We start from the raw sequence: 55788 nt of genomic DNA on the forward strand, positions 1-55788 counted from the left end.
CTGCACCTCCAGGCCCCCGACCTGCTCTACCTCGTCTTCGTGCGTGGTCACAGATGATCCTTCCCGGCTGGGACCTCCCAGCCTTCCGGATCACCACCCCACCCACACGATCTTTCAGACACTCCCCAGCGTGCGCGTGAGGTTGTGCGCCGGCGTGCGCGTGAGGTTGTGCGCCGGCGTGCGCGTGAGGTTGTGCGCCGGCGTGCGCGTGAGGTTGTGCAGCTCGGCGCCAAACAGAGTCGCCCTGCCGACGTTGAGGCGCTAAACAGAGTCGCCCTGCCGACGTCGCGGCGCCCAATTCCACGAGCCAATGTTCGCGCGGGTCCGGCAATGCATATGCGAAACATGAATATGCCTGGCTTTGTTGGTCAGAACCGAGAGTATTTGTCGACGAGCGGTAAGAGCACCCGTCGGAGACGGGTGTCGTGTTGGTGAGTTCTGGCAGCACCCCGTACTGGGCCGTTGACCTGCGTGGCACCTGCCCCGTTCTCGGTGATGCTCTTGAAACGGGGCGACTCCGCTGCCGAACGCCACACGTTGGCCGCTCCCGACACTCACGAGCAAACGCTGCCGGTTCTGGCCTACGTAGCCAAATATGCCTGTGCGAGACATCCAATGTCCCGTTTCCGGAGCGTTCAATGCACGTGCGACGGGCAATGCTCATCTCCGCCTCGCAGCAGCGGGTCGCAGCAGGGGTATGCGGCGCCTTGGGAAAGCGAGGTGCACGAGCGCGCCAGGTGAGGCGCACGAGCGCGCCAATGGTCAGGCGTCGGGGGCCGTGTAGACGCGGGTGCCGTCCACATAAGTGAGTGCGACGTGGGTGTCGGCGATGGCTTCGGCGGGGCCCTCGAAGGGGTTGCGGTTCAGGACGACCAGGTCGGCGCGGTTGCTGGGGCGAAGGCTTCCGGTGTCGTCCAGGTGGTTCACGTAGGCGGCACCAGCGGTGTAGGCGGCGAGCGCCGCGGTCAGGTCCAGGGCCTGCTCGGGCAGGAAGGGCTTGGCCTCGTGCCCCGGAACGATGCGGTTGACGGCGACATGGAGGCCTTTGAGTGGATCGGGGCTGCTGACGGGCCAGTCGCTGCCTGCCGCCAGCGTCACTCCAGCGCGCAGCAGGTCGCCGAACGGGTACTGCCAGCTGACGCGTTCGGGATTCAGAAACGGGATGGTCAGGTCGTCCATCTGCGGTTCGTGGGCGGCCCACAGCGGCTGGATGTTGGCGGTCGCGCCGAGTGTCCGGAAGCGGGGGATGTCGTCGGGGTGGACGACCTGGAGATGGGCCAGGTGGGGGCGGGTGTCGCGGCGGCCGTTGGCCGTGCGGGCGGCCTGCACGGCGTCCAGTGCCTCGCGGACGGCCCGGTCGCCCAACGCGTGGAAGTGCATCTGGAAGCCGACAGCGTCGAGCGAGGTGGCGTACTCCTTGAGCGCGGCCGGATCGATGAAGCTGATCCCGCTGTTGTCGGTGGCGCAGCCGCAGGCATCCAGGTAGGGGGCGGTCATGGCGGCGGTGAAGTTCTCCGCCACCCCGTCCTGCATGATCTTGACGGTGTCGCAGCGCAGCCGGCCCGTGGTGAGCCGGTCACGGCGTTCAAGCAGGTCGTCGATCTGCTCGGAGCCCCGTCCGCGTGCCCACCACAGGGCGCCGACCACCGTGGCGGTGAGCAGACCGTCGCGGGCGGCCGTCAGGTAGGCGTCCGAGACGTCGGGGTAACCGTCCGAACCGGCGACCAGAGCGTCCTGCCAGGCGGTGATGCCAAGGCTGTGCAGCAGTTGCTGGGCGCGCAGCAGACCGTCGAGGCGTTCCTGTGGCGTCACGGCGGGCAGGAGCGCGCCGACCAGGGTCATGGCGCCTTCCTGGAGCATGCCGATGGGGGTGCCGTCGGCGTCGCGCTCGATGCGGCCGTCTTCCGGATCGGGGGTGGCCGCGGTGATCCCTGCTAGTTCCAGGGCGCGCGTGTTGACCCAGGCGCCGTGGTGGTCGCGGTTGGTGAGATAGACCGGACGGTCGGGGACGACGGTGTCGAGTAGGTCCCGGGTGGGGACTCCGCCTTCGAAGCTCTCCATGGACCAGCCGCTGCCGATGATCCACTTTCTGCCGGGGTGGGCGTCGGCATAGGCGCGGATGCGGCGGACGTACTCCTGCGGGGCGGTGGTGCCGGTCAGGTCGCATTGGCCCAGTTCGACCCCGCCCATGACGGCGTGGATGTGGGCGTCCTGAAAACCGGGCAGCAGCAGCCGCCCCCGCAGGTCGACGACCTCGGTGTGCGGGCCGGTGAGGTCCTTGACCTCGTCGTGGCCGACCGCGACGATCCGGCCGTCGCGGACCGCCAGGCTGCTGGCCCAGGTACGTGCGGCGTCCATGGTCATGATGGGACCGCCGGTGAACAGCAGGTCGGCGGGTCGGTGCGTCACGTGAACACTTCCAATCATCGGGCGCGGTGTGGGGGCCAGGGGCTCAGGGGTCGGCGACCGGGGCGGAGGCGACGAACGGCTCTGCCGTGGCCATGCCCGGACGGGTGAAGCACGGCGAGTGGCGGCGCCACTTGGCGATCGCGCCGACCACCAGGCCTGTCAGGAGGATGGCGGCGGGAGAGGCGAGGCTAACTTCTTTCCTTAGTCACCCATGGTGATCCTGTTGTAGCTTTCCGATATCAGCACGCCCCGTGCCCAGGCGACGCGGGGCACCCTCCTCGGTCCGATAGCTGTGCAGGCTGGGCCGATAGCGTCCGGAGGGACGTGTCACGAGGGTCGGCGGCTCTGCCTGCCGACACCAGGGCACGAAGACGATTGGCACATGCCCGGCATCCAGCCGGGATGATTCCTGCGGATTCCTCAGGATCGCATAGCCAATCAGAGACGCTGAACCATCCGTTGGCGCCATGCGCAAGTGATGGCGGCTAACCCGTAGTAAAGCGCCACCAGCAGGCCGATCGCGTTGACTGCGGCGAGGATGGCCTCGCTGAGCTTGGGGATGCTCAGGCTCAGCAGGGCGATCCCTGCGGCGATCACCGCGATGAGGATCGTTCCGGCGGCTGGCGTTCCATAACGGGCGTCCACCTTCGACCAGACCGGCCCCAGGGTGCGGTCATGGCTCGCGCCCCTGTGCGCCACACCTGCCGCCGCTCTCGACGCGCCCCGGCCAGCTCTCCCTATAGCCGAGGCCGTACTGAGCAGCGCCGGACTGAGCAGCCGAAAGTTGTGCTGATCAACCCCAACTACCCCGTCCAAGCGGGTACGCCGCCAGACGGTGGATACAAACATGCCCACCTCCGGTCTCAGGCCCGATAAGTAGCAGCTCAGGCGGCAACGAACCAGGACAAAGACCCACCGCGCTGAAACCTCGCTTGCTGATCGCCACCGACCCAGAACCGCTGACGGCCCTAGCCACGGCAACTCCAACGTGAAGCAGACGTGCCGTCTCCACCGCAATCACGGGTGCGCACGCTAAGAATAATCTTCAGCCAGCATCAGCTGGAACGGATGAATCGAATGGGGTGGCCTATCCCGAAAACCTGTTGATCGCCCAACGGCCCAGACGGCACCGTAAGTGCGTCTGAGCTAGGAGACGAACCGCTGATGAGAACGCACGAGATCCGTGCCACATACGACCGCGACACGATCACGGTGTATCAGGCGTACCGCCCCGAGATCGCTGGTCCGGCGGTTGAGCAGGATAGGTTCGTGCCGCCGTTCTCACGTGGCCGCATGACCTGGATCAAGCCGTCGTTCCTGTGGCTGATGGCCCGCAGCAACTGGGCCCGGAAGCCAGGCCAAGAAAGGATCCTCGCCGTACGGATCACCCGTACCGGCTGGGAAGAAGCGCTGGGGCACGCCGTTCCCACGCACCCTGACCGGCGTGTCTTCCGCAGCAGCGACGAATGGCGCGCCCGGTTCGCGGAGTCGGTCGTCCACGTGCAGTGGGACCCGGAGCGGAGCCTGCGCGGCGCGACGCTGGACGCGCGCAGCATCCAGATCGGCCTCAGCCGCCACGTGATCGATCAGTACGTGGATGACTGGATTGTCTCCATCGAAGATCGGACACCCCTGGTGCGAAAGATCCATCGCCTCCTGCAGGACGGGCAAGCCACCAAAGCGAAGGCATTCCTCCCCAGTGAACGCGTCTATCCCCTGTCACCCGATCTCGCTCACAGCATCGGAGCCGATCTTCCATAGAGCAATGCGCGTGCCTTCTACGGGGCCACGGAGCCGGCCCCGCCTGGGCAACTCATGATCACTTGCCATCGCTTACGCCGGTTGGCAGGCGCAGTACGAGCCGGTGGGTGAAGCCTCCACGTTCTCCCGCCTTTTGGGCGCGCTGGCGTTCAAGCTCGGCCGGGCTGATGCCGTGCACCGCCGCTAGCGCGTAAAGCACCTCCAGAAGATCGGCAAGCTCGGCGGACTCTCCGCTGGCTACATATTCTCCGGCCTCCTCGTAGAGCTTCGCGCGCAGCAGCGCCTCGTACTCACCTTCCTCCGCCGCCCGAACGGCCGCGGCGCCACCACCGGCGTCCTGGATGATCTCAGGAATGCGGTCGCGGACCAGCTTCTCCCGGCCACCCGTCTTGGTGCGATGAGGCGTCAGGCCGCGGCGCCGGTCGAGGGACTGCACCCACTTGACCGCGACCGCAGCGGTCTGGATCAACTCGATGCGCAGCCGCTCCGAATCAGTCTCGGCGAGCGCCTCATAGAACTCCTCTGTGAGAATGTGCCTCCAGGTCAACTCGCCCCGAGACCAAGCGGCAGCGACATCACGCTTGGCCTCATCCGCCCGTTCGCCATACTCAGGCCCGCTCCCGTCAGGGAACTCCTGCACGCCCCAAAGGCGGTCCTGAGCTTCGCGTTCGGCAGCGACATCGTCCAGCACGGTCTGCAGCGAACCTGCCACGTCCTCGGGCTCCATGACAGTCGAACGTAGCCGTACCGCGCTCTCACCACCCCAAGAAAACTCCAACGCCCCCGCTGGTGATGTGGGGTACCCGGGCTGGCTCGAGTGTCCAAGATCTGTGCTGGCGGTCGACGAGGTATTGAAGCGGCACGGCCCACGATGCCCGAGGCGCCCTTCGTGACATCGTGCGGGCTCGGGTCTGGACGGGGAAAGCCACCCGCTTCCTCAAGACCGCCCGGGCCGATATTTGGGGGAGCGAAAGGCTGGGTGCGTTCGGTGGCTCCACAGGGCCTGGGTGAACGTTCCGGCCCGTGGAGCCGACTTGGTTTTCTGCTGGCGGACTTGTTTCGCATCTTTTGGATGCTCGGGGGATTTGGTCTTCCGTTTGTCGATGGGCAGCGCTGCAGGTGGTGGGTGACTGGGTGCTGGCTCTGACGGCTTCGGTGGCTGATCTCAGGAGGGGAGGGGATCAGCGGTGCAGCCGAGGAGTTCGTGCATGACGGGTGGGAGTTCGTCCCAGAGCCACTCGTTCAAGGTGCCCTGGAACTCAGGCGGCGGGCCGATGCTGATGAGGCGTGGGCCGAGGGAGGCGAGCTGGACGGGCAACGGGCCGTCGGCCCACAGTGGCTCGGCGATTCCCCAGAAGCCAGCGAGGTCATCGCTCACTAGCGGCAGGTAGGAGGGAAGGACTTGCGGTCCCGGTAGTTGGCCGATCGGCATTAATCGTTGGGCCGTCGCGCGCAGGACGTTGAGCGCAGCCAGGTCCTGTGGGCATGCGACTCCTGCAATTTGCAGCTCTGGCAGGCCGAAGCGGCGCAGGCCCCGGGTCGTGAGCTCTACGCAGGAGCAACCGTCGATGGACTCGTCGCCGTCCGAGCAGTGTTCGTCCTCCGGCGGGAGCGAGACGCCGAGCCAGTCGTCCGCCAGGGCGAACCGGGGGTTTTCGGGTGTGTCCTGCGGGAGGATCTGGGCGGTGTTGAGATCGACGATCACACCGGCCATGGTGGCGGCAAGCGCGCGGGCGGCGGCGCGGGCCACCTGGGCGCCGAACGGCTGGCCGGAGACCTGTAGCAGCGACGTGACGCCGACGTGGTGAACCGCCTTGCGGGCTCGTGTCTCGCTCTCGTGATCGTCTCTGTCTGCGGCCGCTGCCCCTGTCAGATCCCAGGGCGAGTCGGCCGCCCTGTAGCTCGTGATCGCGAGCCGGGACGTGCTGAGTCGTTCGTTGGCCGCGGCGGCGAACGGCTCGGCGAGCTGGCGTCGCATGGCGAGCCGGGCGTCGCCAAGCTCGCGTTCGGTCGCGACCACGAAGCACGTGGTGGTCTTCGGGGGCACGGTGATGGAGATCGTGGCAGGCATGAGTGGCCTCCTCGGGCGTCGGCGGACTGGCGCGGCGTCGTCCAGCCTCGGCCCGGACCGTGCGCGACGGAAGTGGAACGAGATTCTGTGGATAACTACTGCGACGGGAGGAGTTGATCAGCCTGGTGATCTTTTTGTCGGCTTCACGGTGGTGCAGTGTTTGCGGCGAAGGAATGGTGGCGCGGTTCAGAACGCGCAGGGCAGGCTCTTCACGCCGTTGATGAAGCTGGCCCGCTGGCGGACGGGCTCTGCGGTGGAGTGGATGTCGGGCAGGCGCCTGAAGAGTTCGCGCAGGAGGACGGTCACTTCTCGGCGAGCGAGGTGGGCTCCCAGGCAGAAGTGCGGCCCTGGTGCTCCGAAGCCCAGATGCGGGTTGGGAGAGCGGGTGATGTCGAACGTGTGCGGATCCTTGAAGACGCTCTCATCGCGGTTGGCCGAGTTGTAGTAGAGGATGACTCGGTCGCCTGCGCGGTACGTGTGGCCGCTCAGCGTGTGGTCCTGGGTGAGGGTTCGGCGCATCCAGGTGACGGGTGTCGCGTAACGCACGACCTCCTCAACCGCTCCCGGCAGGCGCTTCTCCAGATCTGTCAGGAGCAGCGAACGCTGGCCCGGGTTGACGGTGAAGAGGGCAAGGGCGTGTGAGAGGGCGTTGCGCGTGGTCTCATTGCCCGCTACCACCAGGAGACTGAAGAAGCGCCGTAGCTCGGGTTCGGTGAGCGCCTCGCCATCCACGTTCGCATGGAGCAGGGCGGTGACCAGATCGTCTGCGGGGTTCTCGCGGCGCAGGCGCCCGAGATCGGTCATCAGGTTGTCCAGAATGGTGAACTTCTCGCCCAGGACCTGCTCGCGAGTCTTGCCGTCATCGGAGACGTGGTCGGGGTCGCCGACGGCGAGAATCGCGTTCGTCGCGTCGATGACGTCGTCGTACGCGGACTCCGGGATGCCCATCAAGGCGCAGATGATCTGCAGCGGCATCGGTGTCGCGACCCGGGTGACGAAGTCGCATGGGCCGCGTTCGACCAGGTCGTCGATGATGCGGGCGGCGAGGGCCGACACGTCGTCCGCGAACTTCTGGATCATGCGCGGGGTGAACGAGCGGGACACGATTCGCCGCAGCCGCGCGTGCCGGGGATCGTCCAGGCTGATCATGGATCCCGCGTACTCGCTGACCGACGCCGACGGGTCCACCAGGCTGACCGCGGTCGGCTCCGAGCTGAACACGTCCGGATGACGACTGGCCTCGGTGACCTGTTCGTACCGTGTCAGCGCGTAGAACCCGGGCCCGTCCGGACGCGGGCAGAAGACGGGACCTTTGGCCGTACGGAGGGAGGCGAACAGCGCATCGCGGTCTGACTGTGGCATGGCCCAGAAGTCGAGGTCGGTCAGCTTCGGTTCGACAAGGGGAGGCATCGTCGTCCACAGCCTTTCGCAGAGGGCAGCCGCCGCCCACAGGCTAACCCGGCATAGTCCAAGGGCCGGGTCCCCAAGGCGATGCCCTGGGAGCCCGGCCCTGACTGACGAGGTCGCCCTCGCGTCGCGCGGCTTAAGCGATCAACGAGAGTTGATGTCGACGTAGGAGCGCTCGTTCTCGCCCACGTACACCTGGCGCGGACGGCCGATCTTGGTGGCCGGGTCGCTCATCATCTCGCGCCACTGCGCGATCCACCCGGGAAGCCGGCCGAGCGCGAACAGCACGGTGAACGCGTTGGTCGGGAAGCCCATGGCCTTGTAGATGACGCCGGTGTAGAAGTCGACGTTGGGGTAGAGCTTGCGCTCGACGAAGTAGTCGTCGCTGAGCGCGACCTCTTCGAGGCGTACCGCCAGGTCCAGGAGCGGGTCGGGCTTGCCGAGCAGGTCGAGGGCCTTACGTGTGGCCTTCTTGACCACTGCGGCGCGCGGGTCGTAGTTCTTGTAGACGCGGTGCCCGAAGCCCATCAGCTTGACGCCGGGCTCCTTGTTCTTGACACGGCGCACGAACGACTCGACGTCGTCGCCGTTGGTGTGGATCTGCTCGAGCATCTCCAGGACCGCCTGGTTGGCGCCGCCGTGCAGCGGACCGAACAGCGCGTCCACACCCGCCGAGATGGACGAGAACAGGTTGGCGTGGCTGGAGCCGACGAGCCGCACAGTGGACGTGGAGCAGTTCTGCTCGTGGTCGGCGTGCAGCACGAAGAGCATGTCGAGGATCCGCACGATCTCCGGGTCGACCTCGTACGGCTCGGTCGGCAGGCCGAACGTCATGCGGAGGAAGTTATCGACGTAGCCGAGGGAGTTGTCCGGGTAGAGCAGCGGCTGCCCGATCGAGGTCTTGTACGCGTACGCCGCGATCGTCGGCAGTTTGGCGATGAGCCGGATGCTGGACCGCTCGACCTGCTCGGCGTCGAACGGGTCCAGGCTGTCCTGGTAGAACGTGGACAGCGCGCTCACGGCGGACGACAGCACCGCCATCGGGTGTGCCCGGCGCGGGAACGCCGAGAAGAACGCCCGGAACTTCTCGTCCAGCAGAGTGTGGCGCCGGACGTTGTCGGTGAAGTCGTCCAACTCGGCCTGGGCCGGCAGCTCACCATGGATCAGCAGGTAGGCGACCTCCAGGAAGGAGGCCTTCTCGGCCAGCTGGTCGATCGGGTAGCCGCGGTAGCGCAGAATCCCCGCGTCGCCGTCGATGTACGTGATCGCCGACGTGGTGGAGGCAGTGTTGGTGAAGCCTGGATCAAGCGTGACGTGACCGGTCTCTTTCAGCAGGGCGCCGACTCCCAGACCGGATGGGCCCTCCGTGGCCTCCGTCACCTCAAGGGGCAGCCGCCCACCCGCATGGTTGAGCTCGAAATCCGACATGTGCTCGCTCGCTCCCAACTCCGTCCACACCTGCGCAGACATTCCGCCCTTCATCGTATCCAGGTGATCATATGAGTTTGATCCGGGCTACGGCGGGGGGTGGAGACCGCCGAATAACGTGAAGAACGCGCCTTGAACGATGATCACTCTGCAGCGCCTAAGGGGCCCTGCGTCCGGCCCCTGTTGACCTTGTCTCCGCGGGGTGCTCATCTGGAGGCATGGCCGACGCCTTCGCAGCCGAACTTGTCGCCCGCTCCCGGGAGGAGATCGCGGCCACTACCAGCGAAAACCGCTTCCTGGACCTGCTGGAGGCGGGTGCGGTGCCCAGGGAACGACTCGCATGGCTGGCCGGCGAGGAGTATCGGATCATCGGCAGTGACCGGCGGAGCTTTTCCCTATTGGCTGCGCGCTATCCGGAACTGCCTGCCGGTGGGCTCTTTCTGGCCCTTGCACAAGGCGAAGGAGAGGCTCTGGCTTTGCTCCTGGACTTTGCGGCAGCGCTCGGAATCAGTGAGAAAGATCTCAGCGCCTACGAGCCCAAACCGTTGGCGCAGGCTTATCCGGCCTACCTCGCCCAGCGCGCGATCTTCGGTACGGCTTCTGAAGTGGCCTTGGCCATGCTCGCCAACCTGGAGGAGTGGGGAGCCTATTGCGCGCGTACCGCCGAGGCGTTGCGGAGCCGCTATGGCCTGGACGAGGAGGCGGTGGGCTTCTTCCGCTTCTTCGCCGAACCGCCGCCGGGCTTCGCTGAGCAAGCCACCGAAGTGGTCGCCAGCGGCCTGGCCTCTGGGGACTCCCCAGAGGAAGCCGTCCGAGCCGCCCGCATGCTGCATGCCTACGAGAGCCACTTCTGGGCTGCCCTGGCCGAAGATCTCGCCTGATAGACCTCTACGTCCACGGCAGAGCTGATCGTTGAGCCCAGTAGCGCTCCGGTGGCGTGGCCAGCTCGTTCAGCTCGTCTTCGCCAAGCGAGAGCGCAGCGAGGTTGGAGCGCAGCTGTGCCGGACTGACGGCGCCTAGCAGGACTCTGTCCGCCCACGCTTGCCGTAGGGCAGCGGCCAACGCCACTGCGTCGGCGCCGACTTCATGGAGGTCAGCCACCCTTTTGATCTCCTCTGGCGGCTGTACGGCGAGTTTGCCGTTCGCCAGCGCCTCCTTGACCAGAACAAGAGCACCGGCATCGTCATGCGCCTGACGCAGGGCCCCTGCCGCAGACGGCTCCAGGAGATTCCAGGTCGATTGGACGGCGGTGAACACCTGTTGCCCGTCCACCTCAAGCTCGAACGCCTTCAGCACCGTGTCGCCCTGGCGAGGCCCGGACGTGGAGAACCCCACCCGCACGCCTTCCGCAGCTAGCCCAGCGAGGGCGGCCTGCAACGCCCGGTCTCCGAACAATGGGCTGTCGGTGGTCAGCGAATGAACCTGGTGGAGGGCGAGGTGCTTGCCGAGGAACCGCCGGGTCTCGCCGTACTGAACCTCGAAGCGCTCAAGGCTGTGCTCCTTGATCTCATGAACAGGAGCGTCCATGCGCCACTCGCCGACGTAGGCGTAGCCCCATTTGCTGGACACGGTGATGTCGGTGTGGCCACGTTCCGCAAGCCATTCGCCCAGGAACTCCTCGGCCCGCCCGTACGACCGGGCCGTGTCCACCCACCGGATCTGAGCCGCATAAGCCGCGTCCAGTACGTCCCAGGTCGTTTGGCGCATGTCATCCACGGTTCGTTCGGCAGGTAGTTCAGCTGTACGTCCGAGATTGATGTACGCGGGGCGGCCAACCGCCGCAAGCCCGATCGCCAGCCGTTCAGCTCCGTTCATGCCCCCAGCCTGGCATGACCCGGAGACCGGCGGTCGAGCCGGAGTTATCCACAGAACGCGATTCTACTATTGCCGCCACGGATCGTGAGCGATCCTGTCGTTTGAGTCAAGACCGCCACGTCGAAGGAGCAGGACATGCCCTCCCAGATCATCCGCGCTGGTCACAACGAGTACGGGCTTCGGCAGTTCGCCACCGCGCTCGGCCTTGCCTCCTGGCAGATCCGGCTTGCGCGGGAGCACGGCATCGTTCCCGAACCCGAGATCGACGGCCGCAACTGGTCTGCCGCCCAGGTCACGAAGTCAGCCGACCAAACGGAACGAATCCGGTCCACCTTCGGGGAAGATCCGCCGATCGGCGCGATCAATGCGGCGGCACGGCTCGCCGAACGGGTGGCCCTCGACGTCGACCGCGCCGACATCGAGATCCTGGTCGCGCGCGGCGAGCTCACCGTGATCGGCCGCTACCGCGCCCATCCCATCTATCTCCTGCGCGATCTCGACGCCCTCGACCCGCGGACCGTGACCGAGGTGGTCGGCGCCCGCAAGGGCCCCCTCGCTGACAGCGTGGACGCGAAGGGCGCCGCGACGATCCTCGGATGGCCGAAGGACCTGTTCAACAGAGTCGCCAGCGAGCGAGCACTCGCCACCGACCAGCTGGGCCGCTTCTCCCTCTCCGACATACGCGCAATCGCCGCCGACGAAAAGCTCACGGAACGGGCCCACGAAGAGCAGCGCCGCAAAGCACAAGCGAAGGCGCTCCGCACTGAAACCCAGATCGAGGACACCCTTCGCAGCTGGCTCCTCCGCTGTATGGCCTACGTCGACCGAACCATCGAGGACCCGCCTGACTCGTACGCAGCCGGCCGCACCCTCCGCGCCCTTATAACAGCCAGAGCCACCCACCAAGCCGCCTAACCAAGCGACCACCCCGTCCCAGGTCGGCGGTCGCCTGGCCCTTGTCGGCGGACGCAACATGGTGCATCGGACGCAACACGGTGCATCGGGCACAACATGGTGCGACGAGCGTTGATTTTCCGTTGAAGTTGTCAGCGGCGAGAGGAACGGCGGGGGTACGCGGGCTTCTTTGGGCGCTGGGCCTCGATCGCTGCGCGAAGGCGGTCGCGTGCCTCGCTCCGGGACATTGCGGGGAACTGCTGAGGCAGGCGGTCAGCGAGGTCAGGAGGGAGGGTGACCAGGCCATCCTCGTTCACGGTGGCTTGCTCTGCCGGCCAGTCACCGAGGAGTACGGCTGAGACATCGCCAGGGTGCCGGGCGACCAGCTTGCGGATTCGTTCAGACTCCTTCTCACAATCGGCCACCAGAAGGAGGCGGCGCGCCGGGGCGTTTCGCCCGCCTTGACGGATGGCGAGTTCGGTCTCGAGGTAGGCCAGAGCGGCGTCGAGGTTGCCTGGGATGAAGAGGCCGGCGGCGCTCTCGTCGAGCAATTCATCTTCGGAGAGCCCGAAGAGTGACATCGCCGCGCAACGAGGAAGTACCAGAAGGGCGTCGTCCGCATGCTCCTCAAGTGCGGCCAGGGCGAGTACGCGTGCGGTATCGGATGCTCCAGGCCCGGTGAAGCCGAGGGTAGAGATTGTGAACGGATTGATTGCCGAGCGATAGCTGAAGTAGGCGGGTCGTTCGCCCTCGCCGACCGGCTGGAGCAAAGGAGCGAAGAACGCCGCCCCGGCGAATGCGTAGATGCGGCGACGGAATGGGTAACCCGCCCCGGCTATGGCAGGAAGGAGCAGGCCAAGCAGTAACCACGGCTGCATTGAGCGTGCCGGTGATGTATCGCTGTCAGCCCGGGTCTTTGCCGGTGGACTCGCCGGAGGTACGGGCACGGCGCTGACCGGTGGTTTGGACGACAGAGCAGTCGGGAGATGGGACAGGACAGGGCGCGGTTTCGGTCGTCGAGGCGCCCGAGTGCGCGTGGGCCTCAGCGAGGCCGCTGGCTTGTCGTCCGTCCGCTTGGTGCGGCTGCGGTTAGATTTCCCAGCCTGCGGTGTGCCGTATAGCGACTGCCATATTTGTCGGCAGATCTGTGCGGTGTAGCGGGCACCCCAGTTCTCCACCTTGCGACATATCTCCGGATCGGGAGGCTCAAGGAGCACCCACGTGCTTCGCGACGCCTGCCAGGCGATCAAAGAGGGCGATTCGTGCGGTGACACCGCGCCGGCTGCGACCGCCGCTGAACGCGCCGTGGCTGACGCCTGTGCCAACGATGGCGTGCCGACAAAGACGGTGCCCGCCACCGCCGCACAGCCGATCAACCCGCACGCGCAGCGGACGACATCGGCAAGCCTTGGAACTGTCAAACGGTTCATCGGACACCGACAGCGTGGAGATCCCGTCCTTCAGGGTGGGGAGGAAACGCGGCACGGTGCGTCACGTGGTCGTCCTTTCTGGTGTGGTGGTGTAGGCGTAGCCGTCGGCTTGTTTGGAGGAGCCGGAGGTGGCGGTGGTGGATGCCTTGGGCGGTGCCGTGGTGGGTGGTGATGTTGAATTTTCCGGTGGCGCGGACGGCGACGGGGCCGGTGTGGGTGCCCTTGTTCTTGCCCGCAGGGACGGTTGCGCGGACCAGGTCGCCGGTTTGGTAGCCGAAGAAGGTTTTGGTGCGGGGCATTCTCAGGCGGGGGAAGCCGTGTTTGTCGGTGCGGGTTCGTGCGTGTGTGCCGCGCCCTGTGCATCCGGTGACCAGAACCCGGTCGACGAGGTGCCCGATGGTGTCGAGTTTGCCTGCGCACAGAGCGTCAAGGGTGTGGGACTTGGGCAGGCCCGCCAGGGTGCGGTTCCATTTCGTTCTGCCGCCCGAGGTGGTGTGGGTGGGCAGCCGCTGATCCAGTGCGCGCCACAGCGCCCACCGGGTGGCGTTGACGGCGGCGGCGTTGCGGAGCGGCGTCTTGGCTTGTGCTAGTAGCCGGGCCAGGACCTTGGGCTTGGCCGCCAGGAACTCGGCCACCGGCCGGTTGGACTTGGTCTGGTTGCAGGGGACGCAGGCCAGTGTCAGGTTCGACACCCGATCCGACCCGCCCCTGCTGCGCGGGTGGATGTGGTCGATGTTGAGCGGCACGTTCTCCACGTTGCAGTAGGCGCAGGACCGCCCCCACTTGGCCAGGAGATATTCGCGGGCCTCGAACCCGGCCAGGGTGCCGTGTTGGTATTCGGCGCCTTCCAGGGGCTTCCCGGCGCTGAGCAGGTGGGTGTCGAACGCGACCCGTTCGACGTGCACGACCCGGACGGGGGCCCAGTGGGCGAGCCGGTCCACCCACGAGACGGTGGTGTGCACCCGGTGCCGAAGCGACGGAGCGAGCCAGCCGTCCGGCCGGGCCCGGTTCAGGAAGCGGGGTGCGCGGTAGCGCAGGTTCGCCGACCGGCGCCGCCGCCGGTAGGCGGCGCGCTGTTGCATCTTCTTGCGAATGGTGGCGCCGCGGTGGTCGAGCTGAATCGCATACCGGCCGCGCCGCCCGCCCTGCATCGCGGTGAACACCGCGATGCCGGTGTGCTTGGACCCCGGGTCGATGCCGAGCTCGACCCCGTCCACCTGCGAGGCGCCGGTGGTGCGGTCTTTCAACCGGATGACGAACGGGGTGTGACGGTGCACGACCGCCCGGCCCTTGCGCAGCAACTCCCGCGCGCGGGCCGGGTGGCACGGTTGCAGCGGGGTGCCGCAGGAGTCCAGCACGAACACCGACGCATGACCGACAGATGGTGATGGGTGCCGCTCACGCGGCATCTCCCCAACCCGCGAGGGGTCGGGGGTGACGCCACCGCCGCCAAGTGAGGCGGCGGTGGTCTCTCCTCGCACATGTTCCACGCCGGTGCCCCTGCCAACAGCGGGGGGCCGGTGTCCCGTTTCGTCCCCGATCCGGGGGATGTCTGCTGACACCGGTTCCAGAGCCGCCCGCTGGAGAAGCACGGACGGGTGGGTCTGCTCACCTACATGAAACGTAGCCAACCAGTTCACCTCCAAAGCGCGTGTCGGCCAGTGCTGGTAACGACCGCCCTCAGCCACACCGACTGAAAGCCCCCCTCTTCCAGGAGGGGGATCCCGTTACCTTCATCCCGGGAGAGTCGCAGTGGTCACCCAACTGGACGCCGATCGTAGTCAAATCGACTACGCAGCGTTGATGAATGGTCACAGTCGACTCGTTCGACCGGTCCAATGGTCCTTTAGAGCCGGTGGTTGCGTTCAAGAAGGGCTATGCCAGCAAGGCGTTGCCGACTCCGGGCTGTGAGTCGGTGCGGCACCAACTCGACGAGTCCATCGTCTGTCGGCGTTCAGAGCGAGCGAATCCAGGCCGGCTCAAACACCTGCCACCAGGTACAACTGACTCACCGGACGCCGGGACACCAGCAGGATCCGGCCGTCGCAGCAAGGTGGTGAGCCGGTGATGCGCACGGAACCGAGAGCTTCGCACGATCTCGATGACCATCCACATCACCGCGACCGGTTTGTGGTTGTTGTGATCACTGGGTCCCATCGACCTCGGCGCGGCGCTGCTGGAGGAACGCGTGCATCTCGTCGATGTAGCTGCGCTGCGCCAGGTCGTCGATCACAATCGACCACCTGGGTTGCGTGGAGTCGAGGGCACGGGGATCCAGCTTCTCAAGGACGAGCCGCAACTGCTTAATGCGCTGCCCGTCTTCGTCCTTGCCCTCGTCGACCGTCGCTTGCTGGCGAAGCCTGAGCCGGTAGAGGAACTCGACGAAGATGCTGTTGGCAGTTCCCGTCTGTGGTTAGTCGCCAAGCGAGAGCAAGCTGACGTGACTCTTTCAGAGGTCAAGGAAGTAGCGCGCGGCCCCGCGTTCCGCCGGTCCGCCGAGTACGAGGACGTCGAGGACGGGCTGGCGCGGGTGGCCCTGCGCTGCGAGGTCAGAGCTCTTCAGGAGCGCGCTGCTCTTGGGGCTCAGGCGGCGCGGTCGGCTTTGCTGGACGTCATCTCCTGTATGAAGGCGCCGATCTGGGCGATTGCGGGGCGTGCTTCCGGGATCAACGCGGAGAAGGCTTGGAAGACGTGGATCTGGCCCTCCCAGATCTGGAGGCGGCAGGGCACGCCTGCACGTTCCATCGCCTCGGCCATCAGCTCTGCGTCGCAGCGCAGAACCTCGATCGAGCCGCACTGGATCAGGGCGGGAGGAAGCATCGAAAGATCACTGGTCAGCGGCGACAGCGCCGGATCCGGCGGAGTCACGCCTTCGACCAGCAGCTCGGCCAGCTTGGCCATCTCCTTCGCAACGATGTACGGGTCCAGGCTTGCGTTGGCATGGGCGATCTTGGCGTTGCAGTCCAGGTCGAGCCATGGAGAGAGGCCGATCACGGCTGCGGGCTTGGGCAGGCCCTGTTCGACGGCCCGCAGCGCGGCGGCGAAGGCGAGGAAACCGCCAGCAGAGTCGCCCGCGATCACCACGTCCTCTGGTGCGTGCCCATGCGCGAGGAGCTGGCGGTACGCGGTGACGCAGTCGGCGACCGAGCCGGTCACCGGCACCTCTGGCAGCTGGCGATAGGCGATCGAGAGGGCCGGCATGCTGGCCGCCGCGGATATCTGCGCGATCATGCGGCGATGGGTGGCCAATCCGCAGCAGACGAAGCCGCCACCGTGGAAGTACAGGACCGCGCGCCCATCGGCGGACACCCCAGGCGCCGTCACCCACTCACCGCGGAAGCCATCGAACTGCACTCGGCGCAGTCGTACGCCCCGGGGCACCGGAGCGAGAGCAGCCAGCCGTTCCAGGGTCGCCAGGCGCCGCACGGCCCGCTCGTTGATCTCCCCGTTGCCGGTCATGCGTGGCCGCAGTCTCCGGTGCATGAACTCCGCAGTGCGCCGGGCCCGCCTGCTCGTGACTCGCGCCGCGTCCAACGTGTCGATCACCGCGACTTCCCTTCCCCACCTACGGCTCGAGTTGAGCCATCTGCGCGCCCATTCGACCGTACGAGCAAGATCCTCGCCCCTGCAATACCCGCAGTCGCCCTGGGCTGCTTCTGGGGAGTCGAACGCACGTTCAGGCAAACCCTGCCATCCTCCCCACAGACCTCGGTCGTGAGTGTGGTGACGTTCGCCGGTGGTGTGGGAGCGCCGGATCTCAGGGTTTGGTGCCTTGCGCCCAGCCGGGGTGAGCTACGTGCCACGATGAGCTCCCCGTAGCACGGACACCCTGATGTTGCCCCCGTTAGATGGGCACGGTGTTGTTGCCCCCGTTAGACGGGCACGGATGTTGAGAGAGATAGGGTTCGGCGATCTTCCGAAGGAGATCGTTGATCGTGCCCAAGCCCTATCCGCCGGAGTTCCGGCGCCGTGATGTGGAGCCGGCCCGGGCCGACGACACGTCGGTGTCTGCGCTGGCCAAGAGGTTGGGGATCAGCCAGTCCTGTCTGAGTAATTGGATTCGTCAGGCGGAGGTGGATGAGGGCCGCCGCGAGGGGCTGACGTCGGCGGAGAAGAAGGAACTGGTCGAGCTGCTAAGCCCAAGCAGTTGGAGTTGTAGAACGAGATCCTCAAGCGGGCGGCCGCGTACTTTGCTTGAGAGAATGTGCTGCCGATCTTGCCGGTTGTGAGGCGGTGCGGCGCGTGGGCGGCGCGGATTGCCGGGCTGACGATCGTGGTGTCGCCGTCGGTGACCACGCCGCTGGTGCTGGACTCTCAGCAGCTTGGCGGGATGGCCGACGAGCAGGCGTCCGCGCTGTCGGACCTGGACATGCAGGTCAAGTGGCGCCGGTGATCGGGCGCTGGCGGCCGAACCCGGCTTGGCGGCACGCCTCGACCCGTCCCGACGCCCTCCTGGATCAGTCTCCAGTACTCGTTCTCGAGCTCCAGCTTGCGTCCCCGTCTCCCCAACTCCACACCCTTCACATACCAGGAGTGTTGCGACAAATACTGGAACCCCGCCCGTCGCCTGGGGCCAGTCTTCAGGATCTGGCTCGATCTCCGTGAACGATCATGAATGTCGGTGCTGCGGGCGCAACGCCGGGCATGTGGGACGCAGGTCATCCTCGTTGCGTCGAAGGTCAGGCCGTGATCATCACGAAATCTGTGCCAGATCGAGTATTCAGGCGTCGTCGACACGCGCGGGGCTGGCGAATGGCGATTGAAGGGTTTCGGTCTGGGCGCTGCGGGATGAGGTTGATTCGAACGGCCGGTGACGATCCTTTGGGTCGGGCTCCGGGTGAAGGGCGTTGGCGGTCTGGCGTGGGAACCTGAGGTATTGAGGGCCGGGATTGTCGGGGAGGCGGTGCTTGAGGGTGAGGAGGCTGCATTGGGTGAGGGTGCGTTTGTGATTCGGCCTATTGGCTGGGTCGAGTCGGCGCTTGTGGATTTGGCTGCGGCGCCCAAGCAGGGTGACGAGGGCGCTCCGGAGGCTTGGCTGGTCTTCGAACCCGAGGTGAGTGAGGGGTTGCGTGACCTCCGGGTTGGGATGGAGGTGTTGGTTGTCACCTGGCTTGATCGCGCACGGCGCGATGTGCTGGCGGTCCATCCTCGTGATGACATGACCCGGCCGGTCACCGGGGTGTTCAGCACGCGCTCGGCGGACCGGCCGAATCCGGTCGGGTTGCACCGGGTCACGATCCTTTCGATTGATGGCTTGCGGGTGCGCGTTCAAGCACTTGAGGCGCTGGACGGCACGCCGATCGTCGACCTCAAACCGGTCCTGGGCTCGATCGGTGAGCGTTGAGCAGACCTTGATCGTTCCTTGGTGAATGCCGTAAAGATGGCCGATGCCCTTCACGATGAGTCATCCGGCGGCCGTCATCCCACTCGCGCGCGGCCCGCTGGTGCCATCGGCCTTGGTGGTGGGATCGATGGTCCCGGACGTGCCCTACTTCTTCGGGATGGGAGCGCTTCGGGGCGCGACGCATGTCCCGTTGGGGCTGGTGACCATTGATCTCGGACTTGGCTTGATCTTCTTCGCCGCGTTCCATCTGATCTGGAAGCTGCCGCTGCTCGCAATGACTCCGGGCTGGGCGCACGCACGACTCGCGATGCCTGCTCTCGCTTTCCGCCGTTCGATGATTAAGTGGGTCCCGTTGTCCATCGTGGTCGGTGCGGCGACACACCTCTTTTGGGACGCCTTCACGCACAAACATCACAGCTTCGCCGGTGCGCTTCCCTGGCTGATCTCGACGTCGTGGGGAGGGCTCACGCTCAACCGCTGGCTCCAGTACGCGAGCGGGGTGCTCGGTGTGGTGATCATTGTGTGGTGGCTGGCCCGCTGGAGCCGTACGGCACCGGTTACGGCGGCCGCACCGGAACGTTTGACAAGTCGGGTGGCGTGGACGGTAGCGGGAGCGTTGGTGCTCGCCACGTGCGGCGGGGGACTGCTGGGTGCGGTCACCCTGATCAACCAACCGGACGTCCCGCGTACCTTTCACATGACCCTCGCCAGCGGTGTTGAAGGCGCGATCGCTGGCTTTGGTCTCGCTCTGAGCCTGTATGGCCTTGCGTGGACCGTGGCGACACGCCGCCGGACCGGAGGCCCGGCGGTGGCTGAACCTGAGCCTGGTGAACGGGGCGGGCCTGCCCCGAGCGATATCGGGGCAGGCCGATGGTTGATCTAGCTCCGGTTGGATTGCTCGTCGCTTCTGGTCTGGCTCGTGTCCATGAGAATTGTCGGCACTGCTGAACGCGTTGTGTGAGTTCGTCTGCGGCTGCTTGCTGCTCTTGTGTGCTTGTGGCGCATTCGTTCGCTGCTTGCTCCTACTGGGTGCCTCTGCACGCTGCTGATCCTGCTGCGGTCCTCCTCAGAGCGTCTCTGCTGAAGGCTCATGCCTTTGCTGGGTCGAGGGATGCTCGGGCTGCAACGCCTGCCTTGTGTCTTTCGTTCTGGTGTCTCGCGCGTTGGTTTGCGGGGCGGTTGGCATGAGGCAGTTGCTCTGCCATAGGTCGGGGTCCTGAGCGGATTGGTATCGAGGGCGACGGGTTTGTGGGTGGGGGCAGTCTGGGGTCACGCGGCGGCGTGCTGGTGGGGGGCCTCGGCGGGCCGGGCGGCGGTGGCGGTGATGCAGGCCGGGAGTGTGCCGCCCCAGAGCCAGTCGTTCACCGTTCCCAGAAAGTCGTCGGGCTGGCCTACGGATATGAGCCGGGGTGTCACCGGGCGCAGGCGGACCTTGAACGTCGCGTCTGGGGGATCGCCTCGTGGGACGCCCCAGAATTCGTCGTAGTCGCCGGTCGTGAGCGTCAGGTCCGCGTCGATCGTCCGGCTGCGGTCGGCGGGGCCGGTGGCCAGCCAGGACCAGTGGTCGGTGAGCAGGCGGCGGGCGGTCGTGCGCAGGATGTTGAGGGCGGCCGAGTCGTGCGGGCAGGCGATGTCGGAGATCTGGAGCTCAGGCAGGCCGAAGCGCCGCAGGCCTCGCGTCATCAGCCGTACGCAGGCGCAGCCGTTCACTCCTTCCAGGTCGTCTTCGGGATCCGGGGCGGTGCAGCGGCCGTTGGCCCGGTAGGGCGGTAGTACGTCACCCAGCCAGTCGTCGGCGAGCACGAACCTTGGGCGTTCGTCACCGCCGGCGGCGACGATTTGGCCTGTCACGAGGTCGGCGGCGATGCCGTCAGTGGCCCTGGCGATGGCGTACGCGGCGGCGCGGGCGACCTGGACGCCGCGGGGCTGGTCGGTGACCGGGCCGACGGTGGTGACGACCGCGATGTGGTCTGCCGCGCGTAGCTCGGCCTCGGCCTCGCGGTGGGAGCGATGGGCCGCCACGATCTGGGACGTATCCCAGCGCAGCTGATCGGGATCGGCCCGTTCGATCTTCAGCTGCGGTGTGCCCAGCCGACCGTTCACGTGCGCCTCGTACGCGCTGGCCGACTTGCCGCAGGCCAGTGAGTGAACGTCCTGCGGCATGTCGTCGGCGGCCACGATGAACCGGGACGTAGTGGTGGCCGGGACAGGGAACGTTGTCCCAACTCCCGCGAGTTCCTTCTTCCTTGGCCGCCGCAGGTCAGCCTGATGCCCAGGCCAGCTCGGGTTCGTTGACTCTTGAGCAGATTTCGTCGTTCCGTCGAGATTCTCGACAGATCGCTGGTATCTATCTGTGGTTGTCGTGATTGGTGAGCCTGCGGAGGCTCTGGGTGGAGCGAGGCGTGTGTGACGCTGGCGGTGGTGCGGTCGCTGGGGACCGCGCAGCGGCTTCGGTCGGTTCAGGAGCTGGAGGATTTCGAGCAGGAGCTGGTCGACCAGTTCGCGCTGGCCTCGGCGGGGGCCGGGATCACCGATCGTCACATCAGCGAGGAACGATCGGTGATCTTCCAGTTCCTCCGGTTCACCGGCCGTCCGGTGTGGGAGGCGACTCCGGACCTGGCGGACCGGTTCTTGGTGCACCAGCGCAAGGAGCTTGGGCTGGCGGCCTCGACGGTGGCGGGCAAGGCGCAGACGCTCGCGCAGTTCTACGACTTTCTGATCTTCCGCTATCAAGGTGATGTCCACGCGCTCACTGGCCATGTGCTGGTGCAGCCGATCGATGAGTACAACCGGCCCGCCGATCCAAGTCGGCAGGCCATCCGGGTGCCGCCGCGCGAGGACGAGATCGATCTGTTGTTTACCTTGTGGCGTGCGGCGCTGCCGCAGGCGCGTAAGTTCCTGCCCGCGGTCCGGGACTACATGGCGGCCTCGTTGTGGCGTCGGGTCGGGTTCCGGATCGGTGAGACGGTCCACCTGGACATCCGGGACTGGCGCCCGGACCTGGGTGAGTACGGCAAGCTGCACGTCCGCTTCGGCAAGGGCAGCCGCGGTAAGGGACCCAAGACGCGGCTGGTCCCGGCGATCGAGTCGGTGGACGCTCTGATGCAGTGGTGGCTGGTCGACATCCGGCACCAGTTCGGCGACGACTGGAGCGACCCGGACGCGCCGCTGCTGCCCAGCGAACGCCGTGACCGGGTGACCGGCCGCTGTTTGCGGGTCGGTGACGACGCGCTCCGCTCGGGTCTGAAGGCCGCGGTCGCTGAGCACCTGCCGGCCTGGCGAGGGCGCCTCACACCACATGTTCTTCGGCATTTCTGCGCCTCCTCTCTTTATTCACGAGGAATGGACTTGAAAGCGATCCAGGAATTGCTTGGACATTCTTGGCTTTCGACCACGACGGGCTATATCCATGTCCACGACGACCACATCGAGACCGCATGGGCGCAGGCCAACCACCGGGTGGCGGCCCGGCTGGACGCCCGGTTGGCTGCGGGGACGACGACGGACGGAAGGTGAAGCGATGCGCTGGAATCTGCGAATGAAAGCGGCCGAGCGCGGGATTTGGAAATCGACCGAGATGCGTCGGCGTCTGGCTGATGCGGGCCTGGAGATCAGCGCCGGGAAGATGTCGGCGCTGTGGACCGGGACCCCGACCACGATCCGGCTGGACGACCTGGACGTGATCTGTTTCGTGCTGGAGTGCTCGCCCACCGACTTGCTGATCTGCGAGCCCGACCAGGTGAAGGCCCGCAAACCGCGCACCGAGCAGGAACAGGCGAGCGGGGGAGGCACCGCGGTGACACCGCGACTGGGCCGCAACCGGACGCTGCCGCCGGCGTGACCGCTCCGCGTTTGTGCATTCAGTGCCGGACGACGCCGGTCGCCACGGCTCGGCACGCGCACTGTTACGGCTGTATGCCCGGCGGTCCGCACGTCCCACCGCCGTGCCGCCGGTGTGGTTCGGAGGGCAACTATTATTCGGGCGGGCTGTGTCGCCGCTGTCACCGGTCGGCCCCGCAGGTGGTGGATTCCTGCGTGGCGTGCCTGGGCTGGGGCGCCACCCGGCACACCCGGTTCTTGTGTGAGGGCTGCCGAGGGTGGGAGCGGCGCGTCGCGGTGGGCGAGGGCCAGTGTGTGATCTGCCGGGACCTGTGCGCCTTCAACTCCGAGGGCGTCTGCCGGTTGTGCCGGCGCCAGACCATGCTGGCGCGCACCTGGCGCCGCGGCGTCAGCACTGCCGAGGCGAACCGGCACGGCCAGCAGCTGTTCCTCGTCGACACCTTCCATCGCCCACGCCGCCCCCGGACGGCAGCGGCGTCGCTCCAGACCAGCTTGCTGCCGGGTTATCCAGTCCAGCATCGTCAGCTCGTCCTGGTGGAGGTCGGTGATGAACTCGTCCGCGACGTGACGCGGCTGCGCACCGGCCACCGGCTCCAGCTTCCCGAGCCACGTGACCCGGTCCTGGCCGCCGCGCTGATGCTGGCTGCTGACGACCACGCCACCCGGCATGGATGGAGCCGCACCCGCAAGGTCAACGCCCGTTCGGCGATCCGCGTGCTGCTCGCGCTCCAGGACACCCCGGGAGCAGCGATCACCGCCAGCGCGGTCCTGAACCTGGCGCCTGGATTCAGTGCCCAGGCGGTGCTGGACATCCTGACCGAGATCGGCATGCTCGACGACGACCGCCAGCCCTCGGTGACCGCGTGGTTCAACGACAAGATCAGCGGGCTGCCCGAGCCGATGGCCAGCGAACTGCGCATCTGGTTCCAGGTGATGCTTCACGGCAGCGCCAATCCACCGCGCAGGTTGCCCCGCTCCCACATCACCATCCGCGGTCGGCTGCGTTTCGCGCTGCCGACGCTGACCGCCTGGGCCGCCGCCGGGCACACCTCGCTGCGGGAGATCTCGCGCGAACAGGTGCTGGCCGCACTCCCCGCCGAGGGCACCGAACGCGCGACGGTCGGCCAAGGCCTGCGGTCGATCTTCACGATCCTCAAGGGCCGCAAGGTCATCTTCGCCAACCCCGTGTCCCGTGTTCGCACCGGCCGGCCGCAGACCACCGACCCGCTGCCCCTGGACGAGGCCGGTGAGCTCGACGAGCTGCGCCGGGCCCTGGACTCCGGCGATCCCGTCCGGGCTGCGATGACGGCCCTGGCCGCCTTCCACGGACTGCGCAACCAGCATCTGCGAGAGCTGCAGCTCACCGACCTCGACGGTGTCCGCATGCGGATCGCCGACCGGATGGTCCTGCTGGCGCCCCCGGTCCGCCAGCGCCTGACCGCCTGGCTGGACTACCGGACGACCCGCTGGCCGGCCACGCTCAACCCGCACCTGTTCATCAACAAGCACACCGCCGTGCGCACCGGTCCGGTCAGCAACGTCTACGTCGGCGAGACCGTCGGAATGCGGGTCCAGCGCATCCGCGAGGACCGCATCCTGCACGAAGCCGACGCCACCGGCGGTGACACCCGGCGGCTCTGCGACCTGTTCGGACTCTCGATCAAGGGGGCCGAACGCTACACAGCCCCCATCAACGACCCTGGCCTTGCCCTCACCAACGATCCTGGATGAGACCTGTGTCCCCATCTCCGTCTCCCTGCCCCCGGTCAAAACGGCGGTTCGTCGGAGAAGCCGCCACCACTGAACCTCGAGACCAAGGCGGGTGCAGGAGAGGTCCATGGAACAGGCTCGGCGATGCGCCGACTGGCTCTCGCGGCGGCCAGCGGACACGTCAGTTCCAGAACCCGAGCGCTCGACTGGCTCGTCCACGGGCACGCACCCTTGGGTTCAAGCGGACATGCGCTTCAGTAATCGCGAACTCGCGGGGGACGATGGTGGAGCGCATGATCGCGCCTCCTTTCCGATTGCCGATCCAGCCAGGATGGGCCGGGTGGCGGCGGCGACGGAAGGCGAACGCAATTCTGTGGATAACCCGGCTCCGAACAGGGAGGATTTCGGGCATGGAACTGCGAGGGGCATCGGTCGTTCTGCGGCCCGTGGAGGAGAAGGACGCCCAGGTGCTGGGGGAGATCGTCCGGGAGCAGGCGGTCGCACGATGGTGGGCGCCACCGGAGAGCTTTGACGAGATGCTGGCGATCGTGGTGGACGGCGACGTCGCCGGTGCGATCCAGTACGACGAGGAGGACGATCCGGACTACCGGCATGCGTCTATCGACATCTTCCTGAGCGCGCGCTTCCACGGGCGAGGGCTTGGTACGGACGCGGTAAGGACGCTCGCGCGGTGGCTCATCGAAGAACGCGGGCATCATCGGCTGACCATCGACCCTGCGGCGGCCAATGACGCGGCGATCCGGTCCTACGCGAAGGTTGGCTTCAAGCCGGTCGGACGCATGCGGCAATACGAACGTGACCCCATTAGCGGCGAGTGGCATGACGGCCTTCTGATGGACCTTCTCGCCGACGAGCTGACCTAGGCACGCGATAGCGGAACCCTTGCACCGGGCTTGATCGTTGGGTTCGGATATGACGTCTGCTGCGGCCCTTACTCGCGCCGAGGCTCGTGAACGGGCCCGGCTAATCGACGTTCATTCGTACTCGGTGAAACTCGACCTCACCCGAGGCGACGAGGTCTTCGGCTGCAGCACGGTCATCTGGTTCGCGGCAGCCGAGCAGGGCGCCACGTCGTTCGCGGAGATCCGGCATGGTGCCGTACGGCGGATCGAGCTCAATGGCCGACCACTCGATCCGGTGACCGCTGTAGGGGGCGGACGGCTCGTTCTGCCTGAGCTGGGTGAGGAGAACGAACTGCTCGTCGAGGCGGACATGCTCTACACCCGCACGGGCGAGGGGATGCATCGCTTCGTCGATCCTGAGGATGGCGAGGTCTACGTCTACGCCAACTGCGGACCAGACCATGCGCCGTCCGTTTTTCCATGCTTCGATCAACCGGACCTGAAGGCCGCCTTCAGTTTGGCGGTCACGGCTCCGGCCACGTGGTCCGTGCGGAGCAACGGGGCGGAACACGCACGTCGCGCTGCGGAACACGCACGTCGCGCCAGCGGCGCCGTGCAGTACTGGAAATTCGCGCCTACGGAACCGATCAGCACATCCCTGGTCACTGTCGCGGCCGGCCCCTTCCATACCGTCGAGGCAGAACATGACGGCATCGCGCTCGGGCTGCACTGCCGTCGTTCCCTCGCGAGGCATCTGGACACGGACGCCGAGGAGGTCATCGATCTGACGCGGCGGTCGTTCGACCGCTTCCATGAGGTGTTCGAGCAGCGGTACGCGTTCGGCAAGTACGACCAGGTCTTCGTTCCCGAGCTGAACTGGGGCGCGATCGAGAAGCCCGGCTGCGTGCTCTTCAACGAACGCTTCGTCTTCCAGTCCGCCGTCACCGACACGCAGCGGGAGCTCCGGGCCACGGTCATCGCCCACGAGATGGCGCACATGTGGTTCGGCAACCTGGTGACGATGCGCTGGTGGGACGACGTCTGGCTGAGTGAGTCGTTCGCCGAGTACATGGGGTACGAGATCGCGGCGGTCGCCAGCCGATTCGCGAGTCCATGGACGGCCTTCGCCGTCTCGCGCAAGGCCTGGGGCTACGACGCCGACCAGCGGCCGACGACTCATCCGGTGGCGGCCGAGAGCCTTGAGGACGTGGCGTCGGCGCTCATGAACTTCGACGGGATCTCGTACGCCAAAGGTGCCTCGGCGCTGCGGCAACTGGTCGCCTGGGTCGGGGAGGAGACCTTCTTCCAAGGCGTCAACGACTACTTCGCCGCACATCGTTTTGGTAACGCCGAACTCACCGACCTGCTCGACGCCATTGGCGCAGCGGCTCCCGGCCGCGACGTACGGGACTGGGCGCATCGTTGGCTGCGTACCACGGGCCTCGACACCCTCCAGGCCGAAGTCGAGGGGGAGTCGGTCGTCGTGTCACACGCTGGGGCGCTGCGACCGCACAGGTTTCTCGTGAGCCTGTACGACGATGTGCCCGAACGTGGCCTCGTCCTGCGGAAACGCATCGCGGCCGATATCACCCCGGGCTCCGGCCGCACAGTGGTCCCGAACGTGCTCCAACTAGCGGAGCTTGACGCACCCACAACTGCCCCGCCTGACGCACCGACAACGGCGCTGCCTGACGCACCTACAACCGTGCTGCGTGATGCAGCCTCAGCCACTCCGGCGCTGCCTGACGCAGCCACTCCGGCACTGCCCGACGCACCTACAGCGGCGCTGCCCGACGCAGCTACGGCGGCGCCTGACACAACCACAACGGCGCTGCGCGACGCACCCACAGCGGCGCTGCCCGACGCATCGGGGGTGGCGCGGGCTGGTGCTGTGCGGTCGATGCGGTCTCGTGGATTGGTGCTGCTTAACGACGGTGACCTGACCTACGCCAAGGTACGGCTGGACAACGATTCCTGGGAGGCCGTGAAGTCGGGCCTTTCGACGATCGACGACTCGCTGACTCGTGCACTTCTCTGGAACACCGCTCGTGACATGGTGCGTGATGGCGATCTGCCTGCCGAGGAATACTTGGCGCTTGTGGTCGCCCAACTCCCCAGCGAGAACGTGGTGGCGATCGCCGAAGCAGTGCTCACGTTCAGCCGGATCCACGTCGCCGACCGTTTTCTGCGGCCCGAATGTCGCCCGCAGGCACTGGCCACTCTCGCCGATGTCTGCCGAACGATCCTGGGGCATCCCAAGTCCGCCGACGACCTGCGGCTAGCGGCCATACGGACGCTCATTCCGAGCGCCCAGACACCGGACGAGCTCACCGACCTCCAGCACTGGCTCCACACCGGGTACCTGCCTGGTGGGCTTGAACTCGACACTGAGCTGCGCTGGCAGATCCTGCATCAGCTCTCCGCTCTCGGAGAGGCAGGGGAGCAGGAGATCGCCGCTGAGCTCGAGCGTGATCCGGGTTCGGCCGGTGAAGAAGGCGCTGCCCGGTGCCGTGCCGCGTTGCCGGATCCGCGTGCCAAGCAACGCGCGTGGGGGCTTCTCTTCATCGAGGACGTGCTGTCTCCCCGCATGCTCGCCGCCGTCGCGCGAGGCTTCTGGCAGCCTGCTCGCCCTGAGCCGACCGCTGGATATCTCGAACGCTACTTCGACGAGATCCCGGCAGTCGCGGAGCGCGGCCAGATGATCGCGATGACGCTCGGCCGTGAGCTCTTCCCCGCTCATGCCGCCACGCCCGACACAGTTCGGGCCGCTGCCCGTTGCCTTGAACGCGACACTCTGGCGGTCGCTCTACGCCGGACCCTCGCCGACCAGCTGGACGATCTCCAGCGGGCTCTCCGCCTCCGGCAACAGTCGGAGGGGATTCGCCTGAGCTAGACGGAGGGGCCGGCGTACGAGGTGGAGTGGGCATGGCCGGGGCGGCGGGGGGCTCCGGGTGGGCTGACACATGCCCGGCCCACGCGCTGGACGACTCGGCGTCTGACTCTGATCAAGCTTGTGGTCAGGGCTTTTGCGCGTTATTGACAGTATGTCGAGCTCGTTCGTCCAGCACCGACACGCCGGAGACCACCGAAAAGACCACCAGTGGCCGATCTCGCGACGAACGTGTTGCATTGTGGGGAGATTTGCGGGGAATGTGTACGTTGGAGAGATCATTAGGGCTGTGAGCTGGGGGAATGGTCCCCAGTACAGTCGCGAACCCTGGAGGTACACGTGACCCGGACACTGTCGAGGGGCACCCGCGTGACCGGTGCCGAGCGCACCAAGCTCGCGGCGGAGCTGGCGCCGCGGTACGCGGCGGGCGAGAGCATCCGCGACCTGGCCGCCGAGACCGGCCGTTCGTACGGCTTCATCTACAACGTTCTGAAGGAGGCCGGTGTGCCGCTGCGGGGCCGTGGGGGCAACACGCGCCGCAAGAAGGACTGACCCCGGACGTCCCCTTTGCTCCCTGGGGGACCCCGGTGTCCTGCCGACCCCAAGGCGTCCCAGCCCACGGCGCTATTCTCCGGTGACCTCGGAGCGTCCGTTCAGGCTGGCCAGATCGGCGGCCGCCCGCCCCGCGATCCAGCCCTCGTAGTTGGAGACCGTCCGGGCGCGGCCCCTGGTGAGATTCGGGAACATCGTGTCGACTGCCTCTTCGAGGGCCCGGTCGCGTGCGGCCAGCACGGGAAGAAGATCCTTCCCGTCTGCCTCCGCGGCCGCTCTGGTCGTCGCCTCACCGGCCGCCCCGCGAAGCCGCTCCCCGATGCGGGCGGCGTAGGCGTTGAGAAACGCGTGACGGAACGAACGTGTACGGGACTTGCCGCACGCGTCCTTTTGCGCACCTGTGTGCACCATCGCGGTGGTCGCCTGTACCAGCAGTGACGTGAACAACATTTCCACCGCCGCCAGGTCAGACGGGAAGCCCAGCACCGTGGAGAATCCGAGTTCCCGATGCCACACGGCGCGGCAGCGGTTGGCTTCCGCCACGACCGTCAGCAGCACCGCCTTCGGGGAATCGTACGGATTGTCGACCGGAATCCGACGTCCGGCCGGCTCGCCGCCCGTGCCCGACTCGGCGGCCAGCAGAGCGTGGTCGATGCTGTACCGGGCCATCAGCTCCTGAGCCCTGGCGCTCAGCGCCTCGGCCTCTTCGGGGAACTCCGTCGACTCCGCCTTGGCCAGAAGCGCGCGTACCTTGCCCAGCATCCGCTGGTCGGTCTCCGTGGCTCGCACCGTGCGCGTCCGGCCGTTCGGCGGAGTCCCGGGCGGTGGGCCGATCCGCGCCAGTCTGGGGAGCGAACCCAGCAGGTGGGACAGCTCCAGCCCACACGTGATCAAGGTCGTGCGGTCGGCGTTCTCGCGTCCGCACCAGGCTCGGCTGAACGAGCCGTCGCCGTTCCACCAGACCTCCGCGCCGAGCGCCGCCAGTTGCTCCCGCCATGGCTCGTCCACGGTGGCGGCCGAGTAAGCCCGCATCTCGGCGGCGATGATGTCGATCGCCAGCCGCTGGTGCCGTCGGCCCAGCCGCCGCCCGGTGAACCGTACGAGATCCGCGGGCTGCCATCCCCGCTGCCAAGCCACGGTGACGCCTTCCTCCAAGCGCCCCAGGAGGACCCTGTCGACCAGCCTGTGCCACTCGCCGCCCGGCTTTTGTCCTGCGGTGAAGTCGGCCTTTGCGGTGAGGTCGGGCTCTGCGGTGAAGTCATGCTCTGCGGTGAGTTCGGTGGCGGTCTGAGCCATAATGACCTGGTCACCGCGCTGGAGTGCCTGAACCGCGTGGGCGATCAGGTTCTCCGCAAGCCGCCGAGTACGCGGTGGGCTGCTGGAGTCCGAGGACGAACGGGCTTGGCCAGACTGACGCCGCGCCTTTCTCACCAAGCCCTCCTCTCTCACCGTCCACACACCACGTCGAATCCTGCCATGTACCCACGAGACTTCGTGGCAACGTGCAGCAGACCGACACGACCGCCGCCTTCGGACAGGCGTACTTCCGCTCAGGCGGAAAAGTCCAGCTTCCGCTCAGTCGAAAAGGTCCAGCCAGTGGTCGGCTGTGCGGTCATCGACCATCGCGGCCGCTTCGACGCGGCCGCGATGGCGCGCGATGGCGGCCCGCGGCGGTCAGGCCCTCTCGTCCTCCCAGATGTTGAGCAACCGCCAAACCTGCTTGCTCACGGGGTTGATCAGGCCGATCTCGGAACACAGCCCGCGAACGTTCGACACGGCCCGTGAGATGAGGCCCTGCGAAGGCTCGGTGGCCCAGTAGGTCTGCTTCATCACCTGCTCGGGGATCTGGAACTGCCGCGCCATCGCGACCGGCGGCGTGAGGATGAGCAGCACCCCGAGCTTCATCGAGGGCGGCACGACGAGGCTCAGCACGAACCGCTGCGGCGCGGGCATGCGCGGCACGCGGTGCTTGAGGAACTGCCGCGCGAACGAGATGTGCCGGGCCTCCTCGGCCACATGGATAGAGATGATCTTGTTGAGCAGCGGATGCCGGGCCGATCCGTCGCGGAGCATGCGGCGCTGCACGTAGTCGATGGGCTCCTCGCCGGCGAGCACCCAGAAGAAGAAGAGCGAAGGCGCCACGAGACTCAGCGGAGGCACGATCTCCGCCATCACGCGAATGGCGAGCGGCATGCCCTCCACCGGTGCCTCACTGCGGTTCACGAACTCCTGGAACATCATCCCGTGATGTCCCTCTTCAATCGTCTCGTGGTAGATGTAGCGGAACTCGGCCGAGTCGTTGGGCAGCCGGAACGCGTACGTGAGGAGCCCGCGCTTGAGCACGTTCTCGAACTGCATGCCGACCTTGCACACCTGCGCCTGCCGCCACAGGCCGATCCTCGCCTGCACGTGCTCTGGCTGGGCCCGATACCAAGGGTGCGCCCCTAGCGGGTCTATCTCGGGCAAGACCCAGCGTGGATCGTCCGGGTCGATCTGGAAATCGGGATCGTCCCAGGGAATGTCGGTGTAGGGCTCCCAGTGCTTCTCGACCGACGCCTTGGAGAGTCGTCGCAGCGTCTTTTCGTAGAGAACGTCCTCGGCGTCGCGAGTGCGTGCCTCGTCGATGTCGATGACCTGTGCCCGGGGCATGGCAGTTCCCTTCGCCGTTCGCGCCAAATGCGGGGATGCGTGTGCCGACGTCGTCCGTCGCCTGCGGGTGTCTCCGCGGCCTCTCCTGACCGCGTTGTGCGCACGATTGTCAACTTAGGTGTGAAGTCAGGGACGGTCAACAAGTTACGGTTGCGTCGGTTGGACCGTTGAATCTCCACCAGCCTGGGCGGACATGTGGCGCCGCCAATAGCGCCCAGCGAAGTGGCCGAGGCCGGTCAACCGGCAGGTCAGGCCCCCTGTTGCCGGTGCGTTGCCCCGGTAACGCGGCTGTTGTTGCCGTGAGGCCTCAGGCGCGGAGTTGTCGCCGCGGGAGGTCAGAGACGCCGTATTGCCGAGCGCGAGGTAAAAGGCGGCGTATTGCCGCGCGGGAGGTCAGAGACGGTGTATTGCCGTGCGGGAGACCAGGCGTGGCCGTTGTCGCCGCGGGAGGTCAGGCGCGGCCGTTGTTGCCGCGGAGTTCGTCGACGACGACGCTCTGGTAGGCCCGGGTGGTGTCCGGAACGTAGGTCAGGCGGGCGAGCGCCTTGCCCTCGTTGTTGCGGATCTCGAAGTGGTAGCCCTCCCCGGAGATGCCGACGTGGGCCGCTGCCTGGTCATGGCGGAGGCGGCACATCGTGTCGACCTTTTCGAGAGCGATCTTGAGGCTGCCGGCATCGCTGATGAGCCGGGCGGGCTCGCTCGTCTCCCAGATCTCGAACATGCGGTTCGCGTCCTGTCGGCGGGGTGGGGGCTAGAGGGGGTCCAGGGGCTTCCGTTGTACGGGGGATAGCTTGCGCTCATTTCCTGGAAGATTCAACCAGAACCGATATCGGATCTATCACCATTCGGAGCGGATCACACGCAATGCGTCATGACGGCCCGATGAGTCGGCGCTCATTCGTCGGCGAGGACGACCTGGCGCTCGGCCGCGTCCGGCTCGGCGAAGCCCAGCAGACGTTCGCCCTCGGCCGTGAGCGCGTTCAGGGCACGCTTGGGCAGTTTCCCGAACGGGCGGAGCCGTAGCGTGGCGACCTTGCGCTTGCGTTCCAGTTCCCAGAGACCGGCGGCGAAGCCATCCCAGAGGAACGTGGCGCGGACGCGGAGGTTCTTGGTCGTCAGCAACGGGCGGTGCGCAGCGGCGATCACGCGGGAACGGTCGGCGTGCGCGAGCACCAGGTTGTCGAACTCGGGCAGGAATCTGGCCTCGGCTGGCGTGTCCTCCTCAGGCCGCGGCGCGTTGGGCAGGTCGAACAACTCCCGGCCCTTCTCGTCCTCGAACGTCCGCAATTGAGGCCGCAGCCGTTCCAGCACCTCGCCCAGCTTCGGCAGGCCAGACCATTCCTGCGCGTCGGCGACCGAGGCCGGGCCGAACGCGGCGAGATAGCGCAGCACGAGTGCATCCGCAGAAGAGTCGTCCGACGGCGGCTCGCCCAACCAGACGTCCGCCAACGTGAACTCCGACGTACGCGGAAACGCCCACCGGTCCTCCGTCGGCACCATCACCAGCGGCAGGCACATTCGCACGGAGAATCCCAGCGCCCGGTCGTTGACCTCCGGGAACTCCTCCTGCAGCAAGGCACGGAGCTCGTTGAAGGTCCGTGGCCGTTCCTCCAGCAGTACGCGGGCGGCCGGAAGGACCTTGTCCAGCTCCAGCCCCTCCGCGCGCGACCCCAGCATGCGAAGCCCAGCGTCCAGCATCGGTTGCATCGAGGCCCGCAGAGCGCCGTAGTCCCGTGCCGACATCAGATGCAGCGTCCCGCGCATCATCGTCGCCCGCACAACCGAACGCTCCTGAAGCGAGGCGTGCAGCAGCGCGGCCTCGAACCCTGCCACCCGCGTCCAGAGCCCAAGGAACGGAGGTTTGGGTCCCTGCGCCTGCATGCCGCACAACCGCTCCACCGCCTCGGCGACGGAGACCTGCTCGCGGGCCAGCAGCATCTGCCGCGCCAGGGTGGCCCGGTTGAGCGCGCGAAGGGAGATAACGTCTGCCATCAGGTGCGATCGTATCCCCGGCCCCCGCCTCGGCCACGGGCTCCCTAGCGTGGCAGGGGCTCCTTGGTGCCGGGCATCGTCCGACGCTGATCATCTGTCGTGATCAGGACGTCACAGGCACGCGTAGACGGCGTCGACCAGCGCCTTGTTGCGGGGGTTCCGCCAGCGCGGGCCCATCTGGTTCGTCACATACCCGAACGCCACGCCCGCGTCCGGATCGCAGAAGCTGAGGGAGCCGCCCGCGCCGAAGTGCCCGAACGAACGGGGATTCGGGCCGAGCGGGCGTTCCGGCTGGGTCAGCTGGAAGCCCGTCCCGAACCGCGAGGGCCGATGCAGGATCAGGTCTTCACCCGAAACCTGCTCGGCGGTGGCGGCGGTCAAGGCGTCCGCGTCCACGATCCGTACGCCGTCGAACGTCCCGCCCGCCACGAGCGCGGCGTAGACCCGTGCGACACCTCGCGCGGTGCCGTGGCCGTTCGTCGAGGGAATCTGGGCCTCGCGCCATGCGGCAGAGTTGATGACCCCCATGCCGGACAGCCCGCCCGGGTTGAAGTACGCGTTGTACTCCATGAGCTGCGCCTTGGTGAGCTCGGCCATGCGGTCGAGTTCTGGCGGCGCTTCCTGCCAGATGAAGTGAGCAACCCGATGGTGCTCCGCCGCTGGCAGTCCGATGTGGACGTCCGCGTTCAGGGGGCCGGCGATCTCCTTCCGCAGCAGCTCGCCCACCGTCCGGCCGGTGGCCCGCCGTACCACCTCACCGACCAGGAAGCCGAACGTGTTGACGTGGTAGCCGTGCGCGGTTCCCGGCTCCCACCAGGGCTCCTGCTCGGCCAGCGCGGCGGTCATGGCCGACCAGTCCAGCATCGCCCTGGGCGGCAATCTCCGCCGCACGGCGGGAAGTCCGGCCTGGTGCGACAGCAGGTGGCGTACGGTCACACCCTCTTTTCCGCCTCCGCCGAACTCCGGCCAATAACGAGTGACCGGCGCGTCCACGTCCAGCCGCCCTTCGCCGTCCAGACGAGCGGCCAGGAGCGCGGTCAGGCCTTTGCCGACCGAGAAGACGTTGACGAGCGTGTCCGGCTGCCACGCCCGGTCATCAGCGGCCTGCCCACCCCACAGATCGGCGACCGGCCGCCCGTCCACGACGACGCATACAGCGCCGCCCAGCTCGCCGCGCTGCGCGAAGTTCGCCGCGAAGGCCTCCCGAACGGCCTTGAAGCGGGCATCGCACCTGCCGCCGATCATCGACCCGCCATTCCATCCGAACGTCATTCTGGTGCCAGACCGTACCGCGACTCACCCTTCCGCCACAGCAGGGCCGGATTTCCTCGGAGCCTCCCGCGCGACACGTTCGAAGAGCCCCCCGATCGCGGCGACCGTGCCCTCGTCGGCCTGCAGGGTGAAATTGCTGTTGAGCGAACGCAGATCGAGCTCTTCCTCGGCCGAGAAGACGATCTGGGCGGGCGCCGCGTTCGTCATCGTGGCTTCCGCGACAGGACTGAGCCCAAAGATCGGTGAACTGATCTTCAGAACACCGAATGTCCCCGCGGGCCTCGACTACCGGGGTACAGGGCTCTGACCTGCACGGGTCTATGAACAACGAGTGGAGCGCCGGTGGGTTACGCACGATCTTTCTCGATCTGCACGTGCATCAGCCCTTGCACCTGCACGCTATTTCCTAGCAGGATTGCCCCGGACCCCCGCACGTGAACTCCCCGGAGATCGCGATGACCGCACACTTGAGCGACAGCGACCGACAGGCGCTGCGGCTTGCCCACGACCTCCGCGAAGAGATGCGGCTGGCGCTACCGCCTCACGGCGCCGCCATCCCCGCGGTCTCTCCCTTCGTCGACCCGGCCGGACGGCCGAGTGTCCTCATGCGGATGGACGCGGACACCGCGCGCGCCCTGATGGCCCTGCTCGGCGAACGCCGGGCCGAGCAGGCGGCCGCGCCACCCGAACCCCGCCGTGCCGACGGCTCTCACGTGCCACCACCCGCTACGGCGGTCGCGGGCGCGCCCATGGCAAGCGCGCCCATGGCGGGAGCGGCTCATTCGCCCCTCCTGCCCACCACCTTCCCGGCTCGCTGACCGCCTGCCGACCGCGCGCTGAGCGACCGCTGGCTGACCGCCCGGCGGCGCATCCGGCCACGGGGTCGGTGTGTGGCTGGATCGAGCCAGAGGGCCCGGCACTCACTGCGGGGGCGGCTCCTTGAACCTCGATGCCCAGGGCGTCGGCGAGGAGCGGGGGCAGATCGAGGAGCCGGACCAGATCGAGGAGCTGCGCGGGGCTGACGATGGCTCCGCGGATCGTGTGGGGATCGATGGTGATGCCCAGGTCCGCTCCGCGTAGATCCATCTGATCGAAGGTGGCCCCAGCGAGGACGGGCCTGTGGGGGATGAGGACAGGCTACTAGCGGATCACGCCGCCTCCCAGACGGCCGCCACCGCCTCGGCGGCCGCGGCGGCTTGGCGGCGCCCCGCCCGGGCGGCGGGCGGGCGGCGGGCCGGATCCAGCGAGTTGCGGCCGAACGCGCGCCGCGAGGCGGTGTCCGGGGAGATCACGACCACCGTGGCGCCGGTCCGGCGGAGATCGGCGGCCTGTCCGGCCACGCTCTTGATCGCGCCGAAGCCCTGGGTGACGGGGGCGATGACGACGACCGCGTCATGGCCGGCGGCCAGATCCGCGTTGGTGGCCGACCGGGCCCCGCCGTCGATGTAGCGGCGGCCACCGATCGACACGGGAGGATAGACGCCGGGCACGGCGCAGCTGGCACCCACAGCCTCCAGCAGAGTCGCCTCGCCGGTCCGGTCGAAGACGGTGAAGGCGCCCGTGGCCGCGTCCACTGCGGTCACCAGCAGGGGTCGATCGGGCCAGTCGTGCACGGGCAGCCGTGCCCTCATGACGGCGGCGCGTTCGGCTTCGGGGGCGGTACGGGCGTTGAGAGCCATCCGGCCGAGCCGCGCGCCGACTTGGGCGGGCTCCCGTGAGCTCAGGACCGCCCAGGCCGAGCGGGCCAGGTCCGCGCGGCCCATCCGGGCCGGTGGGCCGGTCTCCAGCGCGGTCAGCTGGGCGGAGAAGCGTTCTTCGAGATCCGGGCCGGCCGCGACCTGCGCGCCCACCACCGAGCCGGCCGAGGTGCCCACCACGAGCTCCGCGCGGGTCAGGTCGATCCCGGCGGCGGCGAGCCCGGCGAGGACACCCCATTCCCAGCTGATACCGGTGAGGCCACCACCGCCGAGCACCAGTGCGCCCACGGATTCCCTACTCGTACGCGTTCTTCGGCTTCTTGACCGACTGGACGGAACGGCCGTCCAGCTCGTGGATCCCGCTACGCGCCCCACCGGTCGGGGGTCGCCAGGTGCCGACCACCTGCACCCAGCTGTCGGCGGGGGGCTGCCGCACCCCGTGGACGACCACGGGGAACGGGATCGCGTCGCCAGCGCAGCACGCCATCTTCAGCCTCGTGACCTGCCAGGTGGAGCCCTTGCGGCCCGGCGTGACGAACCCGGTCAGCTTCACCGGCACCCCCGCCAGAGAGCTGTTCTGGCCCGTCTGAGCCTCGTACGAGCGGCCCATGAACTCGCCCATGGTCATCGTGATCGGAGCGCCGTTCGTGGGCAGCGCGTCGTACCCCTCGTCGGGCGGCGGCGGAGGCGTCGCCTGGCGGGCGGCGGCGCGCGAGGCGGTGAACGAGCCGAGCGCCGGCGGCGCCACCACGAAGATCGCGAGGACGGGCAGGCAGAGCAGCCAGGCCACCCGGGGGCCCCGGCCACCGTGATCGTGACCGTCGCCGGGGTCGTGACAGTGGTCACCACCCCCGCCGCCCCCGCCCCCGCCGTCGGCGGCGGAGTCGTCCCGCCACTCACGACGCAGGCCCGTCAGCCCAAGGGCGATCACAGCCACGGCGGCGGGCACCAGCAGATAGCGGAAGCCCGGCTTGACGTAGTTGAGGTACTCGTCGGTCGCCAGGGTGATCCACATCACCGCGACCCCGATCATGATCAGCAGCAGGTTCTGGGCGGCCCGCGTCACAACAGCACCTCTCCGGCGATGGCGCTGACCCCGACCGCGAGGACGAAGGTCAGCGGGATGAAACGTATCGCGAAACGGCGCCCGAAGAAGCCCGTCTGGAGCGCGATCAACTTGAGGTCCACCATCGGGCCGACGACCAGGAACGCCAGCCGCGCCGTGGGGGAGAACTGGGACAGGCTCGCCGCCACGAACGCGTCGGCCTCCGAACAGATGGACATCAGCACGGCCAGGAACGCCAGAAGCAGCACCGACAGCCACGGGATGTCGGCGACGCCGTTGACCCACTCGGCCGGGACGACCACGTTGATCGTCGCCGCGGCGATGCCCCCGACCACGAGGAAGCCGCCCGCGTGCATGATGTCGTGCCGCATCGCCTGCCGGAACGCCTCCCACCGGCCGCTCCCGTCCGTGACCGGCCGGGACGGGATCTTGATCCATTCGCCCTTGCCGAACAGCAACCAGGCCCACCCGGCCAGCACCGCCACGATGAGGGAGGCGGCGAACCGCCCCACCACCATCTCGGGAGAGTTGGGGAACGCGACGGCGGTGGCCACGATCACGATCGGGTTGATCGCCGGGGCCGCGAGCAGGAAGGTCAGGGCGGCCGCCGGAGCGACCCCGCGGGCCATCAGGCCGCCCGCCACCGGCACGGAGGCGCACTCACACCCCGGCAGCACCGCGCCCATCGCTCCCGCGACGGGCACCGCGGCGCCCGGCCGCCGCGGCAGCACCCTGTTCCAGAAGGAAGGGGGCACGAACGCGGTGATCGCGGCGGACAAGGCCACCCCGAAGACCAGGAACGGCAGGGCCTGCACGCAGATCGCCACGAAGACCGTGGTCCAGGCGTCCAGGGACCGGCCGCCCAGATCCGGGGCGACCCAGATGCGGCCGAGCACCAGCAGCCCCGCGACGGCGGCGAAGACCCAGACCGCACGCGTGCCGGCAGCGGTGGTCCGGGGCCGGCCCCAGTCGGACGGGGGAAGTAGATCGTCGTCGGCCGTGCGGAGGCCGGCTTGGTCGGTCATGGCCCCACATCGTGCCAGACGCAGAGGGCCCTCGTGACCTCAACGTGATCGGTACTTTCCCGCCCTTCCGGTAAAAGCCACCTCTAAAAGATCTACCTGGCGAAAGGTAAAACCGGCACAGATTTGGCACAACCCTGGTTTAGGCGTATATGCTCCATGCCAGGTCACGGTCAAAGAACCATTGACCTGGCCAATCACATAGCCGTCGTGTCCCGCCCGCCAGGCGGGGCTCCCCCTCGCCGATCAGCGGCCGTCCATGCAACGGTCGCGTGTGCCGGGCCACCGAGCCCCCGGTCGGCATTCTCCCGCCCTATTGGAGTCCGCGTCACTTAGTCGTGCCGTAAATCGGCGTGCCTTTGATGTACGTGGACCGGGATCCCCTGCCCGGGATCCCTTCTGCGCGGGTTTTCTCACGCGACGGCCAATCCCGAACCACGTGTCCTCGGGGCCGTTTCCCCTGTCCGTCCGGGCTTTGTTCCGGCGTGAAACGGCTGTCCTGTACGCCGAACAAAGGATTCCCATGCAGAAGCGAGCGACGAATGTCGTCCTGAGTGTGATCACCGGCAGCACCCTTGCCGGGATCTTGGTGGCCGGCGTGGCGCTGGCCGGCGACGACAACGCTCCTAAGCATCAGAAGACCCCCACTGAGCTCTCCATGGTCGCCGACAACCAGGCGGGCAAGAAGGCCGCCGCAGCCAAGAAGGCGCGGAAGGCCAAGGCGGAAGAGGCCAAGAAGAAGGCCCTGGCCGCCAAGAAGCAGGAGTCGAAGGCCCTTTACACCGGCTCGACGACCGCGTCCTACTTCTGGGACGACGGTTCCGGTGTGAACGGCGACACTGGCGCCCCCGCCGGTGGAAAGCCGATGCAGAAGGGCCTGTTCGCCAGCCCGAGCTGGCCGTTGCACACCAAGGTAAAGGTCTCCTACAACGGCCGTAGCGTCACTGGCTTCGTCGGTGACCGCGGTCCGGGTGAGCCTTCTCACAGGGGTGTGATGCTGGACCTCGACACCTATACCTTCCGTTACCTCCTGGACGGAAAGCAGCCTGCGAGCAAGTACAACGCCGGCGGCGGCGAAGGCCACATCAAGGGCCTCAAGTACGAGGTTCTCGAGTGGGGCAATGGCGCCGGCACCAAGGGTGCCCCGCGGCCGTTTTAAGCGATCTTGCATCACGGCGGCGAACCCCCACGCCTGCCTACAGGGACGCCCCGGCGGTCGACACGACTACCGGGGCGTCCCTGTGTGCACGCATGGGTGGAGGTGCACATAAAGATCAAGCGAGGCTCACCGGTCAGGCGGAAGCACCTCCGGCATCCCGAAGGCGGCGAACTGCCCGGAGCCTATGAAATGGACCACATGGGCGATGCCCGCGTCCGTCACGGTGAGCACCTCGATGCCGTGGGCGCGCCGTTCCCCCTCCTCACCGGCCGCGTAGATGGCGAAAGCGGGCTGCGCGTTCGCCATCGTCGGTACCAGCCGGAAGTCCCCGTACAGGGCGAACCGCGTCGCGAGGAACCGCCCGACCACCTCCCTCCCCGTGAACCACGCGGTGAGCGGCGGCATCTCCCAGCGGGCGTCCTCCGTCAGCAGCTGTGTGAGCGCGGTCACATCGGAGTTCTCGAAAGCCGTCACATAGCGGTCGAGCAGCTCCCGCCGCGAGGGATCGCCCGGCTCCATCAGATCGTGGTCGTCCTCGGCCGGCGCCGTCCGGGCGAGCATCGACCGGGCGCGTTGCAGGGCGCTGTTGACCGCGGCCTCCGTGGTGTCGAGCAGTGCGGCCACCTCGCTCGCACGCCACTCCAGCACGTCCCGCAGGATGAGGATCACCCGCTGGCGGGGCGGGAGCAGCTGGAGGGCCGCGACCAGCGCCAGCCGGGTGCTCTGGCGCGCCTCCACGACCGCTGCCGGGTCGGCCGGCCGCTCCATGAACAGCGCGTCGGGCAGCGGCTCGATCCACGTGACCTCCGGCAGGCTCGCCCCGATCCCGCCCTCGGGATCGGGGTTCGCCGCGCCGAGCCCTGAGGGGAGGGCGCGCCGGTCACCGCGTTCGAGCGCCTTGAGGCAGGCCCGGGTGGCGATCCGGTAGAGCCAGGTGCGCACCGAGGACCGGCCTTCGAACCGGTCGAAGCCCCGCCAGGCGTTGATGTAGGTCTCCTGGACCAGGTCCTCGGCCTCGCTCGCGGAGCCGAGTATCCGATAACAGTGCGCCAGCAGCTCGCGCCGGAACGGGGTCGTCAGGGTCACGAACGCCTCACTGAGCGATTCGTTCCGAGCCCTGGGCGCCTCGTTCCGTGCCCCTCCTGGTGCCGTCGCCATCCGGTTCCTCCTGCGATCTGGATCGTGGGCGACGAATCGCCGCTACCAGGCGAATCGCCGTTACGAGACGAATCGCCGTTACCAATACAGATCCGGGAGGGCCCTCGAACTCATCGCTGCCGGGCCGGGGACGCGGAGACCGCCCGCGAAATGGCCCGGTGGGGCAGGGCGACGGCGCGATTCCTGGCTCATCTTCCCAGGTAGGGGCGTTACTGTCTGCCCTGTCCCGCCGGGACGCTTTCCATGCTGCCACCTGTCCGCCGACTTCAACAGGCCTATTTTCGTCAGGACAGCTTGACGTCAAGCTGACCTGACGGGAAGCTGGGGCCATGGCTACTCCAGATGAGCTCGACAAGACCCTGACCCTGCGGGCCGCCGTGTCGCGCTACGACGATCTGCGGGCCCGCGACGCCTTCGCCGAGGGCGACGCAGACGTCACCGCTCTCACCAAGGCCGAGGCGCTCGAACTGCTCGCGCTCGGCGAGGTCATCGCCCGCAAGGCCCGCTACGGCCGCCAGCTCGCGGTGCGTTCGGCCCGGAGGGCGGGAGCCTCCTGGTCGCAGATCGGCGTGGCGGTCGGCACCAGCAAGCAGACCGCCTGGGAGACGCACAACCGCTGGATCGACGAGCAGGCCCGGACGGACCTCGGCGACGGCCACATGGGCATGGGCGAGGCCGAGGTCGCCGAGGAACGCTCGCTGGCCGGCTCGCCCGACGACGCCTGACTCTCCGCCGGCTTTCCACTCTCCGATGACTCTCCGATGACTCTCCGCTGACGCCTAGCGCCCGGCGAGCAGCTCGACCACGGGCGCGAACTCCTTCATCGCCGCGTCGCCGACCAGGTAGTAGGAAAAGCCGAAGCGCTCCCGCCGCGCCACCATCTGCTCAGCGATGTGCTCGACGGGCCCCACGAACTGCGACGGCATGTCGAGCACCAGCTCGGCCGCCGAGGCGCCCCAGCCGCGCAGCACCGCTTGGCGCGCTGCGATCTTGCGAGGATCGGGGCCGAAGACGGGTGACACGAGCATGCTGAGCTCGACGTCCCGTCCGGACGCGGCTTCCCGCACCCAGTCGGCCTTCCGCGCGATCGTGTCGGGCATGCGCTCGGACAACTCATCCGAGATGGCCCCCTCCGGCAGGGCCCGCGGCAGGATGCCGACGGTGTCCGCGTACCGCCCAGCGAGCCCGAGCATCCGCTTGCTTCCTGCGCCGACGAGGATGGGCGTGGGGCGCGGGGGCACAGGGAACACCGTGAGTCCGCGCACCCGGTAGTGCTCTCCCGCGAACGAGGTCTTCTCGCCGCCGAGGAGGCTCCTGAGGATCTGGAGGGACTCCTCCAGCCGCTCCACTCGTACCCCAGCGGCGTCGAACGGCATCCCCGCCTGCTCGTACTCCTCCCGGAGCCATCCCGCGCCGATCCCGAGCTCGAACCGCCCGCCGGACACGTGGTCCAGCGTCGCGGCCTCCTTGGCCAGCATCACCGGATGGCGGTAGTCGTTGGCGAGCACCAGGGTGCCGAGGCGGAGCGTCCTCGTGGCGCCTGCGGCCGCGGCGAGCGCGACGAGCGGTGCGAGCTGGTCGCCGAAGGGCTCGGTCACGAAGTGGTCCCGCAAGGTCAGTGTGGTGTATCCGAGTTCCTCGGCGCTCCGGGCCGTCGTGGCCAGCTCGCCGGCCGTACGGATCGATTCGCCCACCACGCCGAATCGGAAGGGCCGCTGATCGGTAGTGCTCATGGCCCTCAGTCTGCGTGCTGCGCCATGCCGGAGCTGGCAGGAATGCGACCTCAGGTCCGCGTCCCTACGGCGCGTCCCGTTCAAGGGCGTCTCGCCGCGACCGCCGGGGAATCGGGCATCCGGCCCACCGACCACGACATCACCTTGTAGGGTTCGGCGGATGATCGAAGATCAACTCATGGTGACCCCCCGCCACGTCATCTGCGTCCTCGGCTCCGGCCTCGACCTCGACGCCGTCGAGAGCATCGCCGCTGAAGCCGGTTTCGAGTTCGACCACGAATACTCCGAGGCCGAGCCCGACCCGCGCATGCCCGAGGCGTTCCGCGCCTCCGCCGCCGAGGCCTCCTTCACCGACGCCGACTGGGAGGCCGTCGAGTCACACGACACGGTCGCCTATATCCTGTCCCGCCCGATCCTGCCCGGCATGGGCCCCCTCGTCTCGGAGCTCCTGCTCGCGCTGACCGCGAAACTCCTCCGTGCCGGTGCCACCGCCGTCAAGAACGAGAGCAACGGCCTCACCCACGGCCGGGACCGGTGGCTCGAAATTGCGGACGATCTGGCCGTGGCCGACGACAAGGCCGTCCCCCTCTACTTCGCCTGGGTCAAGCGGCCGATCGTCGACGGCTCACTCCACTTCAGCTGCGGCATGCATCTGCTCAGCCAGCCCGACGTCGAGGTCGTGGGCGCCGAACCCGATGAGGCCGCAGAGCTGATCGACGCCCTCGCTCTGTACATGCTCACCGAGGAGCGCGGCCGGCAGTTGTCGGACGGTGAGGGGTTCCGCGTGCACGAGGACGCTCCCCGGTGGATCCTCAGCCAGCACCCCTGCGACCGTTACGAGGACGACGACTTCTTCTTCAACCCGCACGGATACTGGCGCCTCACCAAGGACCAGTAACGATCAGCTGGCGATGAACGCCTGGGCCCTGCGGAACAGGCCCAGGGTGATGCCGTGGAGGAGGTCGCCGGTCTCCTTGGCGGCCTTGCCGGCGAAGGCGCGGGCGTGGGTGCCCTCCAGGACGATGCCGAGCTTGAAGCAGGCCAGCACGGCGTACCAGGTGATGGCGGCCAGATCGCGGCCCGCGATGGCGTCGGCGCGTTCGGCATAGGCGGTGACCAGGTCGGCGGTGGCGGGCAGAGCACCCCCGTCGCCCAGGGGCCCGGCGAGCGAGGCGCTCGTGTCGCCGGGCTCCGGCCAGGTCGCCAGCAGCCAGCCGAGGTCGAGGAGCGGATCGCCGATCGTGCACATCTCCCAGTCGACGATCGCCGCGACCTGCGGGCCGTCGAAGGAGTACATGAGGTTGGCCAGGTGGTAGTCGCCGTGCATGATGCCGGGACGCCACGTCGTGGGCCGGTTGCCGTCGAGCCAGGTCGCGACCTTGTCCAGGCCGGGGATGTCGGGGCCGGGATAGCCGCCGAGGGTGGAGTACGACTCCAGCTCCGACCTCCAGCGGCCGACCTGGCGTTCCAGGAAGCCTTCGGGCTTGCCGAAGGCGGTGAGGCCGACAGCGGCGTGGTCGACCGCGCCGAGGGCGGAGAGGGCGCGGGCGGCGTTCAGGCCCATCTCGCGCTGGATCCGGGGATCGGACGCGTGCGGCTCGGGGAGTGACACGGTGGCGTTGAAGCCCTCGACGGGCGTCATGAGGTAGAAGACCGCGCCGTTCATCACGGACTCGTCCGGGCACGCGGCGAGCACGCGCGGTGCCGGGACGTCGGTGCCGTCCAGGGCGGAGAGCACACGGGCCTCACGCCGGAGGACCTCGTTGGTCCGGGACCGCAGGTGCTGGGGGCCACGGCGCAGGACGTAGCCCTCGCCGCCCCGGCGGAAGCGGATCAGGACGTTCTGGGTGCCACCGCTGAGCACGGTGACGTCGTCGAAGGGGCCGGTGGGCAGGCCATGGTCGTCCATCCAGCGGGCTAGGACGTCGAAGTCCACGAGCGCAGGGTCGATCTGCTCCACGGTCGGGCCCCCTCAGAGAACGTGGTTCTACCGGAGAGTAACAGTTGCCTTTCGGTAGGCGAATGAGCGGGCCGCGACGGCGCGTTTCATGCACTTGCATTATGAAGTCAGGGACATGAATTATCGAGTCATCGAACACCCGAGGAGACTGCGATGGCATGGGATTTCGAGACCGACCCCGACTACCAAGAGCTGCTCGACTGGGCCGAAGCGTTCGTCCGCGACGAGGTCGAACCCCTAGATCTCGTGCTCGGCGATCCGTACGACAAGACCGACCCGCGCTACAAGGAGATCGTCAAGCCGCTCCAGCAGCGGGTGAAGGATCGCGGGCTGTGGGCCTGCCATCTCGGCCCCGAGCTCGGCGGCAAGGGATTCGGGCAGGTCAAGCTGGCCCTGCTGAACGAGATCCTCGGCCGGTCCCGCTGGGCGCCCTCGGTGTTCGGCTGCCAGGCGCCCGACTCCGGCAACGCGGAGATCCTCGCTCACTTCGGCACCCCCGAGCAGAAGGAGCACTATCTGCGCCCCCTGCTCGACGGCGACATCTCCTCGTCATACTCGATGACCGAGCCGCACGGCGGCGCCGACCCGACGCTCTTCACCACGCGGGCGGTGCGCGACGGCGACGAGTGGGTCGTCAACGGCGAGAAGTGGTTCTCCTCCAACGCGCGCCACGCGAGCTTCATCATCGTGATGGCGGTGACGGACACCGAGGTGAGCGCGTACGAGGGCATGTCGATGTTCATCGTGCCCGCCGGGACGCCCGGCCTGACCATCGTCCGCAACGTCGGTGTGGCCGGGGAACGCGAGGGCTCGCACGGCTACCTGAGATACGAGGACGTCCGGGTGCCGGCCGGCAACCTGCTCGGCGCGGAGGGCGGCGCGTTCGTGATCGCCCAGACCCGCCTCGGCGGCGGGCGGATCCACCACGCGATGCGGACGATCGCGCAGGTGCGCAAGGCCTTCGACATGATGTGCGAACGGGCCGTGTCGCGGGAGACGCGGTGGGGTCCGCTGGCCAAGCTCCAGATGACCCGGGAGAAGATCGCCGACAGCTGGATCGAGATGGAGCAGTTCCGGCTGCTGGTGCTCCGCACCGCCTGGCTCATCGACAAGCACCAGGACTACAAGAAGGTCCGCAAGGACATCGCCGCGGTCAAGGCCGCGATGCCCAAGGTCCTGCACGACGTCGTCCAGCGGGCCATGCACCTGCACGGCGCCCTGGGCGTCTCCAACGAGATGCCGTTCGCCAAGATGTTGCTCGGCGCCGAGGCGCTGGCCATCGCCGACGGCCCGACCGAGGTCCACAAGATCACCGTGGCGCGCCAGGTTCTGCGCGACTACGAGCCCGTCAAGGGCCTCTGGCCGACGGCCCACCTGCCCACCCGGCGCGAGGCGGCTCGCGAACGCTACGCGGAGGTCCTCGAAAGCCTCGAAAACTACACAGAGGCCCTCGAACACGCGGTGGGGAACGAGTGAACGACACCCGGGAACGCCTGCTCGACGCCGCGCTCCGCCTCTACGCCGAGCGCGGCCTCGACGCGGTGAGCCTCCGGGAGATCAACCAGGCGGCCGGGGCCCGCAACGCCACCGCCGTCCAGTACCACTTCGCCGGCCGTGCCGGGATCATCAACGCGATCTTCGCCCGGCACGTGCCCGAGGTGGACGCCCGCCGCCACGCCCTGCTCGACGCCTACGAGGCGGCCGGCGGCGGGGTCCGCGACCTGGCGGGGGCGCTCGTCCGGCCGCTGGCCGCGCGGCTGGCCGACCAGGCGGGACGTGACTTCCTGCAGCTCTGGGCCGAGGTCGTCAACCGGCCCGGCCCTGTCGTTCCGGCGGCGGTGCTCGACGATCCTTCCGACAGCCTGTGCCGCTGGCGCGCGCTGGTGGAGCCGCTCCTGGAGGCCGACGCCGCGCGGCTGCACCGGCGGTTCACCGCGATCCGGTCCGCGTCGATCGAGCTGGCCCGCCGCGCCCGGTCCGGGCCGCACACCGACGACCGGCTCTTCACCAGCTACCTGATCGACGTCGTCGCGGGAATCCTGGCCGCACCGGTGTCGGAGGAGACGCGGCGGCTGGCGGCCGAACGCGACGCAGCCAGGTCACCGTGAGGGCCCGCACCCGCGGCGGAAAATGCGCTGAGCGGCGGTGATCATCGGTGTTACCGTGCGAGGTGCCGGCCGCGGGACTCCGGTGCGACTTCCGGAAACCGCCTGTATAGCGATCATTCGCAGCTCGTGCCCCCTTTCCCCGGCCGGCGCCCCACCCACCCGATTCCCGACACGGGACTGCGGAAGGCCATGACCGAGACATTCGCGGACCTGATCGCCTGCGAGGACGTGCTGATGTTCGTGAACGCGGCGATCACGTCCACCGGCCAGCGGGAGTTCCGTCACCACGAGGGGCAGCAGCGGCTCTCCCTGAGCTTCCTGCACGCGTACATGCTCCACAACTACCGGGACCTGTACGCCGCGAGCCTGGCGCTGGACATCAACGACCACAACGCCGCCGTCATCGTGCGCAACCTGCTGGAGCACGCGGCGGCGGCCAATGTCGACCAGCGCCGAGCCGAGGGCCGGATCATCGCCCGCCGCCTGGCACTGCTGCCACCGCAGCGTGTCTACAGGCTCTTCCGCGAGCTGCGCCGCGCGGGCGTCAACAACCGGCGCACCCGCGCCATCATGCGGGACTGGCTCGCCGCCCGCCCCGACCCGGCGTTCGACGCCGTCAAGTACCGCGGTGCCGTGAAGGCCGCCGTACGGCACGCCCACCTCGATCTGCCCGACGAGACCGGCGCCTTCTTGTTCGCCCCGCAGACGACGCGGGCGTTCCAGACCCCGATCTTCGAGGCCTGGCGGCGCGCGCACTACGAGCACGGCGCGCTGTACGACCTGCCCTACACGGTCGCCGAGGGATTCGCGGCCAAGCACGGGATCGCCCGTGCGCTCTTCCTCGAACGCATCGAACCGCGGCTGACCCGGCGTGAGCGCCTCGGCCTGCAGGAGAACGCGCGGCGCCGGGGCGTCGAGGCCGTCGCGGCGGACCTGACGACGATGCCGCTCACACGGCTCGCCACGTACGTACTGGCACTCCCGCTGGACGAGCGCGCGGAGCGCCGCGCCGAGCTGACCACCGCGCTTCGCACGTCGGCGCGGCGCGTGGCCGGCGGCCTCGCGGACACCTGGGGCAAGGTGGCGGCGGTGCTGGACGACAGCTTCTCCACTACCGGCTCCGCACAGAAGAAGCGGCGGCCTCTCGCCGTCGCGCTCGCCGGCCACTTCCTGCTGGAGGCGCTGGCCGGAGAGTACGTCCCGCTGTGGACCTCGGGCCGGTCCGACCCGCTCCTGCTCTACCCGTACGGCCCGACGCCGCTCGGCGAGCGCATCCTGGACGGCCTCGACACCGCGCCCGACCGGCTGGTCATCGTGTCGGACGGCTGGGACAACGCCCCGCCGGGTCTGGCGGCCGAGGTCCTCCGGGTCTGGCGCACGCGTCTGGATCCCGGCCGCCGCGTCGCCGTCACGCACCTCAACCCGGTCTACGACGCCGACGACTTCGACGTGCGCAGGATCGCGCCGACGGTGCCCACGGCCGGCATCCGCGACGCCGAGGACCTGCCCGCGCTGGTCGAGCTGGCGCGCTTCGCCGAGGGCAGGGTCGGCCTCACCGAGCTGCGAGCACACCTCGACGAGCAGGTGGCACGTTTTGTGGAGACACCCTCATGAGCTGGATGGAACGCAGCGGCCTGCACACCCGCCCCGCGCAGACATGGGGCTCGATCCGGCTCGTCCCGCTGGTCCGGGACGAACCGATCCCGCATCTGCGCCTCGACCGCCGGGTGTACGCCGACGAGCCGTCCGTGGTCGACGTCGGTGACGGCACCCACTACATCGCCTACATTCCGCACGCCTTCGTCGCCAGATGGGACGACGGCGAGGGCCCCGCCGCCTCGTACGGCACCCGGATGCTGGAAAAGGGTCGGCTGGACAAGGACGATCGAGGGATCGTTCCGTCCATGCCCATCCGGTTCCGGCGCCGGATGGCACGCCGCGTCACCAAGGACCGGCTCCGCTTCCTGCCACTGCACATGGCGGTCGAGGGCTACCTCGCGCTGCACTTCGGCGGGCCCGAGATCGCCTGGGCGGAATGGTCGCGACGAGCTATCGCGAACGGCCTGTCACCGCGCTCTGAGGAGGCCTACACCGGAGCCCAGGTGCGCGGCCTGGCGGACGCGCTGCGGATCTTCGAGATCCACCCCGGCCAGTGCGGCGTGCTGGTGTACGTCGCCGACTGGCTGGCGAGCGCCTTCGTCGTCCCGCATCCGGATGACTACCGGGCCCTGCACCCGACACTGATCGAGGATCTCTACGGCGAGCTCCTGTACCAGTCCGGGCTGCTGACGCTGCACGTACCCGACCTGGGCGGGCGCGTCGACGACACCGCCGTCCGGTCCCTGCGGGATCTGCGGGCGCAGGCGACCCGGCTGCGCGACGACTGGGCGGATTTCCACGACAGCGTGATGGCGGGCAATCTCTTCCAGGAGAACGAATCGCACGAGACCGTGCAGCATCTCCACGGCTTCGAGCTGACCCGTTCGCTGCCGCCGTTCAACCTGCGCGGCGAGAACCACATCCGCGAGTCGATCATCGACGAGAACGCGCGGATCGCCTATCTGAAGAGCTTCCGGCTCTCCGAGGCCCAGGTCAGGCGCGGCTATCTGCTCACCCGGCTGGCCGCGCACGGCTGGAGCCTCGAAGCCACCGCCGGGGCCCTCGGGACCACCAAGGGCGATCTGGCGCTGCGGCTGCAACGGGCCGGATTCGGCTATCTGCTGCGTCAGGACGTCCTCGACCACTACCGCGCCCAGGCCCGTCGCGCTGTCAGGGGCGGAGGCCGGTGAAGAGGTCGTCCTCCTGCCCGTCCGGGACGGGGACATGGCTGAAGTGGCGGACGAACGACTCCGCGCCGTACACCATCTGCTGGATCTCGTCGGGAAGCCGCAGCAGGAAGATGTTTTCGCCCTGGCTGGCATGCGCCTCCAGCGCCTTGCGCTTGCGATCGACATACGGGGCGACGTCGACCACGCTCGTGATCAGCTCGTCCGGCGTGCCGAAGTCGTCGCCGGGCTCGAAGCCCGGGTCGATGCCCGACTCCTTGAGCTGGTCGAGGAGCAGCCTGATACCGGACCTCGGGACGGCGGTGAAGTAGAGCTTGCGCGGGATCCCGGTCGACGTGGACGCCGCGACGGCGATGTTGTGGGCCTGGATGTGATCGGGGTGGCCGTAGCCGCCGGTTTCGTCGTAGGTGACGACGACCTGGGGACGGTAGCGCTCCATGAGCTCGCCCAGCCGTGCCGCCGCCTGCTCGACCGGAACGTTGGCGAACGCGTCCGGATGCTGGTTGGTGGACCAGCCGACCATGCCGGAGTCGCGGTAGCCGAGGAGCTCGAGGTCGGAGATGCCGAGCAGGCGCACCGACTCGCGCAGCTCGGCGAGCCGCCGCTGCGCCACCTCGGCGGCGTCGTGGCCGGGATCCTCGGGCTTGAGACCGCCCGAGTCGTCGCCCTGCTCGCCGTTGGTGCAGGTGACCAGGACCGTCCGGATGCCCTCCTCCGCACAGCGGGCGAGCAGGCCGCCGGTGCCGAGCACCTCGTCGTCCGGGTGGGCGTGGACCGCCATCAGCGTCAGTTCGCGGCTCATGGACTCGGCGACTCCTCGGGCATTGCTCGTCCGGACCCGGTCCACTCTACGAGCCGGTGACGACATTCCCGTCCCCAGGATCCCCTCCTCACACCTGGGAGGTCGCCTCCGCCACGGAGAGGTCCTCGGCACGGAGGGGATGCGCCGGGTCGTCGAACGGGAACCGCGTCGTGGCGTTGAGGCCGTCCACGATCAGCAGCTCGCCCGGTTCGAGCAGCCGCCAGTCCGGATCATCGCTCATCGGCTCGCTGGCGATCACGTACGCCGGCGTCGTCGAGCCGTTCGCGCCGGCCACATCCAGGCTGCCCGGCTCGTGCTCGGCTGCCAGGTGCAGCTCGCCGAAACCGCCGAGCGCCGGGTGCAGCACCCACAGCTCGTTGGGATCCGGGTAGCGCAGCGCCCAGAGGCGGCGCGGCTCGGCCAGCAGGATGTTGAGCGCGTAGACCGGCAACTCGGCGGCGATGCGGCGGACGGCCGCGATGAGGCCCTCCGTCGTGTCGCCCTGCCGCCGGATCTCCGCCGTGATGTAGGCGAAGATCAGCTCCGAGTCGGTCTGGCCCTCGATCAGGGCCCGGTCGACGTCGGTCAGCCACGAGTTGAGCACGTCCAGGCCCTGGACCACCCCGTTGTGGGCGAACAGACGGTCGTTCATGTCGAACGGGTGGGAGTTGTGCACGGTGATGCCACCGGTCGAGGCGTACCGCACGTGCGAGACGAACGTGTGCGAGACGACGTTGCGGGCCGCGGAGGAGAAGTCGGAGTTCTCGAAGGCGGCGATCGGCGCCCGGTCCCGCACCGGCTCGTCGCCCAGCGAGAACCAGCCCAGGCCGGTGCCGTCGGGCATCCGGCGGCTCTGGGCGTGCAGGCTCTGCGGCGAGTCCAGCAGCCAGAACGTCGCCCGCACACGCGGCCCGCCGGTGGTCATCCCGAACAGTCGGCACATGGTCCTCACCATGCCGTACGCCCCGGGGCCGCGTCAGCCCCGGGGCGGGAAACCGGCGGACAGTTCTCGGTGGCAGGCGATCAGCGCCGGCACCCACTACGGCATGTCTGCGACATGTTTGGGCAAAGTGCCGTACGGTCCGGGTATGGGGTCGCCGCTGGTACTGCTGGACGTCGACGGTGTGCTCAATCCGTTCCAACGCCCTCGGGCGACCGGTGCCGGTGGTTACCGCCGGCACCGTTGCTCGCCGGAGGGGATCACTTACCGGCTGTGGCTGAACGCGGGCCATGGCCGCCTCCTGCTGGACCTCGCCGAAGCGGCGGGTGCCGAGCTGGCCTGGGCGAGCTATTGGTGCGCCCACGCGAACGAGTGGATCGCGCCCCGGGTCGGATTGCCCGAGCTGCCCTACGTGCCGATCCCGCGGTTCCCCGGGAGTAACGAGGGCGGGACACTGGGTGCCTGGAAGGCCCGGCACGTCGCCCTCTGGACGGAGGGCCGGCCGTTCGTGTGGTTCGAGGACGAGCCGGACGTCACCGACTGCATCGCCGCCGAGCCAGGCATTGGAGAGCATCTGCTCGTGGCGATCGACTCCGACGTCGGGCTCACCGAAGACCATCTCGATCTGGCGCGCGAGTGGCTGCTGGCGCTTGGCCGCTGACCTTCTTGGCTCGGCCGGGCGCGACACAGCCCCTCGACGGGCGAGCCGAGGGGCTGTGGCTTGTGCCGCGCGAGCGGGTTCAGCAGGGGCGGAGCAGGCGCGTCAGGGCCTTCTTCTCCGCGGTGTCGACCGTGAGCTTGTAGCGCCACTTCACGTCGATCCAGGAACGGGCGTACATGCAGCGGAACGAGGCGCGCGGGGGCAACCACTTGGCCGGGTCCTTGTCGCCCTTGGCCTGGTTCACGTTGTCGGTGACCGCCCACAGTTGCGAGCTGCGGAGGTCGTTGGCGAACGCGGTGCGCTGCTTGGTGGTCCACGACCTCGCGCCCGAACGCCACGCCTCGGCCAGCGCCACCATGTGGTCGATGTCGACGTCCGAGGCCTTGTGCCAGGTCCCGCTGTCGTACGGGCTTTTCCAGGTCCCTGAGACCGCCGCGCACTTGGAGTTGACCCGCACGTTGCGGCCGTCGCGTTTGAGAACTGTCTCCCGCGTGTTGCAGGCGCCCTTCACGGTGTTCCAGTGCGGGAACTTGCTGCGGCTGTAACCCGTCAGCGAGCCCTCCTTGGCGACGCGCAGCGACGAGAGGTGCTTGGCCGAGACGGCCTTGCCGGGCGGGGTGGGCGGTGCCGCGTACGCCGCCGGCGCGACCACGACCGTGGACGTCAGGACGGCGCTTCCGAGAACGGCGATGACAATCCCCGTGCGCTTCACGGGATCTCCTTCGGCTTGGGGGTAGGAGCAGCCGCCCAGTCTCAATTAGTTGGATAAAGGCGACATGTCGGTTCGGTAACCGACAAGATCACGATCGTGGTCACATTCGTCCAATACGGCCCGCCGGAGCGGTCCCTAGCGTCGGTCTCGCACGACCTGCGAGAGCACGACCTGCGAAAGGGGACGACGATGGCGCGATCACCACTGCTGGACTTCGCGTTCGGCTACATGCCCGCCCAGATGCTGTACGCGGCGGCGGAACTGCGGCTCGCCGACGCGCTGACCGGCGGCGCGCGTACGAGCGGCGAACTGGCCGGGGAGACCGGCACCGATCCGCATGCCTTGCACCGCCTGCTGCGCGCGCTGACCTGTCTCGGCGTGCTCACTCAGGACGGACCCGACCGGTTCGCCCTGACCGAGGAGGGCCGCCGGTTGCGCACTGACGCGCCCGACTCCATCCACGGCCTGCTCGAGCTCTTCTGCGGCCCGGACGTCTGGAGGTCCTGGGGCGACCTGATGGAGACCCTGCGCACCGGCGAGCCGGCCTGGAGCCGCGTCACCGGGATGACTTCGTTCGAGTACCTCGCCGAACACCACGAACAATCGGTGACGTTCAACAAGGCCATGTCGGAGCACACCCGCGAGGTGGCACCGGCGTTCATCGAAGGCTACGACTTCACCCGCTTCGGCACGATCGCCGACCTGGGCGGCGGAGACGGGACGCTGCTCGCCGCGATCCTGCGAGCCGTTCCCGCGGCGCGCGGTGTGCTCTTCGACCTGCCCGCCGGGCTGAAGGAGGCGGACGCGACGCTCAGGGCCGCCGGGGTCGCGGACCGGTGCGAGCTCGTCCCAGGCGACTTCTTCGAAAGCGTGCCGAGGGGTGCCGACGCCTACCTGCTCAAGAGCGTCATCCACGACTGGGACGACGAGCAGTCCGTGGCCATCCTGCGCACGTGCCGCGCGGCCGCGAGCGCCGACGCCAAGGTGCTGTTGCTGGAGACCGTGATACCGGAGATGGTCACCCCGGAGCACAGGGGCATCGCCATGGGAGACATGAACATGCTGGTGTGCACCGGTGGCCGGGAACGCACGGAGGAGGAGTTCCGGCAGCTTCTAGAGGCCGCCGGATTCGCGCTCGCCGGCGTCACCGGTCCGCTGCCGCCGTCAAACTACTGTGTCATCGAAGGCACACCGACCTAGCAATCAAGGAGCCCTTGGCATGAGTTCACTCGCCGGTCGAGTCGCCCTGGTCACCGGAGGCAGCCGCGGGATCGGCCGCGCGATCGCGCTGGCCCTCGCAGCCGACGGCGCCGGGGTCGCCATCGCCTACCGGCGTGACGAGGAGGCCGCGGCCAAGACGGTCGCCGGCCTCCAGGCCCTCGGCGCCGAAGCCCGCGCCTTCCGGGCGTCGGTGGACACCGTGGACGGCTGCCGCGACCTGGCCGCCGGCATGGAGGAGGAGTTCGGGCGGCTCGACATCCTCGTGCACAGCGCGGGCATCGCCAGCCGCGGGCAGAGCGTCGCCGACACCGACCCCGCCGAACTCGCCCGTGTCCTCGGCGTGCACGCGTTCGGGCCGCACTACCTGAGCCGGGCGGTGCTGCCCCTGCTCCGGCAGGCCGAACGCGGCGACATGGTGTTCATCTCCAGCGTGATCACAGGGATCAACCCGCCGTTCGGCGCGCCCTACGCGATGGGCAAGGCCGCGATGGAGGCGCTCGCGCACACCCTGGCCAAGGAGGAACGCGGCAACGGGATCCACGTCAACATCGTGGCGCCCGGCCTGGTCGACACCGACATGGGCCAGCGCCTGGTCAAGGCCACCATGGGCGTGGACGACATCCGCCAGCAGGACGCGGTGTCGCCGTTCGGCCACGTCTGCTCGCCCGAGGAGGTCGCCGACGTGGTGCGCTTTCTGGTCTCCGGCGCCGCCTCGTACGTCACCGACCAGCGCATCGTCGTCGACGGCGGGACCTTCTAGACCTTCCGGCTAGACCTTCCGGCTAGACCTTCCGGCTAGACCTTCCGGCTAGACCTTCCGGCTAGACCTTCCGGCTAGACCTTCCGGGGTCTCACCTGCTGGTCCAGTCGGGCTGGACGAAGTCGGCGACGCGAACCTCGCGGCCCAGCAACACCACCTCGCGGAACTGCCACAACATCGCGCCGGTCGGGGCATGGACGAGCCACCCGGGTCCGAGCTTCATCTGCAGCATGCGCCCGCCTTCGAGTTGCGGCACCCACCGGGGAGTGTCGTCGGCCGCCAGCCTGGCCAGGCTCACGTGGTGCACGGAGTGGACCTCGTCCGGGCTGGGCTGGAGCGGTCCAGGCTCTGGCAGGGCGACGACGATCGGGCTGATGGCGAAGCCGGACGTGGCCGGGAAATCGTCGAGCCTGCCGAGCACGTCCCCGGGCCCGGCGGTCAGCCCGAGTTCCTCGTGGAGCTCCCGCAGCGCCGCCTGCTCCGGCGTCTCCCCGCTGTCCAACCGGCCTCCGGGCAGTCCCCACTGGCCTGCGTTGCGGCCCCGGTAGGCCCGCTTGATCAGGATCACTGAGGGCCCGTCGGCGTCGGGCACGACGCAGATGACGACCCCCGCGCGGCGCATGCCGGGCGCGTCCGGGACATAAGTGTGGGAGAAACCCGCCAGGCGCTCGGCGGCGACTTCCTGGAAGGCGGGGAGGCTGGTGAGGGGATCGGTCATGAGCAGATCTTCTCAGGCGGCGCGCTGTCGCGTTTCTTCAAGACGTCCGGCAGGTCTTGGGAATAACGTGAGAGGAGATGTTCGAACTGATGTACGAGGAGACCTCATGGAGCTACGAGAGCTGATGCAGCCCGCGGCGGAGAGGGCGACGCGGATCGTCCGGGGGATCCCCGCGGATCGGCTCGCCGCGCCCTCGCCGTGTCCGGAGTGGGACGTCCGCGGAGTGATCAACCACCTGATCTTCTGGACGGGGCGCGGCGCGACCGCCGCCCGCAAGGAGCAGCCGCCGCAGGGGCCCGGGGAGGACCACGACTTCACGGAGGACGGCGACTGGGCCGAGCTGTACGCGGCGAAGGCCCGCGAGAGCGCCGAGGCCTGGACCGAGCCCGCCGCGTGGAAGGGCGAGACCAGCCTGTCGGGGGCCAAGCCGGGGATGCCCGCGGCCATCATCGGCGGCATGTTGTTCAGCGAGTACGTCCTGCACGGCTGGGATCTGGCCGTCGCGACGGGCCAGCAGGCCGACTTCCCGGACGAGCTCGTCCAGGGGGCCTACGACCACCTGGTGCCGACCGCCGAGATGGGCCGCCAGTACGGGGCGTTCGGCGCCGAGGTGAAGGTGCCCGAATCGGCGCCGCTCCTCGACCGCCTGCTCGGCCTGTCGGGCCGCGACCCCCAGTGGAAGCCATAGGGCGTGCGCCAGGCTCTGATCGACGCGCCGGTTATTGCGGCGCGAGCTGCGGCCTGGGCGCTCTAGGCTGGATGCCATGTCTTCCACGTCTTCGATCCGCGTTCGCTTCGCACCTTCGCCCACCGGCATGTTCCACGTTGGCGGGGCCCGGTCGGCCCTCTTCAACTGGGCCATGGCCAAGCAGTCGGGCGGAACGCTGGTCCTGCGTATCGAGGACACCGACGCCTCGCGCAACAGCCCCGAGTGGACCGAGGGGATCATCCGCGCGCT

General features: G+C 68.2%; 54 protein-coding genes (1 of these 54 only partly in view). 27 read left to right on the forward strand and 27 right to left on the reverse strand.

Annotated elements, in window-relative coordinates; translation table 11 throughout:
* Window positions 1-762: 762 nt before the first annotated feature.
* Both ACH34W_RS51155 and ACH34W_RS51160 read right to left on the reverse strand, forming a co-directional pair.
* Window positions 763-2409 carry an amidohydrolase gene (locus tag ACH34W_RS51155; RefSeq protein WP_395968557.1) on the reverse strand — a complete coding sequence of 549 codons (1647 nt, stop codon included), beginning with the start codon at window positions 2407-2409 and terminating at the stop codon, window positions 763-765.
* A gap of 438 nt (window positions 2410-2847) precedes the next feature.
* Entirely contained in the window at window positions 2848-3108 is a 261-nt protein-coding gene (locus tag ACH34W_RS51160; protein ID WP_395968558.1) for an amino acid permease, read from the reverse strand.
* A gap of 465 nt (window positions 3109-3573) precedes the next feature.
* On the opposite strand from ACH34W_RS51160, the gene ACH34W_RS51165 reads away from it, so the two are divergent.
* A complete protein-coding gene (locus tag ACH34W_RS51165; RefSeq protein ID WP_395968559.1) occupies window positions 3574-4170 on the forward strand; it encodes a DUF4291 domain-containing protein in 597 nt (198 codons plus the stop codon).
* Window positions 4171-4228: 58 nt separating this feature from the next.
* Here the strand turns inward: ACH34W_RS51165 and ACH34W_RS51170 are convergent, their stop codons facing one another.
* The 4 genes from ACH34W_RS51170 to ACH34W_RS51185 form a co-directional block, all read right to left on the reverse strand.
* The gene (locus ACH34W_RS51170) at window positions 4229-4897 is read right to left on the reverse strand and encodes a hypothetical protein (protein WP_395968560.1); all 669 of its coding nucleotides are present in this window, start codon (window positions 4895-4897) and stop codon (window positions 4229-4231) included.
* Between the two features lie 438 nt (window positions 4898-5335).
* A complete protein-coding gene (locus ACH34W_RS51175; protein ID WP_395968561.1) occupies window positions 5336-6241 on the reverse strand; it encodes a hypothetical protein in 906 nt (301 codons plus the stop codon).
* Window positions 6242-6427: 186 nt separating this feature from the next.
* Complete coding sequence (locus ACH34W_RS51180; RefSeq protein WP_395968562.1) at window positions 6428-7651, reverse strand: cytochrome P450; 1224 nt, start codon at window positions 7649-7651, stop codon at window positions 6428-6430.
* Between the two features lie 141 nt (window positions 7652-7792).
* Window positions 7793-9076, reverse strand: coding sequence for a citrate synthase (locus ACH34W_RS51185; RefSeq protein WP_395968616.1), 1284 nt, complete (start codon window positions 9074-9076; stop codon window positions 7793-7795).
* A 218-nt stretch (window positions 9077-9294) separates the two neighbouring features.
* Between ACH34W_RS51185 and ACH34W_RS51190 the strand changes: the two genes are divergently transcribed.
* Complete coding sequence (locus ACH34W_RS51190; protein WP_395968563.1) at window positions 9295-9957, forward strand: hypothetical protein; 663 nt, start codon at window positions 9295-9297, stop codon at window positions 9955-9957.
* 7 nt (window positions 9958-9964) lie between these two features.
* Here the strand turns inward: ACH34W_RS51190 and ACH34W_RS51195 are convergent, their stop codons facing one another.
* Window positions 9965-10891, reverse strand: a complete 927-nt coding sequence (locus tag ACH34W_RS51195; RefSeq protein WP_395968564.1) for an aldo/keto reductase — start codon at window positions 10889-10891, stop codon at window positions 9965-9967.
* Window positions 10892-11026: 135 nt separating this feature from the next.
* Here ACH34W_RS51195 and ACH34W_RS51200 point away from each other — a divergent pair, with 135 nt between their 5' ends.
* Complete coding sequence (locus ACH34W_RS51200) at window positions 11027-11806, forward strand: hypothetical protein (RefSeq protein WP_395968565.1); 780 nt, start codon at window positions 11027-11029, stop codon at window positions 11804-11806.
* Window positions 11807-11937: 131 nt separating this feature from the next.
* Here ACH34W_RS51200 and ACH34W_RS51205 read toward each other — a convergent pair whose 3' ends face one another.
* From ACH34W_RS51205 to ACH34W_RS51215, 3 genes are all read right to left on the reverse strand, one after another.
* Window positions 11938-12663, reverse strand: a complete 726-nt coding sequence (locus ACH34W_RS51205) for a hypothetical protein (protein WP_395968566.1) — start codon at window positions 12661-12663, stop codon at window positions 11938-11940.
* 548 nt (window positions 12664-13211) lie between these two features.
* Window positions 13212-14579 carry an RNA-guided endonuclease IscB gene (gene iscB, locus ACH34W_RS51210; RefSeq protein ID WP_395968567.1) on the reverse strand — a complete coding sequence of 456 codons (1368 nt, stop codon included), beginning with the start codon at window positions 14577-14579 and terminating at the stop codon, window positions 13212-13214.
* A 1219-nt stretch (window positions 14580-15798) separates the two neighbouring features.
* Window positions 15799-16761 (reverse strand): alpha/beta hydrolase, encoded by a 963-nt coding sequence (locus tag ACH34W_RS51215; protein WP_395968568.1) that lies wholly within the window; start codon window positions 16759-16761, stop codon window positions 15799-15801.
* Between the two features lie 389 nt (window positions 16762-17150).
* Here ACH34W_RS51215 and ACH34W_RS51220 point away from each other — a divergent pair, with 389 nt between their 5' ends.
* The 4 genes from ACH34W_RS51220 (at window position 17151) to ACH34W_RS51235 (ending at window position 19442) form a co-directional block, all read left to right on the forward strand.
* A complete protein-coding gene (locus tag ACH34W_RS51220) occupies window positions 17151-17444 on the forward strand; it encodes a transposase (protein ID WP_395968617.1) in 294 nt (97 codons plus the stop codon).
* On the forward strand, window positions 17432-17608 hold the full coding sequence (locus ACH34W_RS51225; RefSeq protein ID WP_395968569.1) for a hypothetical protein: 177 nt from the start codon (window positions 17432-17434) through the stop codon (window positions 17606-17608). The genes ACH34W_RS51220 and ACH34W_RS51225 overlap by 13 nt, the downstream gene beginning before the upstream one ends.
* Window positions 17609-18025: 417 nt before the next feature.
* Complete coding sequence (gene tsaA, locus ACH34W_RS51230) at window positions 18026-18559, forward strand: tRNA (N6-threonylcarbamoyladenosine(37)-N6)-methyltransferase TrmO (RefSeq protein WP_395968570.1); 534 nt, start codon at window positions 18026-18028, stop codon at window positions 18557-18559.
* A gap of 43 nt (window positions 18560-18602) precedes the next feature.
* Complete coding sequence (locus ACH34W_RS51235; protein ID WP_395968571.1) at window positions 18603-19442, forward strand: DUF4184 family protein; 840 nt, start codon at window positions 18603-18605, stop codon at window positions 19440-19442.
* 386 nt (window positions 19443-19828) lie between these two features.
* Here the strand turns inward: ACH34W_RS51235 and ACH34W_RS51240 are convergent, their stop codons facing one another.
* On the reverse strand, window positions 19829-20737 hold the full coding sequence (locus ACH34W_RS51240) for a hypothetical protein (protein ID WP_395968572.1): 909 nt from the start codon (window positions 20735-20737) through the stop codon (window positions 19829-19831).
* A 228-nt stretch (window positions 20738-20965) separates the two neighbouring features.
* Between ACH34W_RS51240 and ACH34W_RS51245 the strand changes: the two genes are divergently transcribed.
* From ACH34W_RS51245 to ACH34W_RS51270, 6 genes are all read left to right on the forward strand, one after another.
* Window positions 20966-22075 (forward strand): tyrosine-type recombinase/integrase, encoded by a 1110-nt coding sequence (locus ACH34W_RS51245; RefSeq protein WP_395968573.1) that lies wholly within the window; start codon window positions 20966-20968, stop codon window positions 22073-22075.
* 22 nt (window positions 22076-22097) lie between these two features.
* Entirely contained in the window at window positions 22098-22400 is a 303-nt protein-coding gene (locus ACH34W_RS51250) for a helix-turn-helix domain-containing protein (protein ID WP_395968618.1), read from the forward strand.
* A gap of 182 nt (window positions 22401-22582) precedes the next feature.
* Window positions 22583-24130 carry a hypothetical protein gene (locus ACH34W_RS51255; protein WP_395968574.1) on the forward strand — a complete coding sequence of 516 codons (1548 nt, stop codon included), beginning with the start codon at window positions 22583-22585 and terminating at the stop codon, window positions 24128-24130.
* Window positions 24131-24519: 389 nt separating this feature from the next.
* Window positions 24520-24993 (forward strand): aminoglycoside 6'-N-acetyltransferase, encoded by a 474-nt coding sequence (aac(6'), locus tag ACH34W_RS51260; RefSeq protein ID WP_395968575.1) that lies wholly within the window; start codon window positions 24520-24522, stop codon window positions 24991-24993.
* A 49-nt stretch (window positions 24994-25042) separates the two neighbouring features.
* Window positions 25043-27865 (forward strand): aminopeptidase N, encoded by a 2823-nt coding sequence (gene pepN, locus ACH34W_RS51265; protein WP_395968576.1) that lies wholly within the window; start codon window positions 25043-25045, stop codon window positions 27863-27865.
* Window positions 27866-28201: 336 nt separating this feature from the next.
* Window positions 28202-28414 (forward strand): helix-turn-helix domain-containing protein, encoded by a 213-nt coding sequence (locus ACH34W_RS51270; protein WP_151562616.1) that lies wholly within the window; start codon window positions 28202-28204, stop codon window positions 28412-28414.
* 72 nt (window positions 28415-28486) lie between these two features.
* On the opposite strand, the gene ACH34W_RS51275 is transcribed toward ACH34W_RS51270, so the two are convergent.
* The 6 genes from ACH34W_RS51275 to ACH34W_RS51300 all read right to left on the reverse strand — a co-directional run bounded on the left by ACH34W_RS51275 (window position 28487) and on the right by ACH34W_RS51300 (window position 34534).
* The gene (locus ACH34W_RS51275) at window positions 28487-29710 is read right to left on the reverse strand and encodes a DUF2786 domain-containing protein (protein WP_395968577.1); all 1224 of its coding nucleotides are present in this window, start codon (window positions 29708-29710) and stop codon (window positions 28487-28489) included.
* A gap of 378 nt (window positions 29711-30088) precedes the next feature.
* Window positions 30089-31063, reverse strand: a complete 975-nt coding sequence (locus ACH34W_RS51280; RefSeq protein ID WP_395968578.1) for a diiron oxygenase — start codon at window positions 31061-31063, stop codon at window positions 30089-30091.
* 451 nt (window positions 31064-31514) lie between these two features.
* Window positions 31515-31784 (reverse strand): hypothetical protein, encoded by a 270-nt coding sequence (locus ACH34W_RS51285; RefSeq protein WP_395968579.1) that lies wholly within the window; start codon window positions 31782-31784, stop codon window positions 31515-31517.
* A gap of 173 nt (window positions 31785-31957) precedes the next feature.
* Window positions 31958-33055 carry a winged helix DNA-binding domain-containing protein gene (locus ACH34W_RS51290; protein ID WP_395968580.1) on the reverse strand — a complete coding sequence of 366 codons (1098 nt, stop codon included), beginning with the start codon at window positions 33053-33055 and terminating at the stop codon, window positions 31958-31960.
* A gap of 111 nt (window positions 33056-33166) precedes the next feature.
* Window positions 33167-34327 carry a serine hydrolase domain-containing protein gene (locus ACH34W_RS51295; RefSeq protein WP_395968581.1) on the reverse strand — a complete coding sequence of 387 codons (1161 nt, stop codon included), beginning with the start codon at window positions 34325-34327 and terminating at the stop codon, window positions 33167-33169.
* A gap of 24 nt (window positions 34328-34351) precedes the next feature.
* On the reverse strand, window positions 34352-34534 hold the full coding sequence (locus ACH34W_RS51300) for a hypothetical protein (protein ID WP_395968582.1): 183 nt from the start codon (window positions 34532-34534) through the stop codon (window positions 34352-34354).
* A gap of 248 nt (window positions 34535-34782) precedes the next feature.
* Between ACH34W_RS51300 and ACH34W_RS51305 the strand changes: the two genes are divergently transcribed.
* Entirely contained in the window at window positions 34783-35145 is a 363-nt protein-coding gene (locus ACH34W_RS51305; protein WP_395968583.1) for a hypothetical protein, read from the forward strand.
* A 121-nt stretch (window positions 35146-35266) separates the two neighbouring features.
* Complete coding sequence (locus ACH34W_RS51310; protein WP_395968584.1) at window positions 35267-35407, forward strand: hypothetical protein; 141 nt, start codon at window positions 35267-35269, stop codon at window positions 35405-35407.
* Between the two features lie 68 nt (window positions 35408-35475).
* On the opposite strand, the gene ACH34W_RS51315 is transcribed toward ACH34W_RS51310, so the two are convergent.
* The 3 genes from ACH34W_RS51315 to ACH34W_RS51325 are packed head-to-tail and all read right to left on the reverse strand — an operon-like array spanning window position 35476 to window position 38115.
* Window positions 35476-36312, reverse strand: a complete 837-nt coding sequence (locus tag ACH34W_RS51315) for a patatin-like phospholipase family protein (RefSeq protein WP_395968585.1) — start codon at window positions 36310-36312, stop codon at window positions 35476-35478.
* A 7-nt stretch (window positions 36313-36319) separates the two neighbouring features.
* Window positions 36320-37090: a TIGR03943 family putative permease subunit gene (locus tag ACH34W_RS51320; protein WP_395968586.1), complete on the reverse strand. Its 771-nt coding sequence runs from the start codon at window positions 37088-37090 to the stop codon at window positions 36320-36322.
* Window positions 37087-38115: a permease gene (locus ACH34W_RS51325; protein ID WP_395968587.1), complete on the reverse strand. Its 1029-nt coding sequence runs from the start codon at window positions 38113-38115 to the stop codon at window positions 37087-37089. Before ACH34W_RS51325 ends, ACH34W_RS51320 begins: the two co-directional genes overlap by 4 nt.
* 520 nt (window positions 38116-38635) lie before the next feature.
* On the opposite strand from ACH34W_RS51325, the gene ACH34W_RS51330 reads away from it, so the two are divergent.
* Window positions 38636-39271: a hypothetical protein gene (locus tag ACH34W_RS51330; RefSeq protein WP_395968588.1), complete on the forward strand. Its 636-nt coding sequence runs from the start codon at window positions 38636-38638 to the stop codon at window positions 39269-39271.
* Between the two features lie 126 nt (window positions 39272-39397).
* On the opposite strand, the gene ACH34W_RS51335 is transcribed toward ACH34W_RS51330, so the two are convergent.
* Window positions 39398-40429: a sigma-70 family RNA polymerase sigma factor gene (locus ACH34W_RS51335; protein ID WP_395968589.1), complete on the reverse strand. Its 1032-nt coding sequence runs from the start codon at window positions 40427-40429 to the stop codon at window positions 39398-39400.
* A 329-nt stretch (window positions 40430-40758) separates the two neighbouring features.
* Between ACH34W_RS51335 and ACH34W_RS51340 the strand changes: the two genes are divergently transcribed.
* Window positions 40759-41154: a hypothetical protein gene (locus ACH34W_RS51340; RefSeq protein ID WP_395968590.1), complete on the forward strand. Its 396-nt coding sequence runs from the start codon at window positions 40759-40761 to the stop codon at window positions 41152-41154.
* 54 nt (window positions 41155-41208) lie between these two features.
* Here ACH34W_RS51340 and ACH34W_RS51345 read toward each other — a convergent pair whose 3' ends face one another.
* The gene (locus tag ACH34W_RS51345; protein WP_395968591.1) at window positions 41209-42162 is read right to left on the reverse strand and encodes a TIGR03621 family F420-dependent LLM class oxidoreductase; all 954 of its coding nucleotides are present in this window, start codon (window positions 42160-42162) and stop codon (window positions 41209-41211) included.
* 160 nt (window positions 42163-42322) lie between these two features.
* Here ACH34W_RS51345 and ACH34W_RS51350 point away from each other — a divergent pair, with 160 nt between their 5' ends.
* Window positions 42323-43060, forward strand: coding sequence for a hypothetical protein (locus ACH34W_RS51350; protein ID WP_395968592.1), 738 nt, complete (start codon window positions 42323-42325; stop codon window positions 43058-43060).
* Window positions 43061-43063: 3 nt separating this feature from the next.
* Here ACH34W_RS51350 and ACH34W_RS51355 read toward each other — a convergent pair whose 3' ends face one another.
* Window positions 43064-44122, reverse strand: a complete 1059-nt coding sequence (locus tag ACH34W_RS51355; protein ID WP_395968593.1) for a phosphotransferase family protein — start codon at window positions 44120-44122, stop codon at window positions 43064-43066.
* 153 nt (window positions 44123-44275) lie between these two features.
* Between ACH34W_RS51355 and ACH34W_RS51360 the strand changes: the two genes are divergently transcribed.
* The 4 genes from ACH34W_RS51360 (at window position 44276) to ACH34W_RS51375 (ending at window position 49019) form a co-directional block, all read left to right on the forward strand.
* Window positions 44276-45598, forward strand: coding sequence for an acyl-CoA dehydrogenase family protein (locus ACH34W_RS51360; protein WP_395968594.1), 1323 nt, complete (start codon window positions 44276-44278; stop codon window positions 45596-45598).
* Complete coding sequence (locus ACH34W_RS51365; RefSeq protein WP_395968595.1) at window positions 45595-46230, forward strand: TetR family transcriptional regulator; 636 nt, start codon at window positions 45595-45597, stop codon at window positions 46228-46230. Before ACH34W_RS51360 ends, ACH34W_RS51365 begins: the two co-directional genes overlap by 4 nt.
* A 189-nt stretch (window positions 46231-46419) precedes the next feature.
* On the forward strand, window positions 46420-47844 hold the full coding sequence (locus ACH34W_RS51370) for a hypothetical protein (RefSeq protein ID WP_395968596.1): 1425 nt from the start codon (window positions 46420-46422) through the stop codon (window positions 47842-47844).
* Window positions 47841-49019 carry an ARPP-2 domain-containing protein gene (locus ACH34W_RS51375; protein ID WP_395968597.1) on the forward strand — a complete coding sequence of 393 codons (1179 nt, stop codon included), beginning with the start codon at window positions 47841-47843 and terminating at the stop codon, window positions 49017-49019. The genes ACH34W_RS51370 and ACH34W_RS51375 overlap by 4 nt, the downstream gene beginning before the upstream one ends.
* On the opposite strand, the gene ACH34W_RS51380 is transcribed toward ACH34W_RS51375, so the two are convergent.
* Window positions 49000-49818, reverse strand: coding sequence for a PIG-L family deacetylase (locus ACH34W_RS51380; protein ID WP_395968598.1), 819 nt, complete (start codon window positions 49816-49818; stop codon window positions 49000-49002). The two genes, ACH34W_RS51375 and ACH34W_RS51380, sit on opposite strands and share 20 nt — an antisense overlap.
* An 88-nt stretch (window positions 49819-49906) precedes the next feature.
* On the reverse strand, window positions 49907-50761 hold the full coding sequence (locus ACH34W_RS51385) for a class II glutamine amidotransferase (protein ID WP_395968599.1): 855 nt from the start codon (window positions 50759-50761) through the stop codon (window positions 49907-49909).
* Between the two features lie 145 nt (window positions 50762-50906).
* Between ACH34W_RS51385 and ACH34W_RS51390 the strand changes: the two genes are divergently transcribed.
* Complete coding sequence (locus tag ACH34W_RS51390; protein WP_395968600.1) at window positions 50907-51419, forward strand: HAD domain-containing protein; 513 nt, start codon at window positions 50907-50909, stop codon at window positions 51417-51419.
* A 79-nt stretch (window positions 51420-51498) separates the two neighbouring features.
* On the opposite strand, the gene ACH34W_RS51395 is transcribed toward ACH34W_RS51390, so the two are convergent.
* Window positions 51499-52131 (reverse strand): HNH endonuclease family protein, encoded by a 633-nt coding sequence (locus ACH34W_RS51395; protein ID WP_395968601.1) that lies wholly within the window; start codon window positions 52129-52131, stop codon window positions 51499-51501.
* Window positions 52132-52320: 189 nt separating this feature from the next.
* On the opposite strand from ACH34W_RS51395, the gene ACH34W_RS51400 reads away from it, so the two are divergent.
* Entirely contained in the window at window positions 52321-53331 is a 1011-nt protein-coding gene (locus tag ACH34W_RS51400) for a methyltransferase (protein WP_395968602.1), read from the forward strand.
* 19 nt (window positions 53332-53350) lie between these two features.
* Complete coding sequence (locus tag ACH34W_RS51405) at window positions 53351-54112, forward strand: SDR family NAD(P)-dependent oxidoreductase (RefSeq protein ID WP_395968603.1); 762 nt, start codon at window positions 53351-53353, stop codon at window positions 54110-54112.
* Window positions 54113-54203: 91 nt separating this feature from the next.
* On the opposite strand, the gene ACH34W_RS51410 is transcribed toward ACH34W_RS51405, so the two are convergent.
* The gene (locus ACH34W_RS51410) at window positions 54204-54830 is read right to left on the reverse strand and encodes an NUDIX hydrolase (protein WP_395968604.1); all 627 of its coding nucleotides are present in this window, start codon (window positions 54828-54830) and stop codon (window positions 54204-54206) included.
* Window positions 54831-54936: 106 nt separating this feature from the next.
* Here ACH34W_RS51410 and ACH34W_RS51415 point away from each other — a divergent pair, with 106 nt between their 5' ends.
* Complete coding sequence (locus tag ACH34W_RS51415) at window positions 54937-55518, forward strand: TIGR03086 family metal-binding protein (protein ID WP_395968605.1); 582 nt, start codon at window positions 54937-54939, stop codon at window positions 55516-55518.
* Between the two features lie 76 nt (window positions 55519-55594).
* On the forward strand, window positions 55595-55788 hold the beginning of the coding sequence (gltX, locus tag ACH34W_RS51420; protein ID WP_395968606.1) for a glutamate--tRNA ligase. Its footprint extends 1204 nt past the window's final position; the window shows 194 of its 1398 coding nt (coding positions 1-194); its start codon is at window positions 55595-55597; its stop codon lies off the right edge, out of view.

It is taken from the genome of Actinomadura sp. 6N118, assembly GCF_044326415.1.
Taxonomy (GTDB): Bacteria; Actinomycetota; Actinomycetes; order Streptosporangiales; family Streptosporangiaceae; genus Spirillospora.

Excerpts from the sequence above, each read along its gene's own strand:
- ACH34W_RS51165 (WP_395968559.1), top strand. The coding sequence starts at position 3,574 with ATGAGAACGCACGAGATCCGTGCCACATACGACCGCGACACGATCACG.
- ACH34W_RS51170 (WP_395968560.1), bottom strand. The coding sequence starts at position 4,897 with ATGGAGCCCGAGGACGTGGCAGGTTCGCTGCAGACCGTGCTGGACGAT.
- ACH34W_RS51175 (WP_395968561.1), bottom strand. The coding sequence starts at position 6,241 with ATGCCTGCCACGATCTCCATCACCGTGCCCCCGAAGACCACCACGTGC.
- ACH34W_RS51180 (WP_395968562.1), bottom strand. The coding sequence starts at position 7,651 with ATGCCTCCCCTTGTCGAACCGAAGCTGACCGACCTCGACTTCTGGGCC.
- ACH34W_RS51185 (WP_395968616.1), bottom strand. The coding sequence starts at position 9,076 with ATGTCGGATTTCGAGCTCAACCATGCGGGTGGGCGGCTGCCCCTTGAG.
- ACH34W_RS51190 (WP_395968563.1), top strand. The coding sequence starts at position 9,295 with ATGGCCGACGCCTTCGCAGCCGAACTTGTCGCCCGCTCCCGGGAGGAG.
- ACH34W_RS51195 (WP_395968564.1), bottom strand. The coding sequence starts at position 10,891 with ATGAACGGAGCTGAACGGCTGGCGATCGGGCTTGCGGCGGTTGGCCGC.
- ACH34W_RS51200 (WP_395968565.1), top strand. The coding sequence starts at position 11,027 with ATGCCCTCCCAGATCATCCGCGCTGGTCACAACGAGTACGGGCTTCGG.
- ACH34W_RS51205 (WP_395968566.1), bottom strand. The coding sequence starts at position 12,663 with ATGCAGCCGTGGTTACTGCTTGGCCTGCTCCTTCCTGCCATAGCCGGG.
- ACH34W_RS51235 (WP_395968571.1), top strand. The coding sequence starts at position 18,603 with ATGCCCTTCACGATGAGTCATCCGGCGGCCGTCATCCCACTCGCGCGC.
- ACH34W_RS51250 (WP_395968618.1), top strand. The coding sequence starts at position 22,098 with ATGAAAGCGGCCGAGCGCGGGATTTGGAAATCGACCGAGATGCGTCGG.
- pepN (WP_395968576.1), top strand. The coding sequence starts at position 25,043 with ATGACGTCTGCTGCGGCCCTTACTCGCGCCGAGGCTCGTGAACGGGCC.
- ACH34W_RS51275 (WP_395968577.1), bottom strand. The coding sequence starts at position 29,710 with ATGGCTCAGACCGCCACCGAACTCACCGCAGAGCATGACTTCACCGCA.
- ACH34W_RS51280 (WP_395968578.1), bottom strand. The coding sequence starts at position 31,063 with ATGCCCCGGGCACAGGTCATCGACATCGACGAGGCACGCACTCGCGAC.
- ACH34W_RS51285 (WP_395968579.1), bottom strand. The coding sequence starts at position 31,784 with ATGTTCGAGATCTGGGAGACGAGCGAGCCCGCCCGGCTCATCAGCGAT.
- ACH34W_RS51290 (WP_395968580.1), bottom strand. The coding sequence starts at position 33,055 with ATGGCAGACGTTATCTCCCTTCGCGCGCTCAACCGGGCCACCCTGGCG.
- ACH34W_RS51295 (WP_395968581.1), bottom strand. The coding sequence starts at position 34,327 with ATGACGTTCGGATGGAATGGCGGGTCGATGATCGGCGGCAGGTGCGAT.
- ACH34W_RS51300 (WP_395968582.1), bottom strand. The coding sequence starts at position 34,534 with ATGACGAACGCGGCGCCCGCCCAGATCGTCTTCTCGGCCGAGGAAGAG.
- ACH34W_RS51305 (WP_395968583.1), top strand. The coding sequence starts at position 34,783 with ATGACCGCACACTTGAGCGACAGCGACCGACAGGCGCTGCGGCTTGCC.
- ACH34W_RS51325 (WP_395968587.1), bottom strand. The coding sequence starts at position 38,115 with ATGACCGACCAAGCCGGCCTCCGCACGGCCGACGACGATCTACTTCCC.
- ACH34W_RS51330 (WP_395968588.1), top strand. The coding sequence starts at position 38,636 with ATGCAGAAGCGAGCGACGAATGTCGTCCTGAGTGTGATCACCGGCAGC.
- ACH34W_RS51335 (WP_395968589.1), bottom strand. The coding sequence starts at position 40,429 with ATGGCGACGGCACCAGGAGGGGCACGGAACGAGGCGCCCAGGGCTCGG.
- ACH34W_RS51340 (WP_395968590.1), top strand. The coding sequence starts at position 40,759 with ATGGCTACTCCAGATGAGCTCGACAAGACCCTGACCCTGCGGGCCGCC.
- ACH34W_RS51345 (WP_395968591.1), bottom strand. The coding sequence starts at position 42,162 with ATGAGCACTACCGATCAGCGGCCCTTCCGATTCGGCGTGGTGGGCGAA.
- ACH34W_RS51350 (WP_395968592.1), top strand. The coding sequence starts at position 42,323 with ATGATCGAAGATCAACTCATGGTGACCCCCCGCCACGTCATCTGCGTC.
- ACH34W_RS51360 (WP_395968594.1), top strand. The coding sequence starts at position 44,276 with ATGGCATGGGATTTCGAGACCGACCCCGACTACCAAGAGCTGCTCGAC.
- ACH34W_RS51370 (WP_395968596.1), top strand. The coding sequence starts at position 46,420 with ATGACCGAGACATTCGCGGACCTGATCGCCTGCGAGGACGTGCTGATG.
- ACH34W_RS51375 (WP_395968597.1), top strand. The coding sequence starts at position 47,841 with ATGAGCTGGATGGAACGCAGCGGCCTGCACACCCGCCCCGCGCAGACA.
- ACH34W_RS51380 (WP_395968598.1), bottom strand. The coding sequence starts at position 49,818 with ATGAGCCGCGAACTGACGCTGATGGCGGTCCACGCCCACCCGGACGAC.
- ACH34W_RS51385 (WP_395968599.1), bottom strand. The coding sequence starts at position 50,761 with ATGTGCCGACTGTTCGGGATGACCACCGGCGGGCCGCGTGTGCGGGCG.
- ACH34W_RS51390 (WP_395968600.1), top strand. The coding sequence starts at position 50,907 with ATGGGGTCGCCGCTGGTACTGCTGGACGTCGACGGTGTGCTCAATCCG.
- ACH34W_RS51400 (WP_395968602.1), top strand. The coding sequence starts at position 52,321 with ATGGCGCGATCACCACTGCTGGACTTCGCGTTCGGCTACATGCCCGCC.
- ACH34W_RS51405 (WP_395968603.1), top strand. The coding sequence starts at position 53,351 with ATGAGTTCACTCGCCGGTCGAGTCGCCCTGGTCACCGGAGGCAGCCGC.
- ACH34W_RS51410 (WP_395968604.1), bottom strand. The coding sequence starts at position 54,830 with ATGACCGATCCCCTCACCAGCCTCCCCGCCTTCCAGGAAGTCGCCGCC.
- ACH34W_RS51415 (WP_395968605.1), top strand. The coding sequence starts at position 54,937 with ATGGAGCTACGAGAGCTGATGCAGCCCGCGGCGGAGAGGGCGACGCGG.